Source organism: Cryomorpha ignava (genome assembly GCF_010686655.1).
In the GTDB taxonomy this organism is placed as follows: Bacteria; Bacteroidota; Bacteroidia; order Flavobacteriales_D; family Cryomorphaceae; genus Cryomorpha; species Cryomorpha ignava.
The window spans coordinates 57,672-115,342 of the sequence record NZ_JAAGVY010000010.1 but is presented as its reverse complement, the minus strand read 5'-3'; the positions used below and the strand labels follow the sequence as shown (position 1 = coordinate 115,342).

Annotated in this window: 55 protein-coding genes, 1 other RNA gene and 1 pseudogene (2 of these 57 cut by a window edge); 23 read left to right on the top strand and 34 right to left on the bottom strand. The window is 41.1% G+C overall.

The features are described 5' to 3' along the window. The 5 genes from G3O08_RS07745 to G3O08_RS07725 all read right to left on the bottom strand — a co-directional run. Positions 1–428 carry the start of a DUF58 domain-containing protein gene (locus G3O08_RS07745; protein ID WP_163284563.1) on the bottom strand. 907 nt of this gene lie to the left of the window's left edge, so 428 of the gene's 1,335 nt are visible here — the first part of the coding sequence; its start codon is at positions 426–428; the stop codon falls past the left edge of the window. Continuing rightward, positions 425–1,519 (bottom strand): AAA family ATPase, encoded by a 1,095-nt coding sequence (locus G3O08_RS07740; RefSeq protein ID WP_163284561.1) that lies wholly within the window; start codon positions 1,517–1,519, stop codon positions 425–427. Before G3O08_RS07740 ends, G3O08_RS07745 begins: the two co-directional genes overlap by 4 nt. Next, entirely contained in the window at positions 1,510–2,745 is a 1,236-nt protein-coding gene (locus G3O08_RS07735; RefSeq protein WP_163284559.1) for a DUF4350 domain-containing protein, read from the bottom strand. Before G3O08_RS07735 ends, G3O08_RS07740 begins: the two co-directional genes overlap by 10 nt. After that, positions 2,732–3,325 carry a DUF4129 domain-containing protein gene (locus G3O08_RS07730; RefSeq protein ID WP_163284557.1) on the bottom strand — a complete coding sequence of 198 codons (594 nt, stop codon included), beginning with the start codon at positions 3,323–3,325 and terminating at the stop codon, positions 2,732–2,734. The genes G3O08_RS07735 and G3O08_RS07730 overlap by 14 nt, the downstream gene beginning before the upstream one ends. Before the next feature lie 70 nt (positions 3,326–3,395). After that, complete coding sequence (locus G3O08_RS07725; RefSeq protein WP_163284555.1) at positions 3,396–5,243, bottom strand: stage II sporulation protein M; 1,848 nt, start codon at positions 5,241–5,243, stop codon at positions 3,396–3,398. Positions 5,244–5,282: 39 nt separating this feature from the next. Here G3O08_RS07725 and G3O08_RS07720 point away from each other — a divergent pair, with 39 nt between their 5' ends. The 5 genes from G3O08_RS07720 (at position 5,283) to fumC (ending at position 9,458) form a co-directional block, all read left to right on the top strand. Beyond that, positions 5,283–5,996 carry an RDD family protein gene (locus G3O08_RS07720; RefSeq protein WP_163284553.1) on the top strand — a complete coding sequence of 238 codons (714 nt, stop codon included), beginning with the start codon at positions 5,283–5,285 and terminating at the stop codon, positions 5,994–5,996. Then, a complete protein-coding gene (locus G3O08_RS07715; protein WP_163284551.1) occupies positions 5,997–6,464 on the top strand; it encodes a regulatory protein RecX in 468 nt (155 codons plus the stop codon). A 64-nt stretch (positions 6,465–6,528) separates the two neighbouring features. Continuing rightward, positions 6,529–7,618, top strand: a protein-coding gene (gene prfB, locus G3O08_RS07710) for a peptide chain release factor 2 (RefSeq protein ID WP_163284549.1) whose coding sequence is annotated in 2 segments (ribosomal slippage) — positions 6,529–6,591 and positions 6,593–7,618 — 1,089 coding nt in all. Because the reading frame shifts where the segments join, the coding sequence is not laid out codon by codon here. 91 nt (positions 7,619–7,709) lie between these two features. Further along, a complete protein-coding gene (gene arsC, locus G3O08_RS07705; protein ID WP_163284547.1) occupies positions 7,710–8,060 on the top strand; it encodes an arsenate reductase (glutaredoxin) in 351 nt (116 codons plus the stop codon). Positions 8,061–8,066: 6 nt separating this feature from the next. Then, positions 8,067–9,458 carry a class II fumarate hydratase gene (gene fumC, locus G3O08_RS07700; RefSeq protein ID WP_163284545.1) on the top strand — a complete coding sequence of 464 codons (1,392 nt, stop codon included), beginning with the start codon at positions 8,067–8,069 and terminating at the stop codon, positions 9,456–9,458. 113 nt (positions 9,459–9,571) lie between these two features. Here fumC and G3O08_RS07695 read toward each other — a convergent pair whose 3' ends face one another. From G3O08_RS07695 to G3O08_RS07685, 3 genes are read right to left on the bottom strand one after another with little or no spacing between them, the layout of a single operon-like run. Continuing rightward, a complete protein-coding gene (locus tag G3O08_RS07695; RefSeq protein ID WP_163284543.1) occupies positions 9,572–10,663 on the bottom strand; it encodes a mannose-1-phosphate guanylyltransferase in 1,092 nt (363 codons plus the stop codon). A 3-nt stretch (positions 10,664–10,666) separates the two neighbouring features. Further along, positions 10,667–11,953, bottom strand: coding sequence for a pyridoxal phosphate-dependent aminotransferase (locus G3O08_RS07690; protein ID WP_239541059.1), 1,287 nt, complete (start codon positions 11,951–11,953; stop codon positions 10,667–10,669). Positions 11,954–11,991: 38 nt separating this feature from the next. Beyond that, on the bottom strand, positions 11,992–12,672 hold the full coding sequence (locus G3O08_RS07685; RefSeq protein WP_163284541.1) for a SprT family zinc-dependent metalloprotease: 681 nt from the start codon (positions 12,670–12,672) through the stop codon (positions 11,992–11,994). Positions 12,673–12,877: 205 nt separating this feature from the next. Between G3O08_RS07685 and G3O08_RS07680 the strand changes: the two genes are divergently transcribed. Further along, positions 12,878–13,621 carry an MlaE family ABC transporter permease gene (locus G3O08_RS07680; protein ID WP_163284539.1) on the top strand — a complete coding sequence of 248 codons (744 nt, stop codon included), beginning with the start codon at positions 12,878–12,880 and terminating at the stop codon, positions 13,619–13,621. Beyond that, on the top strand, positions 13,618–14,373 hold the full coding sequence (locus tag G3O08_RS07675; RefSeq protein WP_163284537.1) for an ABC transporter ATP-binding protein: 756 nt from the start codon (positions 13,618–13,620) through the stop codon (positions 14,371–14,373). The genes G3O08_RS07680 and G3O08_RS07675 overlap by 4 nt, the downstream gene beginning before the upstream one ends. A gap of 59 nt (positions 14,374–14,432) precedes the next feature. Here G3O08_RS07675 and ppk1 read toward each other — a convergent pair whose 3' ends face one another. The 3 genes from ppk1 to G3O08_RS07660 form a co-directional block, all read right to left on the bottom strand. After that, on the bottom strand, positions 14,433–16,505 hold the full coding sequence (ppk1, locus tag G3O08_RS07670; RefSeq protein WP_163284535.1) for a polyphosphate kinase 1: 2,073 nt from the start codon (positions 16,503–16,505) through the stop codon (positions 14,433–14,435). A 22-nt stretch (positions 16,506–16,527) separates the two neighbouring features. Beyond that, positions 16,528–17,367, bottom strand: coding sequence for a glycerophosphodiester phosphodiesterase (locus G3O08_RS07665; RefSeq protein WP_239541057.1), 840 nt, complete (start codon positions 17,365–17,367; stop codon positions 16,528–16,530). Positions 17,368–17,451: 84 nt separating this feature from the next. Continuing rightward, positions 17,452–17,847: a response regulator gene (locus G3O08_RS07660; protein WP_163284533.1), complete on the bottom strand. Its 396-nt coding sequence runs from the start codon at positions 17,845–17,847 to the stop codon at positions 17,452–17,454. A gap of 217 nt (positions 17,848–18,064) precedes the next feature. On the opposite strand from G3O08_RS07660, the gene G3O08_RS07655 reads away from it, so the two are divergent. The 6 genes from G3O08_RS07655 (at position 18,065) to G3O08_RS07630 (ending at position 23,142) form a co-directional block, all read left to right on the top strand. Next, positions 18,065–18,451 carry a hypothetical protein gene (locus tag G3O08_RS07655; RefSeq protein ID WP_163284531.1) on the top strand — a complete coding sequence of 129 codons (387 nt, stop codon included), beginning with the start codon at positions 18,065–18,067 and terminating at the stop codon, positions 18,449–18,451. A gap of 94 nt (positions 18,452–18,545) precedes the next feature. Next, the gene (locus tag G3O08_RS07650) at positions 18,546–19,016 is read left to right on the top strand and encodes a GNAT family N-acetyltransferase (protein WP_163284529.1); all 471 of its coding nucleotides are present in this window, start codon (positions 18,546–18,548) and stop codon (positions 19,014–19,016) included. A 28-nt stretch (positions 19,017–19,044) separates the two neighbouring features. After that, entirely contained in the window at positions 19,045–20,175 is a 1,131-nt protein-coding gene (locus tag G3O08_RS07645) for an amidohydrolase (protein WP_163284527.1), read from the top strand. Next, positions 20,172–21,329 (top strand): alanine racemase, encoded by a 1,158-nt coding sequence (gene alr / locus G3O08_RS07640; RefSeq protein WP_204336809.1) that lies wholly within the window; start codon positions 20,172–20,174, stop codon positions 21,327–21,329. Before G3O08_RS07645 ends, alr begins: the two co-directional genes overlap by 4 nt. Then, positions 21,329–22,402 (top strand): alanine racemase, encoded by a 1,074-nt coding sequence (locus G3O08_RS07635; RefSeq protein ID WP_163284525.1) that lies wholly within the window; start codon positions 21,329–21,331, stop codon positions 22,400–22,402. Before alr ends, G3O08_RS07635 begins: the two co-directional genes overlap by 1 nt. A gap of 5 nt (positions 22,403–22,407) precedes the next feature. Further along, a complete protein-coding gene (locus G3O08_RS07630) occupies positions 22,408–23,142 on the top strand; it encodes a hypothetical protein (RefSeq protein ID WP_163284523.1) in 735 nt (244 codons plus the stop codon). Positions 23,143–23,214: 72 nt separating this feature from the next. Here the strand turns inward: G3O08_RS07630 and G3O08_RS07625 are convergent, their stop codons facing one another. The 4 genes from G3O08_RS07625 to G3O08_RS07610 all read right to left on the bottom strand — a co-directional run bounded on the left by G3O08_RS07625 (position 23,215) and on the right by G3O08_RS07610 (position 25,598). Beyond that, positions 23,215–23,625 carry a type II toxin-antitoxin system HicB family antitoxin gene (locus tag G3O08_RS07625; protein ID WP_163284521.1) on the bottom strand — a complete coding sequence of 137 codons (411 nt, stop codon included), beginning with the start codon at positions 23,623–23,625 and terminating at the stop codon, positions 23,215–23,217. A 32-nt stretch (positions 23,626–23,657) separates the two neighbouring features. Further along, the gene (locus G3O08_RS07620) at positions 23,658–23,816 is read right to left on the bottom strand and encodes a type II toxin-antitoxin system HicA family toxin (protein ID WP_204336808.1); all 159 of its coding nucleotides are present in this window, start codon (positions 23,814–23,816) and stop codon (positions 23,658–23,660) included. Between the two features lie 958 nt (positions 23,817–24,774). Beyond that, positions 24,775–25,182, bottom strand: a transfer-messenger RNA (tmRNA) gene (gene ssrA, locus G3O08_RS07615). 110 nt (positions 25,183–25,292) lie between these two features. Further along, positions 25,293–25,598 carry a hypothetical protein gene (locus G3O08_RS07610; protein ID WP_163284519.1) on the bottom strand — a complete coding sequence of 102 codons (306 nt, stop codon included), beginning with the start codon at positions 25,596–25,598 and terminating at the stop codon, positions 25,293–25,295. 69 nt (positions 25,599–25,667) lie between these two features. Here G3O08_RS07610 and G3O08_RS07605 point away from each other — a divergent pair, with 69 nt between their 5' ends. Next, positions 25,668–26,417 (top strand): DUF3667 domain-containing protein, encoded by a 750-nt coding sequence (locus G3O08_RS07605; protein ID WP_163284517.1) that lies wholly within the window; start codon positions 25,668–25,670, stop codon positions 26,415–26,417. Positions 26,418–26,477: 60 nt separating this feature from the next. Next, positions 26,478–27,689 carry an NAD(P)-dependent oxidoreductase gene (locus G3O08_RS07600; RefSeq protein WP_163284515.1) on the top strand — a complete coding sequence of 404 codons (1,212 nt, stop codon included), beginning with the start codon at positions 26,478–26,480 and terminating at the stop codon, positions 27,687–27,689. A gap of 1 nt (position 27,690) precedes the next feature. Here G3O08_RS07600 and rpe read toward each other — a convergent pair whose 3' ends face one another. The 6 genes from rpe to tamL all read right to left on the bottom strand — a co-directional run bounded on the left by rpe (position 27,691) and on the right by tamL (position 35,467). Next, a complete protein-coding gene (gene rpe / locus G3O08_RS07595) occupies positions 27,691–28,341 on the bottom strand; it encodes a ribulose-phosphate 3-epimerase (RefSeq protein ID WP_163284513.1) in 651 nt (216 codons plus the stop codon). Between the two features lie 103 nt (positions 28,342–28,444). Then, complete coding sequence (locus G3O08_RS07590; RefSeq protein ID WP_163284511.1) at positions 28,445–29,311, bottom strand: sigma-70 family RNA polymerase sigma factor; 867 nt, start codon at positions 29,309–29,311, stop codon at positions 28,445–28,447. A gap of 151 nt (positions 29,312–29,462) precedes the next feature. Continuing rightward, positions 29,463–31,601 (bottom strand): polyribonucleotide nucleotidyltransferase, encoded by a 2,139-nt coding sequence (locus G3O08_RS07585; protein WP_163284509.1) that lies wholly within the window; start codon positions 31,599–31,601, stop codon positions 29,463–29,465. 110 nt (positions 31,602–31,711) lie between these two features. Then, positions 31,712–31,981, bottom strand: a complete 270-nt coding sequence (rpsO, locus tag G3O08_RS07580) for a 30S ribosomal protein S15 (protein WP_163284507.1) — start codon at positions 31,979–31,981, stop codon at positions 31,712–31,714. A 58-nt stretch (positions 31,982–32,039) separates the two neighbouring features. Then, on the bottom strand, positions 32,040–32,903 hold the full coding sequence (gene accD, locus G3O08_RS07575; RefSeq protein ID WP_163284505.1) for an acetyl-CoA carboxylase, carboxyltransferase subunit beta: 864 nt from the start codon (positions 32,901–32,903) through the stop codon (positions 32,040–32,042). A 56-nt stretch (positions 32,904–32,959) separates the two neighbouring features. Next, entirely contained in the window at positions 32,960–35,467 is a 2,508-nt protein-coding gene (gene tamL / locus G3O08_RS07570; protein WP_163284503.1) for a translocation and assembly module lipoprotein TamL, read from the bottom strand. Positions 35,468–35,487: 20 nt separating this feature from the next. On the opposite strand from tamL, the gene G3O08_RS07565 reads away from it, so the two are divergent. Beyond that, positions 35,488–36,258, top strand: coding sequence for a TrmH family RNA methyltransferase (locus G3O08_RS07565; protein ID WP_163284501.1), 771 nt, complete (start codon positions 35,488–35,490; stop codon positions 36,256–36,258). Positions 36,259–36,338: 80 nt separating this feature from the next. Here G3O08_RS07565 and G3O08_RS21840 read toward each other — a convergent pair. The 10 genes and pseudogenes from G3O08_RS21840 to G3O08_RS07520 form a co-directional block, all read right to left on the bottom strand. Then, positions 36,339–36,482, bottom strand: a pseudogene (locus G3O08_RS21840) (DUF6364 family protein); the annotation flags it as partial. A gap of 219 nt (positions 36,483–36,701) precedes the next feature. Then, on the bottom strand, positions 36,702–36,866 hold the full coding sequence (locus G3O08_RS07560) for a hypothetical protein (RefSeq protein WP_163284499.1): 165 nt from the start codon (positions 36,864–36,866) through the stop codon (positions 36,702–36,704). Then, on the bottom strand, positions 36,856–37,320 hold the full coding sequence (locus G3O08_RS07555; protein WP_163284497.1) for a PIN domain-containing protein: 465 nt from the start codon (positions 37,318–37,320) through the stop codon (positions 36,856–36,858). The genes G3O08_RS07560 and G3O08_RS07555 overlap by 11 nt, the downstream gene beginning before the upstream one ends. Positions 37,321–37,608: 288 nt before the next feature. Beyond that, positions 37,609–39,156, bottom strand: coding sequence for an NAD(P)/FAD-dependent oxidoreductase (locus tag G3O08_RS07550; protein WP_163284495.1), 1,548 nt, complete (start codon positions 39,154–39,156; stop codon positions 37,609–37,611). A gap of 3 nt (positions 39,157–39,159) precedes the next feature. Then, positions 39,160–39,873, bottom strand: coding sequence for a type IX secretion/gliding motility protein PorT/SprT (porT, locus tag G3O08_RS07545; protein ID WP_163284493.1), 714 nt, complete (start codon positions 39,871–39,873; stop codon positions 39,160–39,162). A 44-nt stretch (positions 39,874–39,917) separates the two neighbouring features. Then, the gene (ubiE, locus tag G3O08_RS07540) at positions 39,918–40,673 is read right to left on the bottom strand and encodes a bifunctional demethylmenaquinone methyltransferase/2-methoxy-6-polyprenyl-1,4-benzoquinol methylase UbiE (RefSeq protein ID WP_239541054.1); all 756 of its coding nucleotides are present in this window, start codon (positions 40,671–40,673) and stop codon (positions 39,918–39,920) included. Between the two features lie 42 nt (positions 40,674–40,715). Continuing rightward, positions 40,716–41,717: a bifunctional heptose 7-phosphate kinase/heptose 1-phosphate adenyltransferase gene (locus G3O08_RS07535; RefSeq protein WP_163284491.1), complete on the bottom strand. Its 1,002-nt coding sequence runs from the start codon at positions 41,715–41,717 to the stop codon at positions 40,716–40,718. Continuing rightward, the gene (locus G3O08_RS07530) at positions 41,718–42,914 is read right to left on the bottom strand and encodes a pyridoxal phosphate-dependent aminotransferase (RefSeq protein ID WP_163284489.1); all 1,197 of its coding nucleotides are present in this window, start codon (positions 42,912–42,914) and stop codon (positions 41,718–41,720) included. A 965-nt stretch (positions 42,915–43,879) separates the two neighbouring features. Continuing rightward, positions 43,880–45,079 (bottom strand): pyridoxal phosphate-dependent aminotransferase, encoded by a 1,200-nt coding sequence (locus tag G3O08_RS07525; protein WP_163284487.1) that lies wholly within the window; start codon positions 45,077–45,079, stop codon positions 43,880–43,882. Between the two features lie 191 nt (positions 45,080–45,270). Next, positions 45,271–45,489 carry a hypothetical protein gene (locus G3O08_RS07520; RefSeq protein ID WP_163284485.1) on the bottom strand — a complete coding sequence of 73 codons (219 nt, stop codon included), beginning with the start codon at positions 45,487–45,489 and terminating at the stop codon, positions 45,271–45,273. Between the two features lie 169 nt (positions 45,490–45,658). Here G3O08_RS07520 and G3O08_RS07515 point away from each other — a divergent pair, with 169 nt between their 5' ends. Further along, positions 45,659–45,958 (top strand): transposase, encoded by a 300-nt coding sequence (locus tag G3O08_RS07515; protein WP_163284483.1) that lies wholly within the window; start codon positions 45,659–45,661, stop codon positions 45,956–45,958. A gap of 106 nt (positions 45,959–46,064) precedes the next feature. Beyond that, positions 46,065–46,823, top strand: a complete 759-nt coding sequence (locus G3O08_RS07510) for a DDE-type integrase/transposase/recombinase (RefSeq protein ID WP_163284481.1) — start codon at positions 46,065–46,067, stop codon at positions 46,821–46,823. A gap of 78 nt (positions 46,824–46,901) precedes the next feature. On the opposite strand, the gene G3O08_RS07505 is transcribed toward G3O08_RS07510, so the two are convergent. Together G3O08_RS07505 and G3O08_RS07500 are read right to left on the bottom strand one after the other, a co-directional pair. Continuing rightward, a complete protein-coding gene (locus tag G3O08_RS07505) occupies positions 46,902–47,474 on the bottom strand; it encodes a T9SS type A sorting domain-containing protein (protein ID WP_163284479.1) in 573 nt (190 codons plus the stop codon). Beyond that, entirely contained in the window at positions 47,417–47,905 is a 489-nt protein-coding gene (locus tag G3O08_RS07500) for a hypothetical protein (RefSeq protein ID WP_163284477.1), read from the bottom strand. The genes G3O08_RS07505 and G3O08_RS07500 overlap by 58 nt, the downstream gene beginning before the upstream one ends. A 777-nt stretch (positions 47,906–48,682) precedes the next feature. Between G3O08_RS07500 and G3O08_RS07495 the strand changes: the two genes are divergently transcribed. The 5 genes from G3O08_RS07495 (at position 48,683) to G3O08_RS07475 (ending at position 55,905) form a co-directional block, all read left to right on the top strand. Then, positions 48,683–50,845: a bi-domain-containing oxidoreductase gene (locus G3O08_RS07495; protein WP_163284475.1), complete on the top strand. Its 2,163-nt coding sequence runs from the start codon at positions 48,683–48,685 to the stop codon at positions 50,843–50,845. After that, positions 50,821–52,059 carry a prenyltransferase/squalene oxidase repeat-containing protein gene (locus tag G3O08_RS07490; RefSeq protein WP_163284473.1) on the top strand — a complete coding sequence of 413 codons (1,239 nt, stop codon included), beginning with the start codon at positions 50,821–50,823 and terminating at the stop codon, positions 52,057–52,059. The genes G3O08_RS07495 and G3O08_RS07490 overlap by 25 nt, the downstream gene beginning before the upstream one ends. Further along, positions 52,059–53,162, top strand: a complete 1,104-nt coding sequence (locus tag G3O08_RS07485; RefSeq protein WP_163284471.1) for a DUF354 domain-containing protein — start codon at positions 52,059–52,061, stop codon at positions 53,160–53,162. Before G3O08_RS07490 ends, G3O08_RS07485 begins: the two co-directional genes overlap by 1 nt. A gap of 86 nt (positions 53,163–53,248) precedes the next feature. Further along, positions 53,249–54,301 carry a sugar transferase gene (locus G3O08_RS07480; RefSeq protein ID WP_163284469.1) on the top strand — a complete coding sequence of 351 codons (1,053 nt, stop codon included), beginning with the start codon at positions 53,249–53,251 and terminating at the stop codon, positions 54,299–54,301. Continuing rightward, positions 54,298–55,905, top strand: coding sequence for a hypothetical protein (locus G3O08_RS07475; RefSeq protein WP_163284467.1), 1,608 nt, complete (start codon positions 54,298–54,300; stop codon positions 55,903–55,905). The genes G3O08_RS07480 and G3O08_RS07475 overlap by 4 nt, the downstream gene beginning before the upstream one ends. A gap of 675 nt (positions 55,906–56,580) precedes the next feature. Here the strand turns inward: G3O08_RS07475 and G3O08_RS07470 are convergent. Beyond that, positions 56,581–57,671, bottom strand: the 3' portion of a protein-coding gene (locus G3O08_RS07470) for a hypothetical protein (RefSeq protein ID WP_163284465.1). The gene runs 19 nt beyond the window's last position; 1,091 of the gene's 1,110 nt are visible here — the last part of the coding sequence; the start codon falls outside the window, past its right edge; it ends in the stop codon at positions 56,581–56,583.

Below are 57,671 nucleotides of genomic sequence, written 5' to 3'. Positions count from 1 at the left end.
AAATTTAAATTGCCAAAAGCGTAAACTCCCCTGTTTATGGGTTTTATGGAGTACGAAAGGTTATTGATTCCCGGATTGAGCCGGGTTTTGATTTTAAAGCTTCTCTCCTGAAGTTGCACAGGTAGTTCATCAATTACCTGCGCGTCAATGGGTATGGTGCCGCGATAGACAATGCGCAAATGAACGGTTGATTGATCGCCAAGTCCGAGAATTCTTCCTGTTTTCCTGTCGGCAAAAAGTTTTTTAATACTGCTGTAAAGTAAAATAGCGTCGGCAATGAGTGTGGCGATTATGAGAAAGAGAGCCAGTTTTGCAATAAGGAAAAGCACAGGAAAGCTAAAGCCAAATGCAAACAGCAATATCACTGCAACTACTGAAGAAAAAAGCTGCGGAGTAAAAAAGAAGGACGAGAGAAATCCTTTATTCATCGCGGCACTTCTACTTTACGCAGCAAACCTTCCACAATTTCCTTTACAGAAACGCCTTCAATTTCGCGCTCATAACTAAGTATAAGCCTGTGGTTGAGCACAGGATATGCAGCCCGCTTAATATCATCGGGTGTTACAAAGCCGCGACCTGCCAATAGTGCAAGTGCTTTTGAGGCTTTCATAATATTTATAGAGGCTCGCGGCGATGCACCCAGGTATAAGTCGCTGTTATTTCGCGTATGCGAAACAATTTCAGCAATGTAGCGGAGCAACTCATCTTTAATAAAAACGGCTTCTACCGTCTTTCGATAGCGCACCAGCGTGGCAGCATCGATTACAGGGACTACATGGCTTTCGTGTTCGCCATAAAAATCAGTGCTAAAGCGTTTTAACATGGCCTCCTCTTCGTTTACATCGGGATACACGGCGATAAGTTTAAACATAAACCTATCGAGCTGCGCTTCGGGAAGTTTGTAGGTGCCCTCTTGCTCTACAGGGTTTTGCGTTGCAACCACAAAGAATGGTGGAGGCATTTTATACGTTTCGCCATCAATGGTAACCTGCTCTTCTTCCATAACTTCCATTAGGGCAGCCTGGGTTTTTGCAGGGGCTCGGTTTATCTCGTCAATAAGCACCACATTGCTGAAAATAGGCCCTTTTTTGAAGTAAAATTCAGAGCGTTTCATATCAAAAATCGTCGTTCCTACAATATCGGTAGGCATCAAATCGGGCGTGAATTGAATCCGGGTAAAATCAGCGGCAATGCAGCGAGCCAATAGTTTGGACATGAGCGTTTTGGCAATTCCAGGAACGCCCTCAAGCAGCACGTGGCCGTTTGTAATCATGGCGGCTATCATCAGCTCAATGGTTTCGGTCTGACCAATAATCACTTTTCCAATCTCTGCTTTTATTTTCTGGATTGATTCGCGGATTTCTATGGCTTCCGCCGATAGGGAATCGGGAGGACTAAACTTTTCAGTATCAACCGTGCCGATAGATTCATCTGTTTCAATATTTGTATTTATCGGCTGATTTTCAATGGTTTCAGATTCCGGCTTCGGTGTTTTATTCTCTTCGTTTTCTAAGGACATTTCTGATAAAATTCTTTGATTTGATCTATAATATTCTTGAACTCTTCATCGCTCAAGGTACTGTTATTTTTTGCGCGCTCAAGCATGACCAGTGTTTGCTTGAGGTACTCTGGAGTCATTTGTAAACGCTGTGCCGCATCAATGTAAAAACCTTGATCAGGATTGTTGAAATGAAGCCTGTACTTGTTTCGCAAATGCCGCTTAAGCAATTTTTCCTGAATGCCGATGATGTGCTTGTGGTTTCCTTCTTTTTGATAAAGCCGGGACACCACGTCGAGGTAATTGGCTGTTTCATTTTCGGGAAGGGTAAAAACCGGAATGGACTTTTGAGAGCGGCGAACGGCGTTAAAAACGTAAATGATTGTAAGCGCAATAATGAGATACCATGCCCATTTAAGCGGTGGGTTTGAAAGGATAAAGCGCAATGGACTCTCTGAAACCGGAGGTTTTTTGCTGTAATCAGGCTCTGAGTATTCCGGGTCGAGATAAAACATTTTTTGATGTGGAATAAGATCAAAAATATTTTGGCTATGTGCGAAGACATCCTTATTTTTGAAGTGGAAATTGGTGAAAATTAGAGGCGTGGTATGCAGATAAATCGCTCCATCGCCATAATCAAATTTTACAAAATTGGTGTAATTTTCTCCAATTGCCTCAAAAGATCCAAGGATTTCAAATTCTTCGTCGGGACAGTTTTCAAAATCAAAATATGTCCATGCAAATCGCTCCTTATCTTCTCTGATCATATAAGAAATACCGGGACTTTTCTCTTCGCCATTTACGCTGGGAAGAATAGTTTTCGCACGCTTTTCATTCGCTGAATTAAAATTCTCGGTAACGCACGACGGACGCAAAGCTTCCAGCATTTTTGCCGGTTTTATGGTGCTGATAAAAACTTGGTTTCCATTGCGTGCGGTTTCCAGAAGTTTAGAGATTTCTATTGAATCGATTTCAAAATAAGGGTCAATAGACACCACCAAGCCGTTTTGTAGCTCCAGAAATGTAGAATCTGAATAGAGGTTTTTTATTTCGTGGAAGTTGGCGGGCAGGTACGACGCGGCAACAGTTTTCTTAAAAAGGCTTAAGTCATATGGGTTTACGCCGTCTTGCTGAAATGATGGATTCCAGTTATAGCGATCTTCCTGAGTGTAAATCAGTAAAGCGATCAATGCGACTACTACGGCTATAATACCGAATGCGAGAGGGGCGCTGCTATCTCTTCTCAAGGCCTTCGTTGTTTATGAAGTTTATAAACTGCGGCTCGTAGGCTTGAAACTCGGAAGCCTTTACCGTTGTATCGCCATACCAGCTATACTCGTGAATAAGGGTGAGGTGGGCAAAATCATTTGCAATTGACCCTGTTTCAATTTCATCTAAATATTCTCTATTGGTTTTATCGACCTTGGTTTTTACCCATCCGTTTTCTCCTAATTTTTTAAGCGAAATCTGGTATAAAATACGCAGACACTCTCTGTAATCGCCGACTTCTTTGGCCTTTTGAAAATGATCCCAAAGCAATTCAAGCGGCGAAAGGGCGGTGGGTATTTTTTCATTCGGACTTGAGATGCTTTGATCTTTTTTATCAGACTTTTTCGGGGCTTTGGTTTTCAAAATCAGTTTTACAATCAAAACGATTAAAATGATTACCAAAAGAATTAACCCGGTAATTTTGAGCATTTCTGCCCATACGCCAAGTCCCAACGGAGCAACCGGTGGTGCGTTGAGCTGATCGGATTGTTGCACGGGTGCCTCATTGTAATCCAGTCCTTTACGTAGGTCGTCCCATTTTTCGGGATCGAGTTTCATGTTCAGCAGAATTTTGCTTCCGCAGCATGTAGCGAAATTATGAATGGCAAAAGCGATATGGAAAAGAATACTACTCACGCTCCATACCATAAGCACTGCGTTTTACGCCTATTTGCATCACTCTTTCAGCCAGCTCTTCTGCCTCACGCGCCTCTACCGCCGAGAAGTATTCCATAATTTGACCCGATAAAATAAGGGGAATAACTAGCGCCAATCCAAGTTGATTGATAAAAAGCAAAGACAACATGGCGAGTTGCTGCTTGATATAAGCGTCGGCTTCAATATTCCATTGAATGATTTCTACATAAAACCAGGTAAATGGAGAGTCGAGTAAAAATATCAGTAATACCGATATCAGGGCAAGCGATGCGAAAGTGATAAAAATATGCCGCTTTGTGCCGTTCAAAAGGGCGAGCATTCTGCTAAACGCTTTTGGAAGTGAGCTTCCTTCAATGGCTGAAACGGTCATCCAAAAGCTCAAAAATGGAATAGCGATTATTCCGAGCGATGCTGCCAGTGCATTTCCCGAAAGGAGGGTTAACTCAAAGAGTGCGACAATAAAAGCGATTTTTAAAAATAGCGTAAAATTAACCGCGAGTCGATCGCCCAGCTTGTCTGCCATACTTTTTTTAAATGCCAAAAAACTAAGCCAAAGCACCGCAGAAACAAGAATGAGGTTGGGAAAGAATATTTGCGGAAAGCGGTTATAACTGTGAAACTGATAGAGATTATACAGCGAAAAGGAGTCAAAAGCTATCTTATCGGTTTCCTGGCTTCCACCCAGCGCCCAAAACACAGCAGTGTAGAGAAAAGACAATCCCACCGCGGCAATGAGCAGTTTAAAGAATAATTTTCTGAAGACCACGAAAGAAGCGGTAAAAATTTCGCGCGTTTTGCGCAAGATTCGAATGTCGAGAGGTTGCTCCAACTCAGGAATAAGTTGATCAGTATCGTAGGGCAATACATTGGCATTGTGAAATTTACGCCAGGGATACCACCAAAAATAGAGGGCGATAAAGGCAAAGCAGAGGATAATAAATGCGGCTCTAAAAAAATCTGGAAGCTCTGTGAGTCTGGTGAAAAAGCCTTCAATAAATGCGGCGACCATAAATACAGGAATAAGGCCGAGCATAATTTTAATAGATCGCCTGGCACCAATCTGAAAGGACTGTAACCGCGGCAAAGTACCCGGAAATAAAATTCCCCTCCCAATGGTCAATCCTGCGCCCCCAGCTATTACAATAGCAGATATTTCGAGAGCGCCGTGCATCCAGATGGTTAAAAAGCTTTCTTGAAAAAGCGATCTTTCAATAAAAAAATACTGAAAGGTACCTACCATTATGCCATTGTAAAGCAGAATAATAAGTGTGCCTACACCAAAAAATGCTCCTAGAATATAAGTTCGGAAGGCGACGAGCAAATTATTGTAGGTAATAGAAAAGAACATATCAATCTCGCCCGAAGATTCGTAAACAGCCATCGGTTCGCCGTTTTTAATATTGTCTTCGGTCATATTTACATACCGCTCGCCGAGAATTACCTGAGCAAAATCAGGCTCATGCACGCTCGATAATACCCCAATCATCATAGATGCGAGAAAAAACAAGAGCGAAACATTCAGTTCTTTTCGTGCACGATATAGCGCAAGCGGAAGACTGTCTGTCCAAAAAGAGGCGAAACTTTTCCAGCGGCCGCGGCGGTGTTTGTACAAGCCCAAATAAACCGTTTTAGCAAGCTGGTTGAGGTAAACCCTGATGCTTCGCTTGTTATAATACGTACGTGCATACGACAAGTCACTGGTGATTTGATTGTACAATTCACTCAGCTCGTCTGGGTTCGATTTCACTTCTCCCGAAATTAATCGTTCAAACCGACTCCAATTTTCTTTATTTTGTTCTACGAAATCTTTCTCGCGCATAGCGTTTACAAGAACTGCTAAAGTATTTAATTTATAGAGATGAAGAAAATAAGTATTCGAACAGCACAAAATATTTTAATTGACTTTCAAGTCGCACCTCTAAGTCACCGCATTTTGGCCTTCCTGATAGATATAATTATTATCGCTGCTGCCACAGGTCTTTTGGCGATTTTTTTGCTTTCAATCGATGCCTATTTCGTCTATTTTTTACCAATTGTCTTCATTTTCTATACACCTGTATCGGAGATGACTATGAATGGACAGACTTTCGGAAAAAGAGCCATGCGCACCCGGGTTGTAAATGTAAATGGAAAGGAGCCAACCGTTCTGGATTTTCTAATCAGATGGTCGTTCAGGCTTATCGATATTTATTTTACAGTGGGGTCACTCGCGGTTATTTTTATCAGCACAACCGGCAGAGGACAGCGATTGGGCGGTATCTTGAGCAATACGCTGGTAGTTAGCCTGACCAGCGAGATGGAGCTTTCGCTAAATGATATTTTACGTATAGAAGATCGTTCGAGATATGAGCCACAATACACTGATGCATATCGCTTTAGCGAAGATGAAATGCTAACACTAAAATCGGTTTTAGATCGGTATAGTACGTACCACAATACGGCTCATAAAAATTTAATAGAGGTGGCGGCGCAGCGTTGTGCAGATGTTTTGGGTATTAAAAAGGTACCCGACAATAAGTTTGATTTTCTCAAAACGGTTTTAAGAGATTATATCGTACTTACGCGGAGCTAAATGGGCGAGGAAAGAAAATATCCGCCTTTCGAAACCCGCGATCGCATTCGCAAATGGTGCGATTTGCAAGAGCGCGCACATTCTGACGTGGCAAAAAAGCTTTATAGCTGGGGTGTTTACAGCGATGAAATAGACCAGATTATTGTGGAGCTTATTTCTGATAATTACTTAAATGAAGAACGCTTTGCCAGAGCTTTCGCCAGAGGCAAATTCCGGATAAAGAAATGGGGCTGGAAGAAAATTGAAATGGAGCTAAAGCGAAAAAAAGTAAGCAAATACAGCATTGCACTGGCAAACCAAGAATTAGATGACGAAGACTATCTGGGAACGTTAAAAGAAATTATAGAAAAAAAACGGAATTTTGTAAAAGCCAATTCAGACTGGGAATTAAACCAGAAGTTAATTCGGTTTGCATTGGGCAAAGGCTATTCTTACGAAGATGTTCAAAAAGTGATGGGAGACTTCTAAATACTTCTATAACATTGGCAAATCACGACATCAAACAATCAGTAATTCTTCCTACTTTTGCGCCATGATAAAAGCAGAACAACTCAACGACTTTGTCGGGCGCCTGGAAGCGTTAAGGGGGTATCTTTGACATCTCCGGTAAACTTATTGAAATAGCTGAAGAAGAGAAGCATACGCTTAATCCAAGCTTTTGGGACAGACCAAAGGAAGCGGAAAAAGTGGTTAAACAAATCCGAAATAAAAAGATTTGGACGGATGCTTTTGCTGATGTAAAAACACAACTTGAAGATTTACGGGTTCTATTCGACTTCTATAAGGAGGGTGAAGCAGACGAATCTGATGTGATGGAACAATATAAAATTGCAGAGAAGGCACTTGATGATCTGGAATTTAAAAATATGTTGTCATCTGAGGAGGATGCGCTAAGTGCGGTGATGCAAATAACTGCAGGTGCAGGAGGTACAGAGAGTTGCGACTGGGCATCGATGCTTATGCGCATGTACATTATGTGGGGCGAGAAATCGGGCATGAAGGTAAAAGAGCTCGATATGCAAGAAGGTGATGTAGCAGGAGTAAAAACCGTAACGCTTGAATTTGACGGCGAGTTTGGCTTTGGCTATCTCAAAGGCGAAAATGGCGTGCACCGCCTTGTACGCATTAGCCCGTTTGACTCAAATGCCAAACGGCACACCTCATTTGTGTCAGTCTATGTATATCCGCTTGTTGACGACACGATAGAGATTGATATCAATCCGTCTGAGATATCATGGGATACTTTTAGATCTGGCGGAGCCGGTGGACAGAATGTAAACAAGGTGGAAACTGGAGTAAGATTGCACCACAAGCCTACAGGTATTGTCATAGAAAATACTGAATCGCGCTCGCAGCTTGGCAACAAGGAAAAAGCCATGCAGCTTTTAAAATCTCAGCTTTACGAAATAGAAATGAATAAAAAGCTTGAAGCGCGAAGTGAGATAGAAGCTGGAAAGAAGAAAATAGAGTGGGGCTCGCAGATTAGAAATTACGTATTGCAGCCGTACCAAATGGTGAAAGATGTAAGAACGGGAATGGAAACTTCGGCTGTGGACGATGTGCTGAATGGAGATATTGACGAGTTTCTGAAGGCCTACTTAATGGAACATGGAAAGTCCTGATTTTTAGAATATGAATACTGCCAATTTGCACAAAAGAGGTGTTAATTTGGACACATAAAATGACGTGCTAACGGCACGATCAAACGATAATATGCCAGAAGAATACCAGATTTATCACAATCCGCGATGCAGCAAGAGTCGGCAAACTTTGCAAATCTTGCGCGATAATGGCGTGGAACCGACTATTATTGAGTATCTTAAAGATACGCCAACTGCAAAGGAGCTAAAAAAGATTTTGACAAAGCTGCATTTAAAACCGAAAGACATATTAAGAACCGGTGAACAGATTTACAAAAACCAATTCAAAAATATGAGTTTCACCGATGCCGAATGGATCGACATTATGGTAGAAAATCCAATACTTATTGAGCGACCTATTGTGCTGAAAGGAAATACGGGTGTAATTGGTCGCCCACCCGATAACGTTATCAAATTATTTTAAATAATTATGAATTACCGAATAGAGAAAGATACAATGGGCGAGATTAAAGTTCCCGCTGATGTGTATTGGGGAGCCCAAACAGAGCGTTCAAAAGAAAATTTTAAAATCGGCCCCGCCGCGAGTATGCCCGTAGAAATTATTCACGGTTTTGCCTACTTGAAGAAAGCTGCTGCCATCACAAATTTCGAACTGGGCGTACTTGCCGAGGAAAAGAAAAATGCCATAGCAGCGGTATGCGACGAAATTTTAACCGGCGACCTTGACGACCAATTCCCACTGGTTATCTGGCAAACAGGATCGGGTACACAAAGCAATATGAATGTGAATGAAGTAATTGCAAACCGTGCCTTCGTGAAAAATGGCGGCAAGCTAGGCGACGAAAATAAATACATCCATCCAAATGACGATGTAAATAAGTCGCAATCGAGCAACGATACTTTTCCTACAGCTATGCATATTGCTATTTACAAAAAAGTAGTAGAGCAAACTATTCCGGGGGTTACTCAGCTTAAAACCACCCTACAGGCCAAGTCAAATGCCTACCTCGATGTAGTTAAAATTGGACGAACGCACTTGATGGATGCTACGCCGCTTACTCTTGGTCAGGAGTTTTCAGGGTATGTGTCTCAATTAGATCACGGCCTTCGCGCACTCAACAATACTTTAGCTCACCTGAGCGAGCTTGCTCTTGGTGGCACCGCTGTTGGAACGGGGCTTAATACTCCCGAAGGGTATGCCGTGAATGTGGCCGAAGAAATAGCAAATCTTACAGGTCTTCCTTTTATAACGGCAGAAAACAAATTTGAGGCACTTGCCGCGCACGATGCACTTGTAGAAACGCACGGCGCATTGAAACAAATTGCCATCTCACTAAATAAAATTGCTAACGATATTCGGATGCTGGCATCTGGCCCGCGCAGCGGAATAGGCGAAATTCTTATTCCCGCCAATGAACCTGGATCTTCAATTATGCCCGGAAAAGTGAATCCTACCCAATGCGAGGCGCTTACTATGGTAGCAGCACAGGTTTTTGGAAACGATTCTACAATAGGTTTTGGTGCGGCTCAAGGCCAATATGAGCTTAACGTGTTTAAACCCGTAATGGCTGCAAACGTGCTTCAATCGGCTACTTTAATCGCCGATGCTTGTGTGTCTTTTGATGTGCACTGCGCTCAGGGAATAGAGCCAAACAGGGAAGTGATAAAACGTCATTTAGATAATTCGCTCATGCTCGTTACCGCACTTAATACGCACATCGGTTATGATAAGTCTGCAAAAATTGCCAAAACAGCTCACCAAAATGGAACTACCCTAAAAGAAGAAGCCGTAAATCTGGGTTTCCTCACGGCAGAGCAGTTTGATGAATGGGTAAACCCTATGGAAATGACCGGTTTGTAAAAACGAAGAGGATTAAAATTAAAAAAGGGCAGAATTTTCTGCCCTTTTTTTATATCAATTTGATGGTTGGTCAATCTGCGACAGCCAAGTGTGATAAAACTATCAATCCTAATCTATACGAAATGTCCGTTTTTATTCATTTTCAAATCATTTACAATCTGCTTTATTTTTTGCTCATCAGCTTTTGGACAAACAAGTAGTACATCATTTGTATCAACCAATATGAAATCATTAAGGCCTTGAATAACAACGAGTTTTTCTTCAGGTACACTAATCATATTGTCAGAGCAATTGCTTAAAACCACATTTTTGCCTACTACGGCATTATGCTCTTTGTCCTTTTTAATTTGAGTAAAAAGTGAACCCCATGTGCCCAAATCGCTCCAGCCAAAATCGCTTAAAACGACATTAACATTTTTAGCTTTTTCAAGAATTCCGTAATCTACTGATATACTCTCGCTCATAGAGTAAACTTTCGAAATGGCTGCCGCTTCTTTATCTGTTCCCAGCGCAGATTCAATATCAACAAAAAGATCATTCACTTCCGGGAGGTATTTCGCGAAAGCATCTAAAATCGAATCAATTGTCCAAATAAAAATTCCCGAATTCCAATAAAAATCACCACTGTGAATAAATTCACGGGCAAGTTCAATATCGGGTTTCTCTGTAAAGGTTTTTACTTTTCTTACTTGCTCGAGATCAGAATCGGGATCTTCTTCAAACTGTATGTATCCGTAACCGGTATCGGGGCGAGATGGTTTTATTCCGAGAGTAACCAGATTTCCTGAATTTTTAGCCTGTGTTAGTGCGCAGTCAATCGTTTTGTTAAATGCAGATTCTTTAAGCACCAAATGATCTGAAGGTGCAACGATCATTACCGCGTCCTTATTTTCTTTACGTATGCGGTGAGCGGCATAGGCTATGCAAGGTGCTGTATTCCGCCTGCTGGGTTCAAGTAAAATATTGGCATCGTCTATGCCTTCTAATTGGCTTGAAACCAAGTCTTTATAAATACTGCTTGTTACAATATAAATATTTTCCTTCGGGCAAATATTCAAAAAACGCTCAAAGGTTTGTTGAATAAGCGTGGTTCCCGTACCGAGAATATCGTGAAATTGTTTTGGAAATGAGGTGCGACTCATGGGCCAGAACCGGCTGCCGATTCCTCCGGCCATGATTACACAATACACATTTTTATTGTCCATTATTTAAGTTAATCTGTTTATAGCGTTTCTTAGTTTATCAGTCACCAGCTTAATTTCTTCCTTTTTACTGGTTCCCACACTCAGTCTGTACCATGGGTTTCCGGCTTCGGCTCCAAATGCTGTAAATGGAACCAGAGCAATTCCGGCTTCGTCAAGCAAATAGGCCGTGGTATCTTGTACTGTTTTTATTTCGTGACCAGAGTCTGTTTTACGACCCACTAAATCTATTTTTACAGTGAGGTATATCGCTGCTTGTGGTGCTATTACGTCAACCGGAAGTCCATCGTTGTGCATGGTTTTAAAGCTTTCGTAAAATGCTTGTAAGCGATCGTTTAGTTCAGCTTTAAAATTATGAAGATATTTGTCAACCTCTACTTCATTATTTAGAAACTTGGCAGTAGCGACTTGTTCAGGCTTAGGTGCCCAAGCACCCAAATGACCCAAAATAGATTTCATTTTATCTATGATAGTTGGCGGCCCAAATGACCAACCAACGCGAACTCCGGTAGCGCCATACGCTTTACTTATTCCATCAATATAAATGGTGTAATCACGCATTTCGGGTACAAGGCTTACAGGATCGTGGTGTTTTGTATCACCAAAGCATAGCTGCCAGTATATTTGGTCGTAAATCACATAAAGCGGTTTCCGAATACCGGCTCTGCGTTGATTTTCAGCAATTACTAATTCGCAAATATCTTTTAATTGTTCTTTCGGAAAAACGGTACCTGTAGGATTTAGCGGAGAACAAAGCGCAATAATTCCCGCATCGGCTATATGCGGTTTTAAATCTGCAGCAGAGGGCATAAAGTTATTTTTGGCGGAAGCTACTACCGACACTTGCTTGCCACGACTTAAGGTAGTGTAGTGATTGTTGTTCCAGCTCGGCACAGGAAATAGAGCGTTCTCTTCCGGATCTAAAATGGCCTGAAATGCGGCATAAATTAAAGGTCGTCCGCCTCCTGCAATCAAAAACTCTAACGGTGAATATTTTAAACCTTGCTTCTTTTCAATAAATGCAGATAAACTTTGGCGCAATTCCAAAATTCCATTCGACGGGGGATAATTAGTCTGCTTTGCTTTGTAAGCATTGATAATTTCATCTTCCAAAACCTGTGGAATGGGAAATATTTTAGGATCAAAATCACCAATTGTAAAATTGTATATGGTTTGTCCGGCTTTAATCTTGTCTTTTATTTCGCCGGCAAGCTTAATTATTTCAGATCCTTTCAGCTCAGTAGCCAGCAGGCTCGCCTTTCTCATTTCAATCCCGGTAGTTGTGTTATCCATATTTTTGATGTAAGCCCTGCAAATGTAGTAAAAAGGGGCTATGTTAGTTTTAATTCAGGCGTTTCAACAAGGGCTCTTCCGGAGATGAGGAATTTTTTTCCATCGCTCATACGCTTGCAGATATAGCGAGTTCGGCGCTTTTCGAGTTTGAGATATTCTACTTCATGAAATGTAAAGATCACTTTTGCAGATATATCGCTCAAAAATGTACCGGGATTGTTGTCGTATAGAGCTAGAGCTCTGGAAAGTTTGGGACAAGTACAGCTCGATGCGAGCGGATTTGATACATGATAGACCAAAACCGGAATCAATTCTTCAGGAAATATGCTTTTAGAAACAAAAGGCTTCAGCATATCGGTGTAGATTTTTTTCCATTCATTGCCGTGCGGATTTACCTTGTTTGCATGTTTTAAATAACAGCCAAGATGAGCAAACTCATGTATGCTGGTAATAAGAAAGTTATACGGATTTAAATCAGAATTAACCGAAATGCGCGGAGGCTTGCCATTGTGCGCGGCCATAAAATCTCCCAGCTTGGTTTTCCGCGGTTTAGAAATAACAAAATGAACTTTTAAATCTACTATCCATCTCGCTATTAGTGGAGCCGCGCTCGGAGGCATCTTATGCACCAGTCGCTTGGTCCAGTGTGCAATAGCCGCTTCTCTATTCATGGTATTCTTTCCAGAAAAGGGATGTCTATCTGCTCCATGCGATTCCATTTTGGGCAGGTGTCACATTTTTTCTTTTTATTTACGGCGCAACTTCCAAAAAGAAGTGGAGTAAACAGAACAAAAGCGACAAGAGAGAGTTTCTTAAAGTACTTCATAGACATCAAAACTACAAAACGAAGACTAACTGTGAAAAAATTATTTTTAAGAGGCTCGTTAGTTTAAACAAGACAGCTACATTTACAAAAAAACGAGATTGGGAGAAATCTATTATCATATCGGTCGCTATTCTATGTTAATCTTTCGGGTTTTTTCAAAACCTGAAAAATTTTCAATTTACAGAAAGAATTTTGTTCAGGAGATTGACAAAATCGGATTGAGTTCCATCGGTATTGTATCGCTTATGTCTACTTTTATAGGTGTAGTCATTGCCCTGCAAACCGCCTCAAATATTGACAGCCCGCTATTGCCTGCTTATACTGTTGGTTTTACTGTACGGCAATCTATTATTCTTGAGTTTTCGCCTACTATTATTGCGCTCATCCTTGCGGGAAAAGTGGGGAGCAATATTGCATCTGAAATTGGAACTATGCGGGTAACAGAGCAGATTGATGCACTGGATATTATGGGTGTGAATTCTGCAGCTTATCTCATCTTGCCTAAAATATTGGCGGCCATATTCATATTTCCTTTTCTGATTATAATCAGTATGTTTCTGGGCATTTTTGGCGGAATGTTGATTTCGTGGATCACCGGAATCGTTACTGTGAATGATTATATTTATGGTATTCAATACGACTTTAAACCTTTCTCTATTGTATATGCCATGATCAAAACCGTTGTTTTCGCTTTTGTAATAACCACCATATCATCCTATTTTGGTTATTTTTCGAAAGGTAGCGCATTGGAAGTAGGACGTAGCAGCACCGCCGCGGTAGTTTACAGTAGCGTTTTTATTCTTCTTCTCAATTTGATACTAACTCAACTAATACTGATTTGATAGAAATTAAGAATCTTTCAAAGTCATTTGGAGATAATCATGTGCTTAAAAACATATCGGTTAAATTTCAGCGCGGTAAGGTCAATATGATTATTGGGCAAAGTGGAAGTGGTAAGTCTGTTTTGGCTAAATGCGTTGTGGGTCTGTTAAAGCCCGATTCTGGTGAAGTGGAATATGACAATCAGGATTTTATTGCGATGGATCTCGATGAAAAGATAGAAGTGAGAAAAAACATCGGAATGCTTTTTCAGGGTGGTGCTCTTTTTGATTCTATGACGGTAGAAGAGAATATAATGTTTCCGCTTACCATGTTTACTGACATGAAAAAGTCGGAAATGCGAGATCGCGCAAATGAATGCCTGGAGCGTGTTAATCTTGCCGGGAAGAATGATCTCTACCCAGCCGAAACGAGCGGCGGTATGCAGAAAAGAATCGCCATTGCCCGCGCAATCTCTATGAAGCCAAAGTATCTGTTTTGTGATGAGCCAAATTCGGGACTCGACCCCCAAACGTCCATTGTAATTGACAACTTAATTAGAGATATTACCGAAGAAATGGATATTACTACGGTGGTTATTTCGCACGATATGAATTCTGTAATCGAAATCGGTGATTATATTATGTTTATTTACAAAGGAGAAAACTGGTGGGAAGGTACGAGCAAAGAAATTTTAAGCACAAAAAATCAGGAAATTAACGATTTTGTTTACGCTTCAGAATTTATGAAAACACTAAAAGATAAGTTAGCTTAATTTATTTACATAGAACAAATTATAGTGCTAAATGCTAGTTTTTTAAAACACTCCCTCAATTATTTTAATGCTTTTTGATGTCTTTCAATAACATCATAAAAATCTACCTGTGCTCTAATTTTTGGAGCATTGGGCTTTTGCACCACATAATTGTTTTCAAGACTTCCGTCAATAAGGCGTGCTTTTGTATTATCAGCCCATTGTAGTTCCATAAAGTCGCGAATTTCTGAACGAATTTGTTCATCATATATCGCACAACTCACTTCTACGCGGTAGTCAAGGTTGCGCTCCATCCAGTCGGCAGAAGAGATATATATTTCTTCATCGCCACCATTTGCAAAAATAAAGACGCGGGCATGTTCTAAAAAGCGATCAATAATGCTGTGAATTTGAATGTTTTCACTCAGGTTCTTTATTCCGGGAATAAGCGCACAAATTCCACGAACAATCAACCTTATTTTTACTCCGCTCCGGCTCGCCTGATATAATTTTCGAATCAGTGTTTCATCTACCAGACTGTTCATTTTTAAAAATACATAGGCCTTTTTCCCCTCTTTAGAATTTTTAATCTCCCGGTTTAGTTTGCGAATGTACTGGTTGCGCATGGCAGCAGGCGCTACGAGCAAATGCTTAAACCGAAAGTTGAGGTATGGTTTTTCGATAAAACTAAATACTTTCAAGGCTTCTTCACAAATCTCCTGATTCGCTGTAAATAGCGCCATATCGCTATAAACTTTGGCTGTATATTCATGAAAATTTCCTGTAGCAATCACAGCGTGATACGTTATCTTTCCGTCTATAACTTTGGTTACAACCGCAAGTTTGCAATGTACTTTCATGTCGGGTATTCCAAAAATAACCTTTACACCGGCTTCCTGCAGCTTTTTACTGTAATCAAGATTATTGCTTTCGTCAAACCGTGCGCGCAATTCTACCATTACGGTAACCTGTTTTCCGTTTTTTGCGGCAGAAATCAATGCGTTTATTACTCGGCTCTGTCGCGCCACCCTGTAAAGTGAGATTTTTATTTCCTTTACGTCAGGGTGAATCGCCGCCTCGCGCAAAAACAATACAAAGGCTCTAAAGTGTTGATAGGGATAGTTTAAGAGAATGTCGTTTTTCTCAATAGCGGTTAAAATGCTCTTGCTTTTCGAAAAAAGAATATGATCTGTTTGCACAAGCTTTTCCCATTCCAGATTCGGATCGAGAATGGGGAATTTCATAAAATCTTTAGAATTGTGGTATCGTCCACCAGCTATTATATTATCGTCTTCATCTATGTCGAGTTTTTTAGTTAGATATCTTAAAATATCTTTTGGCATATTCTGATCGTAAATAAACCTTACCGGCTGCCCAGTGGTGCGCTGCTTAAGGCTTTTTTTCATTCTATCGTAAAATCCTTTCGAAACGTCATCATCTAAATCAAGCTCGGCATCACGCGTTATTTTTATGGTGTAAGCCTCAATGTTTTCGTACTCAAATAACCCAAAAATCTTATCCAGATTAAAGCGTATTACATCATCAATAAACATGACGTACCTTTTCCCTTCCTTTTCGGGAAACACAATAAACCGCGGGCGCTCTTCGGTAGGCACCTCAATAAGGGCGTACTGTTTTTTAAAACCAATACGTTTAGAGATTAGTTTAACACCTAAATAAATCGACTTATCGCGCAGATATGGAAATTCAGGTGCTTTTTTGAGCATAATAGGAATAAGCAGGGGAGCTACATTCTCTCTGTAATATTCAACAGCATAAACTTTTTGATCTTCGGTTAATTCTGTCTCATTTACAAAATAGATATCGTGAGCCTCTAACTCCTTTAGAATCTGGTTATAGCTTTCGCTGAAAACTTCTTTCTGCCTAATTACCTCTGCGTGTATATCGTCTAATACTTCCTGAGCAGTTTTGTCTCCAATAAGCTCTTTTTTCTTGCTCACCGTTTCAATGCGCTTCATCGTAGCTACGCGAACTCTGAAAAACTCATCGAGATTATTCGAAAAGATTCCCAAAAAGCGCAGCCTTTCAAGCAGAGGTACATTTGAATCTTGCGCTTCCTGAAGTACACGGCTATTAAATGACAGCCAGCTAATTTCGCGATTTATAGTGCGATTTTTTAAACTTATTGACATAAAATTGATTCTAATTTAGTGATTATAAGCTTTTAAACCTATCGGGATAATCGCTTATGAGTCCATCTACACCCAGCAGAATAAGCACTTTCATATCGCTTAATTCGTTTACTGTCCAGGGTATAACTTCTATTTTCTTGCGGTGGCAAAATGCGATTAAATTTGCATTTACCAAAGTAAAATCGGGACTGTAAATATCTGGTATAAAACCGAGGGCTTGAATATTATGTTCAATGCTTTTATCGTTTTCTATAAGTAAAGCAAGTTTTATATCCGGATGTTTTATATGAATGTACTGCAGAGTTCGGGTATCAAACGACTGAATGATAGTGCGCTCTGCAATTCCTTTTTCATAAATAATTTCTAATAAAAGGTCAACAAACACTTCGGGCGATGGATGAAAAATCCCATCTCCCTCAGGGGTCGTTTTTGTTTCGATGTTATAGTAAGGCAGTTCGCGTTTTTTTTCTCCGGCATGGTATTCTGCGCTATCAATTACATCTTCAAGAAGTGGTTTGTGAGCGGGTAATTTTTGCTGATCTGGAAATCGCGGGTGTAGCTTTAAACCAACGTCGTAATTCTGCGTGTTGGTGTAATCCATAGCGTATATTCTATGATTTTTTTCGTTTTCTTCTTTTATCTCAATACCGCTCGGGTCAAGGGCTATGTCGTGCGAAAACCAAGGCTCGTGCGAACAGATAACCCTATGATCTTTGGTAACCACCACATCCATTTCGAGGGTGGTAACACCTAAATCGAGCGCACGAAGAAATCCGGGAATCGTATTTTCGGGCATCAGGCCGCGACAGCCTCTATGACCTTGAAAATCTGCGTTTTTCTGAACGATTTGATTGCTGTCCAATGTTGAATTTTTGGTTTGGGCATTAATTATAATGTAAGCCAAAAATAGACAGAAAACACGTTGCAAATGAGGAATAATTAGCAATTAGGCAAATTTGTATTTCACGCGATCAATAGGTACAAGCAGTTTTATACGCCTTATCAGCTCTTCCATTCTCACGGGTTTTACCACATAGTCTTGAGCTCCTGCACGAATTGCTTCGCGGTAGTCGTGAATACCACCTTTACAAGTTAACATCATAAGTGGAATATTTTTTGTGCGCTCGTCATTTTTGAGCAGGCGACAAAGCTCAAGCCCATCGGGTTCAGGCATCATCCAGTCGCTAATCACCAAATCGGGAATGTTTTTGGCAATTTCATCTAGGGCTGTAATGCTGCTCTCATAGGTTACAACCTCCATACCCTCTTTTCTCAAATTATACTCTACCAGTTCCAAAACATCGCTGATATCGTCTATTACCGCAATTTTAAGTTTATTCATTTTCTATTTTATATATATACAAATGTCGATTCCTAATATTAAGTAATTGTGCATCACATTTTATGATTTTGTAATGCGAATGAAAACATCTTGATTTGGAACAATTCTTTGACAAGCTTTGTTATTTTTTCAAAATTGCTCCCCGCAATCAGGCTGTGTATGTTGTCTTAATTGGCAAGCCGAACAATTGGGCTTATATTTGTAAAAAAGGTAAACCATGAAAAAGCAAAAAGTTTCTAAGGAAAGAGTGCAAATGATAAATAGCGCTGTTGCTTATTTGCGCGTTAAGGGTTACCATCAAATTAGAGCTACGCACGAAAGTTTTAAAGCACCCAGAGCGGTTTTTAGATTAGCGAGTGAGCCCGGTTTCGCTCCCGATATGATTGCTGAAAAAGACTTTGGCTCTTATCTTTTTGAAATTCTTGATGAGCAGGCTATGACAGATTGGGATACTAAAGTTGAGAAGTGGAAGGTATTTGACGAATATGCTAAACGCAAGAAGGGTAGGTTTTACTTAATCGTTTATAGCGACACAGTAGATGAGGTAAATGAACGTGTAGCGCATATGGATATCGAACCCGGTCTCATAAGGATTACGAGGTAGTTACTCTTTGTGGAGTATGGTTCTGGAGTATTCCAAATTTAGAATGATCAGATCAAAACTTTTATAATAAGCCGGAAGTCAAAAACAATAAAGGATGTCAGAAATTAAATCGGATACAAAGCCGAAAATTGAAATTACTTATTTAAACTCAATAAATACTCCAACTTTTCTTCAAGAAAAAGAGGTTGTAGATTTTCTTTTTAAACATTTGGAAAAATACGGCGATCCCAAGCCTCACATTCAAATGGCGATAGATTATGCCTGCAGTAGCCATAAAGGAAAAGGTGGATTTGTAGTAATAGGAAGGCTCAAAGGTGAAATTGTCGGAGCCGTAGTCATAAATCAAACTGGTATGACCGGATATATTCCCGAAAATATACTGGTGTACATTGCGGTAGATGGCGCAGTGCGCGGAATGGGAATCGGCAAACAACTTATGGATCAAACCATTGATCTGGCGAAAGGTGATATTGCGCTCCACGTAGAAGCAGATAATCCGGCAAAAAAACTTTACGAGCGACTTGGCTTCACAAATAAATATCTCGAAATGCGGTTTAAAAAGTAAACTGAAAGATTCAGAAATCTCTATACCTATGCTCGTCGGCAAGCCGATACCAACCATTCGAAAAATATTACACCAACATCCCGAAGTCAGCAGGGAAGAGTCGCAAACAGCCGATATTATTTCAGAGTACTTTTCTCATCTTAAAGATTTTTCAATTCTCCGCAACGTGGGCTATCACGGTTTAGTGGCTTCCAGAAAATTCGGGGAAGGAAAAACAATTGCTTTTCGGGCTGAGCTCGATGCATTACCCATTCTCGAAAATTCAAGGGAAGATTATGGTTCTGAAAAGGAAGGAGTTAGCCATGTTTGTGGTCACGATGGCCACATGAGTATTTTGCTCGCGCTTGCAAAAGATTTAAATGACAATCCCCCTGCCCACGGCACAGTTTGTTTTATTTTTCAATCGGCAGAGGAAACCGGCGAAGGGGCAGCCGCTATGATTGAGAGTGCTGAATTTTCGAATTTGGGCATTGACGAATGCTACGCGCTTCACAATATTCCGGGTCTTAAAATGGGATCGGTTCATTCTAAAGTTGGAAGTTTTGCCTGCGCTAGTGTTGGTGTTGTCATTAATATTACAGGAAAAACTGCTCATGCCGCCCATCCCGAAGACGCAGTGAATCCCCTTGAAATTGCCATAGAAATGTGGAAGCAAATTAGTGAATTGCCCGATAATGAAAACATAGCAGATTTTGCCTTGGTTACGTCAATTGGTCTTCACTCGGGCGACAGAAATTTTGGCACGAGCCCAGCGGAAGCAGAATTGATGGTTACAATGCGCGCGGCTCGTACTGCCGATCTCGAACTTATGAAAGAAGCCTGTGCTGCTGCTGCTGCCTCTTTGACCGTGAAATACGATGCTGATTTAAAAGTCAATTTTCACGAATATTTCTCGGCAACGGAAAACGCTGACCTCATTGAAGGCCTGAAAAAAGCATGCAGCCATGCAGAATTGCCTTTCCAGGAAATGAAAAAACCATTTCGCTGGTCAGAAGATTTTGCACACTTCTCAAAACGCTTCCCTATTTTGATGTTTGGGCTCGGAAGTGGCGTTCATCAACCCGCTCTTCACGCACCGGATTTTGACTTTCCGGAAGAAATCATTGAAAATGGAAAATCGGTATTCTTCGAACTCTATAAACTCAGGTCTCCGTTTTGAATCCACTGTCTAAATCATCGCATATTGAGATTGACTCTGTCCTGTTTAAAAAGAATCTCGGGTTTATCAGGAGGCAGCTAAATGAGGGCGTTGAGCTTTCTGCAGTTATTAAGGGAAATGCCTATGGGCACGGTATTGAGCAATTTGTCCCGCTTGCAGAAAGTGAAGGGATAAAACACTTTTCCGTTTATGGAATTGAAGAAGCGCTTGCTTTTCACGATGTAGCATCTGTTGAAAGCGAATTGATGATAATGGGTTATATCGCACGCGAAAATCTGGAATGGATAATCGTAAACGGATATTCTTTTTTTATTTATGATCTATTTCAGCTCAAAGAAGCTATAGAGGTTGCAAAAGAATGTGGTATGTCCGCAAAGGTGCATATCGAAGTGGAAACTGGAATGAATCGCACCGGAATTGAAGAAAATTGCTTTGTCGACCTTATAGATCTGTTGCGACGCGAATCTGATCATCTTCACTTAAGCGGCTGCTGCACGCATTTAGCAGGCTCTGAAAGTATTAGTAATTATTCCAGGATTGAACAACAAATAATTCGCTTTAAGAAATATTTGAGGCAATTTGATTCGGCCGGAATTTCATTTGATAAGAAGCATATTGCTTGTTCGGCTGCACTTATGCGTTATCCCCATACCCAGTTTGATATGGTGCGCGTAGGCATTCTACTCTATGGATTTTGGCCCAATAGAGAAACGCTGATAAGCTATATGACCAAAAACTTGGTAATCGACGATCCGCTCACATCTATTCTTTCATGGAAATCGAAAGTGATGACTATAAAGCATGTTGAACCAGGCGAATACGTTGGGTATGGAACTTGCTTTTTGGCAAACAGAAAAACAGTGGTGGCCATTGTGCCGGTGGGTTATGCATACGGTTACGCGCGTTCATTGAGCAATCATGGGCATTTACTTATTCACGGCAAGCGTGTTACCGTAATAGGTACGGTAAATATGAATATGCTTGCCGTAGATGTAACCGAAATACAAGATATTAAACACGATGACGAGGCGGTTGTTATAGGTTTTCAAGGAGATAACCGAATTACGGTTGCCTCGTTTGGAGAGGCCAGTTCACAATTGAACTATGAATTGCTGGCGAGATTGCCACATAATATTCCCCGAATTGTAAAGTAATGGCATTTATAGAACTAGATAGAAAAAAGCTTAAAACCAATTTTGACTTACTCGATGAGCGATTTCAAAAACGCGATATCGATTGGGGAATAGTGGTGAAAATGCTCTGTGGCAATGAACTTTTTATACAAGAAGTTCTCAATCTCGGAATTCGCGAGATACACGATTCGCGTATTAGCAATCTCCGGGTGGTAAAAAGTCTTGATCCAAAGGTGCAAACCGTTTACATTAAGCCTCCCGCAAAGCGAAGCATCAAAGATGTTGTAACTTATGCCGATGTGAGTTTTAATACAGAATACATCACAATAAAAATGCTAAGCGAAGAAGCTATGCGTCAAAATAAAACGCATAAAATCATAATTATGATAGAGCTCGGCGACTTGCGTGAAGGCGTAATGGGTGAGGCGTTTGTCGATTTTTACCGTGAGGTTTTCAAGCTACCAAATATTAGCGTGGTGGGTATTGGGGCAAACCTCAATTGCCTGTACGGTGTAATGCCCAGCGAAGATAAATACATTCAGCTAAGCCTTTATAGAGAGCTGATTAAGGCTTATTTTGATGTTGAGATTGAATGGATTTCAGGAGGGACTTCAGTGGTGCTCCCTATGTTTTTCAAAAATCAGCTTCCACCGGCAGTAAATCACTTCAGAATTGGTGAGGCTTTATATTTTGGCCTGAATATTGAAGAACAAAACACCTTTGAAGGGATGCACAATGACGTTTTTAAATTGCGCACCGAAATTATAGAGCTTACCGAGAAACCCATGTTGCCTGTGGGTCAGCTCGCTGAAAACCCAAGTGGCGAAATGCTCGAAATCGACGAAAGCCTTTACGGAAAAACATCTCTAAGAGCGATAATAGATGTGGGTTTACTTGATATTTCACCCGATTATCTGATTCCCGATGATGAAGATATTGAAGTGGTGGGTGCAAGTTCAGATATGCTTATTCTCAATTTGGGAAGTTCTGAAAAAGATTACAAAGTAGGCGACCTGATTAGCTTTAAGCTAAAATATATGGGTGCACTTGCTATTATGAATTCGAATTATATAGAAAAAAGACTAATAAACTAAATGTTATGAAAACCAGCTACTTGATTACACTTCTAACTGCTTTTTTAATAATTGGTAATGTGTCTCATATCGATGCACAGGAAGAGGATCCGTATAAAGATATTCTCTTTATGATTATAGATGGAGATTATGAAAAAGCTGTATCAAAGGCCGAAAAAATTACAGATAAAGATAAAACGCACCGCGAGCCGGTGCCATACATCTATGCATCAATGGCCTATTTTGAAATGTCTAAAAAAGAAGAGTTTCAAGAAGATTATCCTCGAGCCTTCCGCGATGCCATTAAAAATGCGTACAAGGCAAAGCGCTATGATAAAGAGAATGCGTATATGCCGCAGTTCACCAATTACATAGGCGAGCTAAAGGCAGAAATTATGCGCGAGGCTACGTTTCAGTATCAATCTGAAAACTGGCGGAAGAGCATAACTTATTCAAAATACGTCACCAGAATCGATCCGGAAGATATTAGCGCTTTACTGCTGAAAGGTGTTGCCGAAGTAAAGGGGCGAAATACCTACCAGGCAAAAACAACATTTGAAGAAGCGAAAGAAGCATTGAAAAATTTTACGGCATCAGATGTAAGTCTTGATAGCAAAGATGCTTATCTCTACGCCGTAATGGAATACGCTAAACTCATGGCGGAAGCAGGTACAAAAGCCAATGCACAGCCTTATATCGATGCCGTAGCCTCTATCTATGAAGATGATGCCGAGTTTCAGAATTTTACGGATGGGTATTAGTGTTGTTGAGAATAGCGGATTGGGTAGTGAGTATTGCCTATTGCCAGTTGCCTATTGATATCGCCATCTTTCTTAAAAAGAAACCGATTGCAACTCTTTTCCCAATTCATGAATAGCCTTTTCAATCAGCTTTACTCTTTCTTCCGATGCAGTAGCTTTTCCGGTAACATATTGGCGCATTAAGGATTCATTGATTTTAGCTTTTTTACCAATTGCAGAGATTTTAACTTCGGGAATTAAAGAAAAGAAGGCTTGTAAATTCATCTTATAATCCCATTTGTTCATTTTTCCCACTTCATCTACCCAGTCTTCTTGCTCATCTTTAGCTACTTCAAGGTAATCCTGAAAAGCAACCTTTAAGTTGTTTTTCAATTCTTCTAAGGTGCTACCAAAAGCGGATACCACACCAGGAATATTTTGAGAAGTGCCCCAATACATTCCATCTTCTGCTTTCTCTATGAATATTTGAACCGAATTTGTCATGATTTAAACTTATCTATTATTTACTGTTCATTTTATATTAAGCCGGCTTGGGTTAATATAGATTTAGCTGTTCCAATAGGAATATCCTTTTTTGGATGTGGTATAGTTACGATACCCCTCTTTATGGGGTGTTTAAAATGATGATGACTCCCTTTTGTTCTCACAATGCGCCAGCCATCTTTTTTGATCAATTTAATCAGCGCGCTGGATTTTATTAAACGAATATATAACAAAAATGTTATATAACAAAATTGTTATGCGCTGGATCAGTGCCTGGTAATTTCTTAGATGGATATACCATTTAAGAGATTATTAATCCAATTACTGATTTTGTTAATCACGAAATCGCATCGCTGCGTTGTCCGCTGATAAATTTCTATCCGCTAATTTCTCCTTGCTTATTGTCTATTGCTTATTGTCTATTGCCAATTGCCTGTTGAAAGCAGGGATTGCCTTCGGCGTTCCATCCTTTCCAGTGCAGGGAATCAAAACCTACACCCCGCTAGCGCGTGGTGTGTCTCTAATTGTCCAAAAACCAAAAACCAAAAACAAAGAACCACGTCGGGATTGCCTTCGGCGTTCCATCCTTTCCCGTGCAGGGAATCAAAACCTACACCCCGCTAGCGCGTGGTGTGTTTTTTATTGAAAATGGTCTGTTCTCATAATTGTCCAAAAACCAAAAACCAAAAACAAAGAACCACGTCGGGATTGCCTTCGGCGTTCCATCCTTTCCAGTGCAGGGAATCAAAACCTACACCCCGCTAGCGCGTGGTGTGTCTCTAATTGTCCAAAAACCAAAAACCAAAAACAAAGAACCACGTCGGGATTGCCTTCGGCGTTCCATCCTTTCCCGTGCAGGGAATCAAAACCTACACCCCGTTTGCGCGTGGTGTGTTTTCTATTGAAAATGGTCTGTTCTCATAATTGTCCAAAAACCAAAAACCAAAAACCAAAAACCAAAAACAAAGAACCACGTCGGGATTGCCTTCGGCGTTCCATCCTTTCCCGTGCAGGGAATCAAAACCTACACCCCGCCAGCGCGTGGTGTGTTTTTTATTGAAAATAGCTTACAAGAAAGCTCGCTTTCTTGACGCTATTTTCAATAAAAAACCCATAACCAGCTTTCGCCGGTTATGGGTTTTGATCATCAAGTGGAGCCGGAGGGATTCGAACCCTCGTGCAAGCATGGGACTATCCAGCCTTCTACGTGTGTAGTTCAATATTGTTTTTCGACTTTAAGCTGACATCGAACAGCCTACCTAAAGCTTAGTCTTAATTCAATTTCGGATGTTAATCAAGACACTTAACCTCCTGAGTTCTAAAGTTTGATACCCGTATGGCAACCTATAAAGAACAGATAAGCTGCCGGGCACTCGCTCCGGGTTACTGTGCTTCACCCAGAATTAAGCCTTGTTTTAGTCTGTGACTAATTAGGCTGCGAGAGCGTAATTGTTTTCGCCATTTATAGGCTTGGAAATTGATATTTACGAGCAATACTTCCAACGCTCGACACGCTTACTAAACAACCACTTCATGTTGTCGAAACCAGTCGGCCCCAATATTTCAAAGAATAAACACTTAACAGCAAAAACCATCCCAAAAATCGTGGGAGTCGATTTGATTAAGAATATACAAAGATACGCGACAATTTGACATGCACCAAAATATTATGTACCAGATTCAATACGTTCAATTTTGAAAGGGCCTACCTTTATTGTTACACGTTTGGTTTTTTTGTTTTCCGAGGGGTTAGACTCACCTAAATTCATTCGGTTGCCCATTTCATTCATTAATTTTTTTCCGAGATAACCCGTCAGTTCCCAAACACCATCAATGGTTTCTTCCACAACAGTTTCCGCTTTGGGAGTGATAGTTTTGGTAGAAGGTACCACACCTTTATCTGTAGTTTGTCCAAATACACAGACATTCGCGGAAAGCAATAAAATAAACAGAAATATCTTTTTAATTTGCATAGGCTAAAAAGGTGGTCGCGTGTAAGACGCTTAACTCTATCTAAAGTTACTCAAATCTTTAAAAATAGTATGGCTAATATTCAAATTAACAGATGTCCGCAATGTCAAAACCCTATGAGGGAAGAGTTTGAGTATTGCCCCACATGCGGGCAACAAAAGATAAAACAAAAAGAAACTGTAGTAGACGTATGGCGCAATTTTCTCGGAGATTATTTTGCTTTTGACTCAAAGCTCTCGTTAAGCTTGGGTCCACTCCTTTTTAATCCCGGTTTCCTATCAATTGAGTATAAAAAGGGAAGAAGGGTACGTTATATTCCACCAGTTAGACTGTATATATTTATCAGCATACTCTTTTTTATTATTCTCAACTGGAGTGGAAATCAAAATATTACTAGGAGCACTACCGACGATGAGCGGCTTTGGAATAACTTCTTTCACAATTATCTTCCTAAAGTATTTTTTCTTTTCCTCCCTTTATTTGCAGCAATTTTAATGTTGCTTTTTAAAAAGTTAAAAACCGGCTATGTATTCAATCTAATTATAGCCACTCACTATCACGCGTTTCTCTTTTTTCTCTTTTCAATATACCTCTTGTTGAGCATGGCGCTTGCATCAACTGGTTATTTTGTTCTAAACAACATTTTATTCTCCTTAACCATTATTTGGGCTCTGCTTTATTTGCTGTTGAGCTTAAAGCGAATATACATTATGCCATGGTTTAGTACTATTTGGCGATTTTTGGTAGTAGTGAGCATTTATAGTGTTTTCATATCTCTTTCCATGGTTATTATTCTCGGCTACATTACCCTAAAATCTTAGGCGTTTCACATATTATCATGGCAAATTCACTACTTTCGCGCGAACATCAAGTCGCATAAAATGACAAAACTTGGAATTATTAGAGAGGGCAAAACTCCACCGGATAAACGTGTGCCGCTAACCCCGAAGCAATGCAGGGAACTTTTGGACACCTATTCCAACCTCGAAATTTATGTGCAGCCGAGTCCAATCAGGGCTTTTCCCGATTCGGAATATGAAAAGGAAGGGATTCAGCTCCGAGAAGACCTTTCTAACTGCGATATTCTAATGGGTGTGAAGGAAGTGCCGCTTCACATGCTTATTCCCAGTAAAAAATACATGTTTTTTTCGCATACCTTTAAGGAGCAACCGTATAACAGAAATCTTTTAAAAGCAATACTTGAAAAGAACATTAGCCTCATAGATTATGAAGTGCTTACAAGCTCTTCTGGAAAAAGACTTGTAGGTTTTGGTCGCTATGCGGGTGTTGTAGGTTGCTACAACGCCATGCTCGCAGTGGGTAAAAAGTATGGTTTGTTTGATCTGAAACCCGCTCATAAATGCCACAACAGAAAAGAAGTTGAGGAGGAACTAAAAAAAGTGAAATTGCCATCTGATTTTAAAATTGTGATTACCGGCAATGGCCGAGTAGCTCATGGAGCACTTGAAATTCTCAATCTTCTACCAATTAAAAAAGTTAGCCCTGAAAAATACCTGAAAGAGAAATTTGTCGATCCGGTTTTTACACAATTGTCTGTTTCTGACTATGTGAAAACAAAAGATGGAAGCAAGTTAGTGACAAACGACTTTTATAATGACCCTACTCCTTATGAATCTAATTTTATGCGCTTTGCAAAAGAAAGTGACTTATTTATTCCTTGCCATTACTGGGATCAGGACGCACCTTTTCTCTTCTCTCGCGAAGATGCAAAAGATATCTGGTTCAGAATTAAAGTTGTAGCCGATATTTCATGCGATATAGATGGACCCGTGGCGAGCACTCTGCGCCCTTCTACCATTTCAAATCCACTTTACGGATATGATCCGGTTGCCGAGTCTGAAACAGGCTTTATGAATCCGCGAGCCATAGGCGTAATGGCAGTAGATAACCTGCCCTGCGAATTGCCAAAAGATGCATCGGAAGATTTCGGAAGGGAACTTATAAAGAATATTTTCCCCGAATTAATCGGTAAAAAGAAATCGGCGGTAATACAACGTGCCACACAAACTACACTTGAAGGTGAACTCGCTGAAGACTATAAATACTTAAACGACTACGTAACGGGGAGCTAGGTTAAACGTTTTTTAAGGCTCTTATTGTTGCTTCCGGATCGTCTGATCCAAAAACAAAGCTGCCTGCTACCAATACATCTGCTCCAGCTTCAATAAGCTTTGGAGCATTGGTGAGGTTTACTCCACCATCGACTTCAATTTTTGCTTTTGAGCCGTTTTTCTCAATTAAATTACGGGTGCGTTCGATTTTGCGATACGTGTTTTCAATAAACTTCTGTCCGCCATAACCGGGATTAACTGACATAATAAGCACCAGGTCGATGTCTTGTATAATGTCTTCCAGATCGTTTACAGCAGTATGCGGATTGAGCGAAACTCCTGCACTCATGTCTTCTTGTTTTATTGCCTGAATAGTGCGGTGTAAATGCGTGCAAGCTTCGGCATGAACTGTTAAAATATTTGCACCGGCCTTTTTGAATTGCTTGATATATTTATCGGGTTCTACGATCATTAAATGCACATCAAGTGGCTTTAATGTATGTCGGTTTATCGCCTCAAGAACCGGAAACCCAAAAGAAATATTGGGAACAAACACGCCGTCCATCACATCAATGTGAAACCAGTCAGCATCGCTGTTGTTGAGCATTTCGATATCTTTTATCAGATTGGCGAAATCGCCCGATAGAATGGATGGAGCAATAAGATGTGACATAGTATATTTTCTTTCTGCAAAGAAAACAAAAAAGGACCCGTAATCGAGCCCCTTTCTGTTTTTCTGTTTCAAAGATTATAAATGTCTTTACTTTTATTTGGTACTAGCCGAGATACGATCTTAGAATTTTACTTCTCGACGCGTGCTTCATACGGCGCAAAGCTTTTTCTTTAATCTGTCTTACCCTCTCGCGCGTTAAGTCAAATGTTCCACCTATTTCTTCCAGCGTAAGCGGATGCTCGCCACTTAATCCAAAATAGAGTCTTATTACATCGGCCTCTCGAGTGGTAAGTGTATGCAGAGAACGCTCTATTTCCATAAGAAGCGATTTACTTAGCAGATTATCATCTGGCGAAGGATTTCCTTCGGCAGAATAAACTTCATACATATTGTTGCTGTCATCGTCATTGCCCAGCGGTGCATCCATAGATACGTGTCGGGCAGAATTAGACAGTGATTGTTGTACTTCTTCCAATGTCATTTCCAGACATTCGGCAAGCTCGCCAGGGGTAGGAGGGCGCTCGTATTGCTGTTCAAGTTTGGCGAAAGCCCTGTTAATTTTATTAATGGAACCAATCTTATTAAGCGGTAGCCTTACAATACGCGATTGCTCGGCAAGTGCCTGTAATATAGATTGTCTGATCCACCATACGGCATACGAAATAAACTTAAAACCGCGCGTTTCATCAAATCGCTGTGCGGCTTTAATTAATCCAAGGTTTCCCTCATTTATCAAATCAGGAAGCGTAAGCCCTTGATTTTGATATTGCTTGGAAACTGATACCACAAACCTTAAGTTGGCCTTCGTTAGTTTCTCAAGTGCATCATGATCGCCGAGCTTGATTCGTCTCGCAAGCTCAACCTCCTCCTCTGCGGTAATGAGTTCAACACGGCCAATTTCTTGCAGGTATTTGTCCAGCGAAGCCGTTTCGCGATTGGTAACCTGTTTTATTATTTTTAACTGTCTCATAGATATTTTGCTACATGTTTTGTGTAGGTAAAAACTGCCTGTATATAACGATACCCGTCTGCATATAGTTACACTATGCAAGACGGGTATCTTCTATTTTGGCTGCTTTACCTGCTAACTATGAGCAGTTAAAACTAAGCAGAATTTATTTTTATGAAGGCTCTCGCTCTGGTTTTGGCATTAAAACCTTGCGTGATAGTTTTAGCTTCCCGGTTTTTGGATCTTTACCAATTACCTTAAACTTAACCGAGTCACCCTCTTTAAGCACATCTTCTACCTTATCAACCTTTCTCCATTCCAATTCTGAAATGTGAAGAAGTCCGTCCACACCTGGAACTACTTCTACAAACGCTCCATAAGGCATAATAGATTTTACTTTACCCTCATATTCTTCACCAATTTCAGCTGATGGAGGGAAAGCAATGCCTTTAATTCGTTTTGTGGCTGCATCAATATCTTCCTTATTAGCAGATACAATATCAACTTTACCACCTTCTGGTACTTCTTCAATAACGATGTCTGTATTGGTCGAAGCCTGAATTTCCTGAATGATTTTTCCACCAGGCCCTATAATTGCGCCAATCATTTCTTTCGGAATAATGAAAGAGACAATGCGCGGAGCATGTGGTTTGTAATCTTCACGAGGCTTGTCAAGAGTTTTGAGCATCTCGTTAAGAATATGCGCTCTACCATCTCTTGCCTGATAAAGGGCTTTTTTCAAAATCTCGAAACTAAGTCCCTCTACTTTAATATCCATTTGGCAGGCAGTAATACCTTTTGCAGTACCGGTAATTTTAAAGTCCATATCGCCCAGGTGATCCTCGTCTCCGAGTATATCTGAAAGAACGGCAAACTTATCTCCATCAGAAATAAGACCCATTGCAATACCAGAAACAGGTGCTGTAATTTGTACACCACCATCCATCAGCGCAAGCGTACCTGCACATACTGTAGCCATACTCGAAGAACCGTTTGATTCAAGAATATCGCTGACAATACGAATGGTATAGGGATTATCAGTTCCGGTTGGAATAACGGGCTTTAATGCGCGCAATGCCAAGTTTCCATGTCCTATTTCACGACGTGAAGTACCGCGTATTGGGTAGGCTTCTCCTGTAGAAAATGGAGGGAAATTATAGTGAAGCAAGAAATTTTCAGTTCCCTGATAAAGGGCTCCGTCTATCGTTTGCTCATCTCTTTTAGATCCCAAAGTAAGCGTAGTGAGCGATTGTGTTTCACCACGTGTAAAGATGGAAGAACCATGCGTACCCGGCAAATAATCAACCTCGCTCCAGATTGGGCGAATATCGGTGGTTTTTCTACCATCCAGTCTCACGCCATTCTCCAATACCATATCGCGTATGGCTTTTTTCTGTGCCGATTTATAATATTTCTTAATCAATTCACCTTTTTCAGCAAGTTCTTCTTCTGAAAATTGTGATTCAAATTGTTCCTTAACTTCTTTAAATCCTGCACTGCGCTCATCTTTGCCCAGTTGCTTCAAGGCTACATCTTTGCAACCCTGATAGCAACCATCCATCACTTTTTTCTCAAGTTCTTTGTCGCTTGCCTCGTGCTCGTACGTACGCTTGGGTTGCGAAGTGGCAACCATCGCAGCAAATTCATTTATAGCTTTACACTGCACTTTTATTGCTTTGTGTGCTATTTCAATGGTTTCCACCATTTCATCTTCGCTTATTTCAGACAGTTCGCCTTCTACCATTACAATGCTGCTTTCGGTACCGGCTACTATCATGTCAATATCAGATCCTTCTTTTTCAGAAAATGTAGGATTGACAATAAACTTGCCGTCTTTGCGCACCACGCGTACTTCAGATACCGGGCCGTTAAAAGGGATATCAGAAACAGCGATGGCTGCAGATGCTGCCAAACAAACCAGAGCGTCGGGCATGTTTTCATGATCAGACGACATAAGCGCGATCATAACCTGTGTTTCTGAATGGTAATCATCCGGAAAAAGTGGACGCAATGCACGGTCAACCAATCGCATAGTCAAAATTTCATCTGTGCTTGGTCGTGCTTCACGCTTGAAAAATCCGCCAGGAAAACGTCCTGTTGAAGCGTATTTTTCGCGGTAATCTACCGTAAGTGGTAAAAAGTCTATTCCTTCTTTTGCTTCCTTATTTGAAACCACGGTACAGAGTATCATGGTGTCGCCAATGCGCAACATTACAGATCCATTGGCTTGCTTGGCTAATTTGCCCGTTTCGAGCGTTATTACCTTACCATCGCCCAGGTCTATTGTTTTGCTTTTTAATTCGTAGTTCATTGTTGTTATTTATTGTACTTGTAAATAGTGTATTCTTTTTTTTAAACAAAAAGAGGCAACGGTATTCCAACCAGTTGCCTCTCTTTAATACGGGTTTAAGCGACTTTCGCTTATTTTCTAATACCGAGTTCTTTAATAATATTTCGGTATCTATCAATTTCTGTATTCTTAAGGTAATCAAGAAGCCTTCTTCTTTTACCTACCAATCTTACCAGCGAGCGCTCCGTATTATAATCTTTATGATTGTTTTTAAGGTGCCCTGTAAGGTGGTTAATTCTATACGTAAAAAGAGCGATTTGCCCTTCTGACGAACCGGTATCAGTAGCTGATTTACCGTGTTCTTTAAAAATTTCTGCTTTCTTTTCTGGTGTTAGATACATTGTCAAAATTGTTAGGAATGTTTGTGATGCGATCTAAAAATCGAGTGCAAATATACGTTTATTTTTTGGTTTTCGAAGTAATTGCAAAGAAGTCGAAACTTTCTGCAAGTTTTTCTTTGAGTTGATGGCGGTGCACAATGAAATCAAGAAATCCGTGCTCAAGCACAAACTCACTGGTTTGGAAGCCTTCCGGCAAATCCTTACCAATGGTTTCCTTTACAACTCGTGGCCCAGCAAAACCAATAAGTGCTCCCGGTTCTGCAATGTTTATATCGCCAAGCATGGCAAAACTTGCTGTAACTCCGCCCGTGGTAGGGTCAGTTAGTATAGATACATAGGGCAGTTTAGCTTCCGCTAAAAGGGTAAGCTTGGCTGAAGTTTTAGCCATTTGCATAAGCGAAAAGCCGGCCTCCATCATTCGCGCTCCACCCGATTTTGAAATGATTATCAACGGGCATTTTTCTTTAACAGCCACATCTATGGCACGCGAAATTTTCTCGCCCACTACAGATCCCATAGAGCCGCCAATAAATTTAAAATCCATAGCACAGATTACCAGGTTTCTGCCGTTAAGCTTTCCCTGGCCTGTTTTAATGGCATCTTTTAACCCTGTCTTTTTCTGACTGGATTTTATTCGGTCCGGATATTTTTTGGTGTCTTCAAATTTTAAGGGGTCGCCTGATGACATAGCCTTGTTAAACTCGGTAAACTTGCCACCGTCAAAAAGAATCTCAAAATATTCGGCACTACCTACTCTGCTATGGTAGTTACACTCGCCACATACCCAAAGGTTTTTCTTGTGCTCATCTGTACTTACCACCGTATTGCATTCGGGGCACTTATACCACAGACCTTCCGGAGTTTCCTTTTTGTCTTTTGTGGAAGTAGTAATCCCTTCCTTTATACGTTTAAACCAACCCATATAAAATTAATATGCGCCAAAAGTACAAAATCTTTTAGTCGATAGCTGCGGATTGATTAGAAAGGATACCCAATACCAATATTAAAATTCCATCGCCAGTTATAATATGCCAATTGCTGATTAGCCGGCCGGTCTCCATTTAAATTGTCAATATATGAGTTGTATTCTTTCTTTGGCTGAAAAAGCCATCGCTCTCCACGATCTAGAGAGGGATCTTTCATTTGTAGCGCCAAGTCAAAACGAATCAGGAAGAAATCAAAATTAAGACGCAATCCGGTTCCGGCTCCAAAAGCTATTTCACTCAAAAACCGGTCGGTATCAAAATTAGCTCCCGGCCTGGCTGCATCTGCATTTATAGTCCATATATTTCCGGCATCAATAAAAAAGGCGCCTTCAACAACTTTTATCAAATCAAAACGGTATTCCACATTGGCTTCGAGCAAAATGTCGCCTATTTTATCAAAATTTCTCTCAGGATCGCGGTATGACCCCGGACCTAGTGTACGCGCCTGCCATGCCCTAATGTCATTGGCTCCACCACCGAAAAAGCTTTTTTCAAAAGGCAGAACATTCAAGTTTTTCAGCGGAATTCCAATTCCACCGGAAACGCGATATGCAGTGCTCATTTTTTCATTGTGAATACGGTAATAGCGCCCGTCGTGCAGCGTTTTTAAGTATTGCGCAAACGGAATATTTAGAATTTCATAACTCCCATTTTCATTTTTTTTAGCACTGCTCAGATCGTACAATCCCCGCAGGGCATTCCCTGCACTCTCTATCTCGCCGTGGTAGAAATAATAATTTTTTAACCGGATATTTGATTGATATGTGCTAAAAGTAAAACCTACTTTACTATCAACTATAAAGTGATCCTGAAAGCTGTTTATCAAAAACGGATCACCAATTTCGGCAAGCTGGGCGTCAAACTCAGGCGATCGTGCTATTTTTATCAAACTGATTTCCAGTGGATTGATATTCCACTTTTTTTGTTCGGTTTCGCTCCATTGGTATGAAATAGATCCAAACGACCGGGTGCGCTCATAGTCGGGTCTGCGTTGATACGATAAGTTTGCTGTGAGCCTTGTTTTGGGATCGGCAGATTTTGAGAAGCGATCTACCTTTACCGGCAATAAAAACTTAGGAAAGGTGAGCGATATTTCCGGCCCAAATTCAATGGTGTTCAGGTTAAGATTACTCTTGATATCCCCATCAGAGCTACCTGTATTTTGCGATTCTGTGAGCAGCTGCTGAGCTTCTGCACCGCCAAATATGTTTACTTCAAAGGTCTCTGCGCCGCCAAAAATATTCTTGTTTTGGTACCGTACTTTGCCAGATATACCCAAAAATCCACCTCGGTTAGTGCCCTGCCATTCCAAAGCTACATTTTGCTTTTCAGATGGGGTAAGGGCAATCACGCAATTGAGAAGCCTGTTATTTACATCGTCGCTTACAGGGGTAAATTGAATACTCGTAGCGCGTACAATAGGCAAAGAGCTCAACCTGCGATAGGTGCGGGTTACCTGATCTAATTTATAAAACTCTCCCTGCTTAAAAAGAACATTTTGGGAAAGCGTTTTGGGATGTACTTTTAGTTGATTCTGATCTATAATCACATAGTCATTTAACAAAATGGTATCTACTTGAGCAATTGGATTACTTCTCGAAGCAGGCCGGTCAATAATCGTAATTTCATTGAGTTTATATGTTCTGTAAGGAACTATGAGAAGTGAATCCGGATCGCCTGAGTACGGGATTTTCCTGGGTATAATCCCAAGGGTTAAATCAACTGTATGCTTATTCAGGCTGCTGTCAACATCAAAATAAATAAGCTCTTTATTAAAATTGTAATAGCCCAAATTGCGAAAATATTCATTTAGCGTTTGCCGCTCCTCATCCAGCACTTCAATATTAAACTGGTCGCCGGGCTTGAGATTATTGCGGGTAGCCCGCGATGTTTTGGTGTACACCAATAGATTTGTATCGGGTATTTCATAAGCCAAACTATTGATTACATAAGGTTCATTCCCTGTTATTTTGTAAGTTACTTCTACCCGCTGTCGCGAAGGTCGTATATCAACTTCTGATTCAACCTTGGCATTAAACCAGCCGTGTTTTATGAGATACGTCTCAAGTTGCTTTTCACTTCTGCGTGTGGCCGATGAATCGTAAACTACAGGAGCCTCACCAACCGTTTCGCGCCACCATGAACCAAAGGGTTGAAGATTTAGCGGATCCTTCCCCTTTTCTGCACGTTTGGCATTCTTTTTCTCCAGTTTCTTGCGCCGCTTTTCATTTCGCTTTTCAAACTTATCCGGATTTGGAACATTGTAAGCCCAAACATAAAACGGAAAAATGCCTAATATTTTTCGGTTTGGCCGCTGCCTTAGAGTCTCAGTAAGATCATCTTTGTCGGCTTTTATATCATCTTTAAATTTGATTTCATTCTTTTGCAGTAAATATTCGTCACTTTGCAACCGCTTTGTCGGATTGCATGAAGGCAACAGAATTGCCGCAAGGCATACTGTTACCAAGAAGTGATGTCGAATATTGATTTTTTTACGCAATTTTAAATTTAAAGCCGCAAATGACGGGGAAATTAACCAAAAGCCAGTCGAAATATATCAAATCGCTTCAACAAAAAAAGGTCCGCGATTTAAATAAGCAATTTGTGGTAGAAGGTGTAAAGCTGGTTCGCGACCTACTAAATCATAGTGGTATTGTAGATTATCTGGTTTATACAGGTGATAATGAGGACTATGCTTTTGCATTTCCCGAAAGGGCATTCCACACATCGCCAAAGGAATTGGCTATGATTTCGTCTCTAAAAACGCCTAATAAAATTCTGGCTGTTTGCAATCAGGGCTTACCTTTCGATAGCAAAAGAGCGCGAGTGTTCGGCCAATTAGACTTCAGTAAATCAATAATTGCTCTCGATGAAATTTCGGATCCTGGAAATTTAGGAACTATTTTACGGCTTGCCGATTGGTTTGGAATAAAGCAGATTGTTTGTGCTCCCGGTAGTGTTGATGTTTTTAATCCGAAAGTGGTGCAAGCTACTATGGGCGCCATTTTTCGAGTAAACGTGCAAACAATGCCACTTGTAGATTTAATAGACTCGGCACCGTCAGAAATGAAAGCTTATTTAGCCGATATGGAAGGCGAGAATCTATATACTGCTGAAGTGAGCAGTCCTTTTATTCTGGTTATGGGTTCTGAAGGGCATGGAGTGAGCGCAGAAATTCGCAAGCTAGTCCCATCAGTTATTTCCATTCCGCAATTTGGTGGTGGCGAATCGCTTAATGTGGCGGTTTCTACCGGGATTATTTTATCGGAGTTTTGTAGGAAGTTGGGGTAGTTTCAATGGTTTTATTAGTGCGTTTGAAAAGGCTGATCCAAACTTCAAAGGTTATAAGCGTTTCTGTTATAGGACTAATCTTAGTGCTTTTTTTCGTCAAAATCTTTTGGAAAATTTGCAACTCCAACGATTTTTTTCAACTTTGGTGATAGTTCAGCAACGTTGGTTTCTTGCGTGAGACTATCAAGATAGTTTTCAATTATGGCAGACAAACTTCTACCTGTGTTTTTAGCGTATTATTTGGCTCGCTCGACAACGGGCTTTTCAAGTGTCAGCGTAAGTTTAGTAGTCATTATACTTGTTTTTCAAAATTATGTCTCTGTGCTTCTAAGCGGTATGCTCAAAATAATCAACAATGGGCAAAGTAGGGGCGGCTGCGCAGGTATTTCTGTGAGAGTAAATGTGATACCTTTGTTACTGATGAGTTCGCTATCGCAACTGGATCAGCTTTTGGTAGAGGATTCTATACGACCTCTTTCTAAGCTTTTTCGCTTTAAATACTCCAAAATTTCTTCTTTCGTCATTTTGGCAAACATCGCGCTCAATCTGTCTTTTTGCATTCTTGCAAATTTAACTGCATCAAAGTCTTTTTCTGTTTTAGTTTCCATAATTCATTATATCTCTTGGTGAGCGGATTTCCAATTGTTTATACCCATTTTTAATATTTATAGAATTGTAGCCACGTATCCGCTCGATGTTTACGACATGCTTAAAATTCCAGCTTAAAAGCAAATCCGCTTGGTATATTGTCGCGAGCACTATATGCAAACAATCTGCATAACTGGTTTCTCCAACTACTTTTTCTACGATATATTCAGTTGCCAAGTTAATTGCCTCGTCCTTATCTTCCAGAAATTCGGTGTAAACATTTTCTACTTTTAAAATAAGTTGCTTCATCCGTGCAGGTGCAAATTCCAATTCCTCGTCCAACATTGTAGACAATAGTATCGTAAATTCACCATTTATTATTCGCTTGAATAGTGGCTTTGTAAATTCGCTAAATTCTTTATCGAAATACCCTCCGAAAACTGAAGTGTCCAGATATATTCGCAGCTTTTTCATTTTATGAATTTACGAAATATAGTGAGATATTCATTTTTAGTAAAGCTTTTCGCCTCTTGCATCTCGGTAAGAATCCATGTTCGAGAATTTGTCAGACAGTGTTTCACATTTTAAAATAAATAAATGTAGTGAATTATGGTAATCTCAAAACGAGCTATTTTTTATAAAGTCTGAAGACGATATTTTTCGATTTGGGTTTTGTTTTTGAAGGTTCCACTTGTATTTGATTTTTCAAGTAATACGTTTTCCACATTGATAAAAATGTTGAAGCACAGTGTAAATCGTAAATCATCTCTTCAACCTAACAGCCACAGCTTCCGCAGATTTCTGGCCATCAATGGCAGCAGAAACAATTCCGCCAGCGTATCCGGCACCTTCCCCGGAAGGGAATAAACCACGTACCTGCGGATGCTCCAAATTTTCATTTCGCGGAATGCGGATGGGCGATGAAGTGCGCGATTCGGTGGCAACCAAAATCGCTTCATTGGTATAGTAGCCGTGCATTTTCTTGCCAAAAACTTGAAGTGCTTCCTTGAGTCTGAAATGGACTTCATAAGGAAGACATTCTGCCAAATCTACAGAGTTTACGCCCGGCTGATAGCTGCATTTGGGAAGATCAGTACTCACCTTATCGCGAGTGAAATCTACAAGCCGCTGCGCCGGAGCTGTCTGTAAGCCGCCGCCCATTATGAAAGCAGCTTTTTCAACCTGCTTTTGATATTCCAAAGCTTTAAGCGGATTTCCCGTGTTTTTGGGGTCGTAAGATTCGGGATCGATAGCTACAACCATCCCGGAATTGGCGTAGGGATTATTACGCTTTGAAGGCGACCAACCATTGGTTACCACCTCGCCGGGAGCGGTGGCGCATGGAGCAATAATGCCACCCGGGCACATGCAAAACGAATAAACACCTTTGTTTTCAATCTGATGCACAAGGCTGTATGAAGCAGGCGGCAAATATTCTCCACGGGTTTCGCATTTGTACTGAATGCTGTCAATAACTTCCTGCGGATGCTCTACACGAACGCCGAGCGCAAAAGGTTTTGCTTCAATAAGCACATTTCTGCCATAAAGCATATAAAAAATATCACGCGCCGAGTGGCCCGTAGCGAGTATCAATGCCTTGCAATCGTGCCACTCATTGCCGTTTATCTCAATTTTCGAAATCGCATTATCGGCAATTTTAATATCTGTAAGTTTGGTATCAAAACGCACCTCGCCGCCGCAATCGATGATGTACTGGCGCACTGCTTCAATAAGCTTGGGCAGTTTGTTGGTGCCAATATGAGGGTGGGCGTCGATCAAGATGTCAGGAGGAGCGCCAAAAGCAACCAGGTAATTGAGAATACGGTCTACACTTCCACGCTTTTTTGAGCGGGTATAAAGTTTTCCGTCGCTGTAGGTTCCGGCGCCGCCTTCGCCAAAGCAGTAATTCGATTCGGGGTTAACGATGCCTTCGCGATTTAGAGAAGCTAAGTCGCGGCGACGTGAACGCACATCTTTGCCGCGCTCCATAATAATCGGTTTATAGCCCAGCTCAATAAGTTCTACAGCTGCAAAAAGTCCGCAAGGACCGCTGCCAACTATAAAAACCTCTGTTGCGTTTGAAACATTATGAATATGTAATTCCGGTATTTGGCTTTTTGTTGGTTTTCCTTTCGGGAAAATGGCGCACCGCAGCTGAAAAACCACCGGTTTGCGCCTTGCGTCAATTGATCGTTTGATTACTTCAAATCCGAAATCGGGCTTCTTTCCTTTTTGGCGCAGTGCTTTTTCAATCTCAATGGGGTCTTGAGCCCACTCGGGACTTATAGTTATATCAATAAAATCTGACATAAATTATCCTTCAAAAGTGAAGCTGATCAAAAGTGTACGACTGCGCAAAGATTCCAAAGGATTTGAGAATTGCGTAGCTTCCGGAATCAGTAGATTTTTGACTCCAACGACCATTTTTAATTCGATACCAAATTTGAAATACTGCAAGTAGAGATCAACACCACCGCCAAACTCCACAGCAAAATCATTATTATCAGTCTTTACCAAAATCTTGTCAGCAACTTCGTTTTTTACATCTTTCTCACTCTGCATATTAATGCGGTACCGCCCGCCGGCAAGTGCGTAAAAAGCCGAATTCCGAAGGCGGTCTGTCCTGAATTTAAAGTTTATTGGAAAGTCAATATACGTAGATTCTATCCGCTTCTCATATCGCGTAGTGCTATCTGGCCCGGCGTAAAAAACATAGTTGAGCACTCTGTCTTCAAAGCTCAATGTGGGTAAAAACCGAACTGAAATATTTTTGTTAAAGTGATATGCTGCGACAATTCCGAGATTAAAACCAGATTGGTTTTTGGAATTTAAACTCAGCAGCGAATCTTGCGAGGCAAAATCGCTCTTGCGGTCTATATAAACATCGGCAGAATTGAAGCCGAGTAAAAAGCCAAAATGGTAAACCTTTCTGTCGAAAGTACCCAGATTTATAGGTTTATAGGCTCCCTGTGAAAATGCCGCAGTTGATGTAAGAATTAAAACGCCTATGATGAGTATTTTTCGCAAGGATGGTTTATTTTGATCGCTTGTAGAACGAATTTACGAAAGATTTATTTTTGAGCTGTATAAATGGAAGCTATTCCACCGGTTACAGGCATCGTTTTTTGCGATTTAAATCCCACTTTTTGAAGAATGTCTTCAAATTCTTTCCCTTCGGGGAATGCGAGAACAGATTGCGGTAAGTAACTATATGCCGATTTATCTTTCGAGATTATTTTGCCAATCGTTGGCATAATAAGCTTAAAATAAGCGAAGTAGACTTGCTTAAGTGGAAATCCTTTCGGCTTACTGAACTCTAATATCACAGCTTTCCCTCCGGGTTTTAATACCCGGTAAATTTCGCTCAATCCCGGAATTAGGTTTTGAAAATTTCTTACGCCAAAACTCACTGTTACTGCATCAAATTGATTGTCAGAAAATGGCAATGCTTCACTATCAGCATTTTTAAATTCCATTTTTCCTTCTAGTCCGCGCTCTTTTATTTTCTTCCGGCCTACTTCAAGCATTCCGTCAGAGATATCAATACCCACAAGTTTTTCAGGATTTAGCTTCATGGCCTCAAAGGCAAAATCGCCGGTGCCGGTAGCCACATCCAAAATCTTTTTCGGCTGTAGTTCCGCGAGCTCCTTAATTGCCTTTTTGCGCCATCTTTTGTCAATACCCACCGAGAAAAAATGATTCAGAAAGTCGTACTTACCCGAAATGTTGTCAAACATTTTCGCGACCTGCTCTTTTTTAGATTGGTCTGTATTGTAAGGGGTTATTTTATCGTGCTTCATTTTTCGATCTTCGGTAGTAGAAGTCATTTTGGCCTAAATTGTTGCGGTGTCCATCCTTTTTATTGTAAATCAATCTTTCACTATCAGCTTACGCGATTCTTCAAATAGCCGTTGCTTGTCAATAGGCACTACGCCAACCTCTTCGCAAACGAGGCCACCCGCCAGATTGGCCAAAGTAGCCATGGTTTCGCTTTTTAAATTTTGAGCTAAGCAAAGTGCCGCCACACTAATCACCGTATCTCCTGCGCCAGATACATCCGAAATATTTCGAATATGCGCCGGAAGGTGATGATTGCCACCATTGTCTTTTACATAAACACCCTGCTCGCTAAGGGTAATTAGCGAGATTCGGTTGTTGAGAATCTCTTCCAGCTTTTCAACCGCAGATTCCAGTGAGGCGCGGTCTTTCTTGTCGATATCAACTTTCAGCCCTTCCACCAATTCCTTTAGGTTTGGCTTAAACAGAGTCACTCCTTTGTAAGCAAAGAAATTGTCTTTTTTTGGGTCTACCGCTGTTGGAATATTATTGGCTTTAGCCACAGCAATTACTTCTTCGATAACCCGCGGTGTAAGCACCCCTTTATTGTAATCTTCAAAAATTACAACGCTCGGCTTTTCGTTTTCTATCAGCGAAGTAATCCGTGTGATAAACTCGGTTTCTTCCGCACTGTTGAGCGGATTTAGCGATTCTTCATCAACACGCACTATATGCTGTTGGCTGCTGATAACCCTTGTTTTGACGGTGGTTGGTCGCGCCGTAGAATGTACAATTCCGGCGGTGCTCATGTTGCCTTCACTGAGTAAATCTTCAAAAATGCCACCGTTTAAATCATCGCCAACTACGGCGCAGATAATGGGTTTGGCACCAAGCGAAGCCACGTTTAGAGCCACGTTGGCAGCGCCTCCCAGGCGGTTTTCTTTTTTGGTAACCTGCACCACCGGCACAGGAGCTTCGGGCGATATGCGATCTACGCGCCCCCAGAGGTACGAGTCGATCATTACATCGCCTATAATCAAAGCGGTTACTTGATTAAAACCATCAAAAAGCTGTTTCAGCGACGATTCATTCATTTATTTCAATTTATTCAAAGCAGATTTTAGACGTTTTCCGGCTTCAATCAGGTTTTCTTCAGATGCGGCATACGAAATGCGGAGACATTCGGGCGAACCAAAAGCTGCACCGCTCACCGTTGCCACGTGACCTTCTGCCAGAATATACTCGGCCAGATCGTCGCTGTTGTTGATTGTGGTATCGCCAAAAGACTTTCCGAAAAACGAAGAAACTTTTGGAAACATATAGAATGCTCCTTGCGGCTTGTTTATTTCCACACCGTCTATTTCGTTTAGCATTTTCCCAACAAGGGCACGACGCTCCTCAAACTTCTCGCGCATGTACGATACATCATCAGGATTTGCCTCAATAGCCGCTTTTGCGGCGCGCTGCGAAATGCTCGAAGCACCGGAAGTAAACTGTCCCTGAAGTTTTGTACAAGCCTTGGCAATCCAAAGCGGAGCACCCATAAAACCAATGCGGTAACCGGTCATGGCATACGCTTTTGAAACTCCATTTACCGTTACTACCTGTTCTTTAATCGCATCGATTGAACCAATGCTAAAGTGATTTTTGGTGTAATTGATATGCTCATAAATCTCATCACTGATTACAATCAGCTTTGGATTTGCTTCAACAACTTTCGCAATAGCGCGCAATTCTGTCTCGCTAAATACCGAACCGCTTGGGTTGCAGGGCGAGCTGTACATCAAAATCCGCGTTTTGTCGGTAATGTGCTTTTCTAAATCCACGGCAGAAACTTTGTAATCGTTGTCAATGCTACTCGGAATTACAATCGGCGTTGCGCCGGTCATTTTCACCATTTCCACATACGACACCCAGTAAGGAGCCGGAAGCAAAACCTCATCGCCCGGATTGAGAACGCTTAGCAACACATTTATAATTGATTGCTTGGCGCCGGTAGAAACCACAATCTGATCGGCAGTGAAACTCAAATTATTATCGCGCTTAAATTTTTTAGCAATCGACTCTCTAAAATCGGCGTAGCCATTTACAGGCATATAGTAGCTATAGTTGTCGTCAACCGCTTGTTTTGCAGCTTGTTTAACAAAGATAGGAGTGTTAAAATCTGGTTCACCCAAACTTAGGTTTACCACATTTACACCTTTTTCCTGCAGCTCGCGGCTTTTCCGCGACATCGCCAGGGTAGCAGATTCGCTAAGTCTGTTTAAGAGTTCTGAAACGTTATTTTCCATTGTCAATATTTTTTTATTAAAAACTGTCTTTTTTAAGCTTTAAGCCTTAAGCTTCAAGCTGTAAGATGAAGGATAATACCTCTTCACTCATCTAAAAACCAAACACCAAGAACAAATCACCAAAAACCAAAAACCTTCCCGCACCCCGGTGCATTCCTCTCGCCAAAGTGCCTAGGCGGATGCAGGCAGGGAGTCCACCGCACAACTTGGTGTTTCCAGAGTTAATTATATTCATTATTAATCTTTCCGTACTCTTTGTTTTGAGCCAACTTTTTGGCCACAATGATTATTGACTCCGTAATTAAAATCTAAATGCTTCCCCCGCCCCCGCCCTAAAGGGAGTCCACCGCACAATTTGGTGTTTCAAGGGTTAATTATATTCATTATTAATCTTTCCATACTCTTTATTTTGAGCCAACTTTTTGGCCACAATGATTATTGACTCCGTAATTAAAATCTAAATGCTTCCCCCGCCCCCGCCCTAAAGGGAGTCCACCGCACAACTTGGTGTTTCCAGAGTTAATTATATTCATTATTAATCTTTCCGTACTCTTTGTTTTGAGCCAACTTTTTGGCCACAATGATTATTGACTCCGTAATTAAAATCTAAATGCTTCCCCCGCCCCCGCCCTAAAGGGAGTCCACCGCACAATTTGGTGTTTCAAGGGTTAATTATATTCATTATTAATCTTTCCATACTCTTTATTTTGAGCCAACTTTTTGGCCACAATGATTATTGACTCCGTAATTAAAATCTAAATGCTTCCCCCGCCCCCGCCCTAAAGGGAGTCCGCCGCACAATTTGGTGTTTCAAGGGTTAATTATATTCATTATTAATCTTTCCATACTCTTTATTTTGAGCCAACTTTTTGGCCACATTGTGATTAACTCAAAGAATTAAAAATTATTCCCTCATCTAAAAACCAATCACCAATCACCAATCACCAAAAACCAAAAACCAAAAACTAAATAGTCCTTCCCGAATAAGCCTCCAAAGCTTTTTCAAGTATAATAAGTGCCCGGCGCAAATCTTCTTTGTTTAGCACGTAAGCCAACCTCACTTCCTGTTCTCCCTGTCCTTTGGTAATGTAAAAGCCACTTCCCGGAGCGAGCATAACCGTTTCATTTTCAAAACTGAAATCTTCAAGTAGCCATTGGCAAAATTTATCAGAGCTGTCTATTGGCAACTGCGCCATGCAATAAAATGCTCCGCTTGGTTTTGGGCAAAAAACGCCTGGTATTTTATTGAGTCCGTCAACCAAAAAGTCGCGGCGACCCGAATATTCTGTAATCACGTCGTCAAAATACGATTGTGGTGTTTCAAGTGCTGCTTCAGCTGCAATTTGTCCGAAAGTAGGTGGGCTAAGGCGGGCTTGTGCAAACTTCATTGCCGCATTGTATACGGCTTTGTTGCGTGTAATCAAAGCACCTATTCTCGCGCCGCACATAGAGTATCTTTTTGAAACAGAATCGATCAAAATCGTGTTCTCGTCCATGTCTTTCAGGTTGAATGCGCTGAAAGGTTGCGCTCCGTCGTAGCAAAACTCGCGATAAACCTCATCGGCAATCAGGTAGAGGTCGTGGGTTCTGCACAAATCGGCAATCGCCTGAATTTCTTCTTTGGAGTATAAGTATCCCGTAGGATTTCCCGGATTACAAATAAGAATCCCTTTTGTTTTTTCGTTGATAAGCCTTTCAAAAGCTTCTGCTTTTGGCAGCGCAAAACCATTTTTGATTGTAGCTGTAATCGGCTGAACCGTTACACCTGCCATAGTAGAAAAACCACTGTAGTTGGCATAATACGGCTCGGGGATAATAACCTCGTCGCCCGGATCAAAGCAAGTCATCATGGTAAAAGTAAGCGCTTCAGAACCACCTGTGGTGATCATAATATGCTCAGTTTCTACCGGAATGCCATGTTTTTTGTAGTATGCCGACAGCTTAGTGCGGTATTCTGGAAAGCCTTCAGAACTGCTGTACTCAATAACCTCACGCTTGATATTTTTCATGCGCTCCAGCACCACTTCGGGTGTCTTGATGTCGGGTTGGCCGATATTGAGGTGAAGAATGTTTTTACCTGCAGCTCGCGCAATGTTTGCGTAAGGCATTAATTTTCGAATGGGCGAAGCAGGCATTTCTGCGGCTTTTCGCGATAGATGCGGCATAATATAACTAGCTTGATTTTAAGACCGCAAAAATCTGCATTTTTAAGCGATAAAAAAAGGCGAATGCAAAAGGGTTTGCATTCGCTTTGGATTTTCAGTTTTGAAGCAGTGAATCTCCGGATTTTCCTGGACTTACTCGCTGTGCTTTTTCGTCGAGGTTTACTCTGCAAGATCGGAAAAGAAAACTTCCATCAAGAAATCTTTTTTAGAACTTCTTTATATGAAGTCCGCTGACCTTTATTCAACTGATCTATCCCTTTTTTTATCTCCGCTTTTTCTACTGAGCTAAGATCGTTCCAGAAATCAGAGGCTTCATTCTTTATAAAATCAGTCACTTTTTTGATGAAAGAATCGTTCTCACTATTCAATATTATTTTGACTAATTCTATTTTTGACTTTTGAATGTCCATTTCGATTTCTTTCTTTCAAATTTAGTAAAAATTTCGTTTGAATTTAGATTAACGATGTGAAGCGTGCGCTACAAGAAAACAGCGTGCAAACAAAAGCTATTCTTGCTCACCAGCCCCCTAAATGATTGGACTCCGATTAAAGTTTGAAAAAAGCTTTAATTTAGAACCAATGAAAAACAAAAAACGAAAAACCACACAGGAAAAAATCACCATCATTAAAGAGGCTCGAGACAATGGTTGGGTTGAGACGGCGCGCAAGCACGACATCTCATACCCTACGCTTCAATCTTGGAAGCTTCGCTTTGAGTCAGGCGGTGAAACAGCACTTTCTGGCAAGCTGGACATCAGCAGCGGTGAACTCAAAAAGCTCATGCGAGAAAACCAAAAGTTAAAAGAATTGGTGGCAGAGAAGGAACTTGAGATCAGGATCAAAGACGAGCTCTTAAAAAAAAGAAGTTACTGCCGCTGAAAGGATGATGGTAGCCCGGTTGTATATAGAATCAGGGTTTTGTACCCAATTAGTGCTTAGAATCTGCGGGGTACCCAGAAGTACGTACTTCCATAAGCCCAAGCCTTTGGCAGAGCAGAGTCGCAAAGGAATCATTCCAAGCGGACATACATGCAAGACGGATGGATCACGGGTGGAAAACACTGTGGTCGTGGCAGAAATAAAAGCACTTCTTGCCCAAGAATTTGTGGACTATGGCTACCTAAAGGTCACCTATTACTTGCAGGATGAACTCGGATACCAGATCAACCACAAGAAGGTGTACCGGCTGATGAAGGATGCCCGCCTGCTAAATGTCGTTAGGCCAAAACCAAAAAACAAAAAGCAATGGGTGAAAGAACTGGTACCAAAACCTACAGCAGCCTTTACCTATTGGGAGTTCGACATAAAATTCATATACATACATCACTTAGGTAGGTATGCGCCTATGTTGAGTGTGGTGCACGTATACAGTCGGTATCTGATAGGGTGGATGATGCAGTGGAGCATCAAGAAAGAAGACGTGGTAGGATTTTTTGATGCATTGCTCCAGGATTATAAGATGCCGAATGAAATTTATGTGCGTTGCGACAATGGTTCGCAGTTTGAAAGCGGAATCGTAAGAGCGTATTTTCAATCAAAAGGTATCAACCAAGAGTTTACCAAACCTGCCACACCAGAGCAGAACGCCCATATAGAGTCGTACCACAGCATCATTGCTAGGGCAGTATGTAGGCGGTTCGAGTTCGAATCTCTTGCCAATGCAACTGAAGTATTCAGCCGGTGGGAACTTTTTTATAACAAAGAAAGAATCCACTCTGGAATCGGGACACTTGTGTTATACTGATTGTTAGAACATAAGTTAATAAGAATGTAAAAAAAAGTGTAAAAATTTTCATAATTGAAAAGGTTTGTCCTTTTCAATTTACCGTTTTATAAATTTGCTGTTTTCAACCAATCCATTTTCAAATACAATCTTGATAATATACATTCCACTTGAAAGCGGAGAAATATCAACATCGTAAATTTCATTTGAAACAAAGTTTACATTTTGTATATTTCGACCTTCAAGATTGAAAATCTGAATATTATCTATATTAGAACTTGACTCAATCTTTAGCCCGTTTGTTCCGGGGTTTGGATATATTTTAAAGAGTTGTTCCAACGGAATATCTATAGTGCTTAAAGTGCCTTCTCTTAGTTCTATTTTATCAATATAATAATACGAAAACAGGGAATAGTTTGAGCTAGGGTCTTCTTGCAACACATACAAAGTATCCGTTTCTGAATCTGGTTGAAAGTTTCCAATATACATAAAGGTTTCATCACCATTGGCGGTATAGTCCCAAGCTATTTCGTGCCAACCATCGTAGTTGGTAATAAATTCACCAATTGTTCCAGAAAGTTGAGGATTGACCTCAACATAACTATCATACGGTGCTATAATACTATCCGGTTGGAAAATACTATCCGGACCAAAAAAACTTGGATATTCCAAATGGCATACCCGACCCTTTCAGGCAGTGATACAGCAAATTTGAGTGTATATTGATTTCCGGCAACTAATGGATTAACTAAACGAACACCTAAATTTTCTTTATAGCCATCATATCCATTGATATTATTACCAGCCACGAATAATCCTGCATAACCATCGCCATCATAAGGATGTTCGCAACCCATGAAGTTGGTTGGTATGCCATAAAGCCAAGGGTCGAGATAGTATTGATCTGGCCATGGACAAGGGTCTGTATTTACTACAGCACATTGATGAAATAAATCTGGTGTAGCTCGTGTTGGGTTAAACCAGGGTGGTGCATCTGCAATAAAGCCATCATTGTATATACATTCAATTCGTGTTTCAAAACTTCCGTTTGGAACAAGGTTAGGTGACTGAGCAAAACTTGTATGCCAAGTCAAAATACTCATCGCAAAAAATATAAAACGGTAAATCAAAATAGGAATTTTTAAAAAAATTAATTTGTTGTTTAAGTACGTTGTAATTCTGAAGTACGCAGCTTCGCTTATAGCGGCAATATTAAAGTAGAAATAATTCTTCACCTCTTAAGGTCCTCATAGTTCCTATTGAAGAAGTTACTGAATAAATGTACTACTTTTGTTTTTTCATAATCACCTCCTTTTATCGATCTGGTGGTTTTGATGACCCCAACCTTGTCCGTTGGGGTTTTTTTATTCTTTTCTCGTAGTTCCTGCCGGTCAAATAAACCACTGGTTGAAACTAATTTTTCAATCTTTGGGTGCCGTCTGCTGCGAATGCTTACTCTTTCTTAATGTGGCTCTGAAATTAATGGTTATGATTTTGTTATCCTAACTTTTTGTTAATTTGTTTTAACAAGGCGGTGGGGTAATTAGCTGATTATCAGATGTGGGAATTGATAAAATTTGTGTAAGGTTTGTAGAAAAGGTGCTGATGCAGATTTTGTAGATTACTTTAGTAAAAATTGAGTAGGCGATTTTTGAAAGCACGAATTACGGCAGTCCGATAGGGTTTAAATCAACGCAGCCGCTGCTCCGAAAGATGAAATCAATTGATTACTCAATCTCTTTTTACCCTTTTACGAGCTTTAAAAGAAGTATAATAGCATTGCATTTCAAGCGGTTTAAACTTTGTGAATAAACACTTACACTTTTGCTACAATACCTATTCAGTCTTTTTACTTTTGATGGATAAATCAAAAATCAGATTTGGAACAATTGCTTCAAAGCCTAAAGGCCGGTGATATGGAAATTGTATCGCTTCCAAACCCCATTCCGGGTAAGGGCGAGGTGCTGGTGCGTACCCATTTTTCTGCTATTAGCACAGGTACCGAAGGAAAAACGGTGAGCGATGCGCGCAAAGGTTATATTGCCAAAGCCAAATCGCGAAAGGAAGAAGTGGGCAAGGTGGTAAAAGCCGCCCGCTCTCACGGAATTGCCGATACCTATAAAATGGTGATGAACAAGCTCGAAGCTTTGCAGCCGCTTGGTTATAGCCTTTCTGGACTTGTAGAAGCAGTGGGGAGCAATATTACCCATTTCAAACCAGGCGACCGCGTGGCTTGCGGTGGCGCTTCAGCGTCGCACGCCGAGCTGGTTTGTGTTCCTGAAAATCTTTGCGTCCGCATTCCCGAAACGGCAAATATCGATGAAGCTGCTTTTACCACAATTGGCGCAATAGCCATGCAGGGTATCCGTCGGGCAGAGCTCAATCTGGGCGAAAATTGCGTTGTAATCGGCTTGGGAATAATCGGCCAGATTACTTTGCGCCTGCTAAAAGCTGCCGGTGTAAAAGCTTTTGGAATTGATTTGAAAAATGAACTTGTTGACCTCGCCATTCAGTCGGGTGCCGAAAATGCAAGTCTGCGAAGCGATGAATTGCTCGAAGCAGAAGTGGCAGAATTCTCTCACGGCCACGGAGTTGACGCGGTGATTATTACAGCCGCATCTGCTTCATTAGATCCCGTAGAGCTCGCCGGCATTCTCTGCCGCACACACGGAAAAGTGGTAATTGTGGGAAGTGTGCCAACTGGCTTTAGCCGAAAAAATTATTACCGCAAGGAGCTCGATTTAAGAATGAGTACATCATACGGCCCTGGCCGATACGACAGCAACTACGAAGAGAAAGGCCTCGACTATCCCATTGGGCAGGTGCGATGGACGGAAAACCGGAATATGCTGGCTTTCGCCGAATTACTCGGTAATAAATCTATTGATTTAAGCGATCTGATTTCGCATAGATTCCCCTTCGAAAATGCCCGCGAAGCCTTTGATTTGGTGGTAAACCGCGAAGCTGACAAAATGGGAATTTTGTTGGAGTATGATACCCAGAAATCTCTGGAACAAAAGCCTCAACCCAAAAAAGAAAACCAAACAGCGGGTGATCGTATTTCGCTAATCGGTGCCGGATCTTTTGCTACCAATTTTCTGCTTCCCAATTTAAAAGACAAGCTCACCCTTGCCGGTATTACCACGGCACGACCACACACCGCCGAAAATGCCGCGCGTAAATTTGAATTTGAAAAAGCTTATGCCGATGCAGACGAAATGCTCGCCAATGACAATGCAGCGGCTTGTGTAATTGCCACCCGGCACAACTCTCACGCGCCGCTTGCCATAAAAGCACTTAAAAACGGAAAACGGGTATTTCTCGAAAAACCGCTTTGCCTGAATATCGATGAATATTTTGAGTTGAAAAATCTCTTGCTCGCTCCGGGCACTCCCGATTTAATGGTGGGATTTAACCGGCGCTTTGCACCTCAGATTATAGAGACTAAGAAAAAGCTTGGTGGAATTCCGCTGGCAATCAACTACCGGATTAATGCAGGAGCAGTACCTGCAGATCATTGGGTGCACGACCCCGAAGTGGGCGGAGGACGAATCATTGGCGAAGTGTGCCACTTTATTGATCTCTGCTGTTTTTTGACAGATAGCAAACTTCAGTCTGTTTCAGCAACGGCGCTTGAGGTGCTCCCGCAAAATCACGATACTTTTACGGCTTCGCTCCATTTTGAAAATGGCTCAGTGACCAGTATCGCCTACTTTAGCAATGGCAATAAAGCATTGAGCAAAGAGTATCTTGAAGTGTTTGGCGGCGGCCTCACAGCAATTGTAGATGATTTTAAATCAATGAAAATTTACGGCGCCAAATTAGAATCGCATAAATTATCGAAACAAGATAAGGGTCATGCAGCCGAGGTGTCCGCTTTCGCGGAAGCGGTAAAATCAGGGGCTCCATTTCCGATATCGGTAAATGACGTGCTCCACGCCACAATCGCCACTTTTGCGCTTTTGGAATCTATTCAAAACAAGGGCGAGAAAATTAATATTTCAGAATTTGAATCGCAATGGATTTCTCGGAACGTGAATTAATTATGCTGCGCAAGGCGTTCGTTAATCTGGAGCACTACGTTTCGCGCCGCAGATACAAGGGCTACGATCCTTATGATGTACTCACGAGCAAATTCCCGTTTCGGAATTTTGGAAAATGGCCACCAATCCTTGCTATTCAGGTGTTTAAACGCAATCCTTTAAATCTAAGAAAGGTGTTTGGAATTCCAAAAATGTGGAATCCAAAAGCGCTGGGATTGTTTTTGCACGGTTACAGCCTTTTGCCACCATCTGAAGATAATAAGGAGAAATGCGAATGGCTTTTTGATAAGCTTATGGAGCTAAAAACGCCAGATGTGCCGGGTCTTGCCTGGGGCTATCCCTTTCCATGGGCAAGTCCTGAAAAATTTCTGGAAGCCTGGTCGCCAACATCTGTAGTAAGCGGTTTTATTGTGCAGGGACTCGATGCTTATTACAAAAAATACGGAGATAAGCGCGCCCTTGAAGCCATGAAAAAAGTCTGTGTATTCCTTTCCGAATCGCTTCACCACACCGAGCGTGATGCCGATTACATGATAAGTTACAGCACTGTAAAACCCGATTTTTGCTATAATGCGTCGCTTCTGGCCGCGCAGGTTTATGCGCTTACTTATGCACATACCCAAGATCGCTCGTACTACGAAATCGCCCGAAAATCAATGGAAACCGTGCTTTCGAGACAGAAAAGCGATGGAAGCTGGAATTACAGTGAGAACATGGAATCGGGAAAACAAAGGGTTCAGATTGATTTTCACCAGGGGTTTATTATAGATTCTTGTCTGGCTATTTGCGAAGCCCTCGATTATTGTCCCGAACCGGTTGAAAGATCTCTTCAGGAAGGGTTTGAGTTTTACCGCGACTACCAATTTAAGCGCGATGGACGCGCTGTGTGGCGCCTCCCGGGCGATTTCCCTGCCGATATTCACCATCAGGCGCAGGGCATTATCACAGCGGTTAGATATCACCATTACAGCCGAAGCAGGAGAGGGGTTGAGCTGGGCAAAAATGTGCTGAAATATACAATTGCTAATTTTCAGGATAAGCGTGGTTTTTTCTATTACCGAAAGCACAAGAATTTTACAGACCGAACGAGCTATATGCGCTGGGGAAATGCCTGGATGTTTCTCGCCCTGGCGTCAATGATTCACGCCGCAGAATTGCAGAAATTAGACAAGAATGTTCACAGTCCGCTGGGGCGCGAAAAGACCCCGAATTGATGGCTGAAAAGCAGGACGAAAATACGCGTAGATTTCTTTTCTACATGGGGCATCCGGCTCATTATCATAATTTTAAACACGCTATTTCCATATTGAAAGCCAAGGGTCATGACGTAAAAGTGGTTGCCCGCGGAAAGGATGTTTTATTCGACCTTCTGGAATCTGAAGACTGGGATATTGTGAAATTTCCGGCGCGTAAGCCGTCCATGCGTTCCGCTTGGTCATTGACAGTCAAATTGGGTATCGCAGCAGCTATTGCCAGGCGAGAGCTTTCAATGCTCAAAATTGCTCGTCGATTTGAGCCAGATGTAATGATCGGGACAGATTTGGTGATTACACACGTTGGAAAACTGCTCAATATTCCATCTATTGTGGTGAATGAAGACGATAGTGCTGCCATTCCGCTCATGGCGAAGTACGCGTTTCCGTATGCCACGGCGATTCTTGCACCAAATTGCTGTGATCAGTCGCCGGCAAATGCAAAGAAAATAGGGTACGAAGGCAATCACGAACTGGCCTATCTTCACCCCGATGTTTTTAAGGAAGATTTAAGCGAGCTTCCCGCCGTTTTCCGCGAAAGCGGCAACTATTACCTCTTGCGATTTGCCTCACTTCACGCCCACCACGACGAGGGGCGAAACGGTATTAGTGATGAACTGGCTTTAAAGATAATCGCGATTTTAGAACCGCATGGCCGCGTTTTTATCACTTCCGAAAGGCCATTTGCCGAAAGGCTGGAACCCTACAGGCTCCCAGTGCACCCCGCTAAAATGCACCAGGTTATGGCGCACGCATCTATCTATATTGGCGATTCGCAAACCATGGCGGCAGAGGCGGCCGTTCTCGGTGTTCCCGCCATTCGCTTCAACGATTTTGTGGGCGAACTGAGCTACCTTGAAGAGCTGGAACATAAATTTCAGCTAACCAAAGGAATACGGTCTAACGAGCCCCAGAAATTAATCGAAATGTTAAAAATGTGGGTTGGTGATAAAAACCTGAAACAAACGTGGTTAGACCGTCGTAAAGCGATGCTCAACCAATACATTTCGGTAACTCCGTTTTGGGTTGAAGTTTTTGAAAAAATGGCCCTTAAAAATCGTTAATTTCTTTTGTTAAAAACTATTCGCACAAGGATCAATATGCCTTGTCAACACCCTTAAATTTATGCGACGATCACAAAAACTTATAGATGATACACGTTGCTACTGAGATGACTCAGCTTACAGGTATTGCGGGAAGTAGATTATTAGGCTATCTCGCGCCATACATGGAGAACAAGCACGAACGCACAGAGATTTTTAAAATTACCGATTCGGCTAATTTGTTAAAACATAAAGACGATTCGCTCGATAATTTAATTAATCTTCAGCGGGTAAATGACATCAATGGCATTAACAACTATTTTAGGGTTGCCAATGCTAAACTTCACAATCACGGGAGTTTTACCGGTTGTGTAGAAACTCTTGAGCAGCGAAAAACGCGGCTATTTAAGAAGTTTCCTCTGGGAATAAACCTGATTTACTATATGCTTGATTTTATTTTCAAGCGGGTATTCCCAAAATTTAAATTCACTAAACGATTTTATTTATTCCTTACAAATGGCCGGAATAGGGCGCTTTCTAAATCGGAAATACTGGGTCGCCTTGTGTATTGCGGTTTTGAAATAGAAGGTGTTGAAGAAATAGAAAACATCCTTTATTTCACAGCCCGAAAAATTGCCGAGCCAAATGAATGTTGTGAACCGAGTACCGGTTTGATTCTTCGCATTAATCGCATAGGGCGAAATGGGAAGTCGATTACTGTATATAAATTCAGGACAATGCACCCTTATGCACAGTATATTCAGGAATATGTGTTTAAGCAAAACCATCTGAAAGAGGGTGGCAAGTTTGCCAACGATTTTAGAATTACGAAGTGGGGTCGCTGGATGCGTAAATTTTGGATAGATGAACTTCCTATGATTTACAATATTTTGAGAGGCGATTTAAAACTCGTTGGAGTACGCCCACTCAGCGAGCACTATTTGAGTTTATACACTCCCGAACATAAAGATTTGAGAGTAAAAGGGAAGCCCGGACTTATCCCTCCATTTTATGCAGATATGCCGAAAAGTATTGAAGAAATAATGGCCTCTGAATCAAGGTACATTCATTCATATGGCCAAGATCCGTTTACTACTGACTTGACGTATTGCTTTAAGGCTTTTAACAATATCTTTTTGCACAAAGCACGAAGCCATTGAAGCACCTTAGACTCACCATTTTTTTTGTTTTCTTATTTCAATTACATTCCATAAAGGCTCAGGTAGTCTTTGAGCCTTCAAAATATCAGGTTTACGATTTTCTGGATGAAATGGCGGCCGAGAGACTTATTTCCATAAATACCTTTGCCAGACCTTATGCCCGGAATTTTATTGCCGCGCTACTCGATAGCATAGATGTGAATCGCGATGAGCTCAATAAACGCCAGCAATATGAGCTTGATTTTTTTCTTAAAGATTATGGAAAAGAGCTTCATGTAGGAAAAGATTGGGACAGACGTCGCGATGTTTTTTATTACAGCGATTCCACTTTTAGCGTTACGGTAAATCCTATTTTGGGAGGATCGGTTATGGTAAATGAAAACGGAAATCGCATTCACACAAGGGTAGGAGCTTCTTTTATAGCTACAGCAGGAAAGTTTGGATTTTACGGCTCGCTACGCGATAATTCGGTGACTGAAGTATTGGCAGCCCCACAGTACCTCACAACCCGTGAAGGTCAAAATTACAAGAGTATTTCGGCTGATAATACAAGCGATTACAATGAGTTTATCGGTGGAATTAGTTACCAGTGGAAATGGGGGGATATATCGCTGCTGAAAGACAGATATACCTGGGGAAATACTGAGCGCGATGCGAATATATTTTCAGGAAAAGCTCCTTCTTACGCCGCGATCTCTTACCGACTCTATCCCGTAAAATGGCTCGAATTTCAATATATGCACGGCTGGCTGATAAGCGAAGAACTTGATAGTGCGCGAACTTATCTTACGCCACATGGTACTCGGAAGATTTACATGAATAAGAATATTGCAGCTAATTATCTAACCATTAAATCAAATTTTAAAGTCGATTTCACTTTTGGTAATTCGATTGTTTACAGCGATAATGGTATTCAACCGGTTTTCTTAATTCCATTTATGTTTTTCAAATCGGCCGATCATACTTACAATGGAACGGGAAGCAATGAGTTGGGACAAAATGCGCAGCTCTTTTTTGATATTAGTGCAAGGCCTTTAAAGAAACTCCATGTTTTTGCATCGGTTTTTGTGGATGAGGTGAGTTTGAGCAATATGTTTGATCGAGATAATCAGACTAATATTGTAAGTTTGAAACTAGGCGGAACCTGGTACAATGCTTTACCTAATCTTCACCTCACAGCTGAATATACGCGCACAAATCCCTGGACATACAGGCATCAAATAGAATCGACCACTTTTGCTTCAAACGGGTATAATCTGGGTCATTATCTTGGCGAGAATGCGGATGAGATTTTTCTGAAGGCCGCATTCAAACCCTGGCGTACTTTCTCCGCCATCGGGTCAATTTGGTCGGCGAGAAAAGGGCCGCAGCATGAGTACGATATTATTGCTGGCAATGCCAATGTAACCGGATTGCAATTTCTTGAATCAGTTGACTGGAATCAGCTGGGAATGCAGCTCAATTTAAATTGGGAGATAATAAACGACGCGGTTCTCTTCGCGAAATTTACGTACCAAAACTCGGAAGGAAATCCGGTTTATACTCCTGAATATCTTTCCGGAGAGATTATTTCAACTGAATTGGGTTTTCGGATAGGGTGGTAGTTGTTGTACAATCTAAAATTTATTGATCAACGTAGAATTGATGAAAATGTGTATTAATTTAAGCGCAAATCATGGGTCAAGCCGAAGGCTTGAGACGCAAAGGTTCTACGCCGAGTTCGGATAAGTATAGATCGATATTCTTAATATTATATTAACTAATTGAACCGGAAAACGCAGTACGATGATAGTGCTATGTCTCTATGCTATGTGGTTAAAGATTTCTTTGTTTTCACCACACAGAGATATAGGAATATAGAAATTGTGAGTGAGAGATGGATAGTTACCTAAGGTAATAAACATTTGATCACTGCTTGGAAACCACCGGCTGCTATGAAATGCCGAAGGCATCTATCCCGGTCTTCAAACAAAAACCTATGTAACTATGTCTCTATGTCGTAAAAAAATCGCCCCATATGGATGATAGATATTTTGGCTGTGCTCCGTTCTGCTCCGCAGCGGTATCCACCCTGCGGAATGACTCTTACAAAGTAATTTGGATTTCGGATCGAGTGGTAGTTGCCGGCTGCCGGTAATGGTGAATAGCTGAATTTACTCAATAGACCCCAAAGGTTTTTGAACATAGCGCAGCGCAGCAAGTAAACCTTTCGGTTCTGTATTCAATTCATTGTTTTAATTGTAATGAAAACTATTAAGGAATTGCTCTTGTCGATAAGCTTACTCCGTTTTTGCAGGGTCGCCACCATTCAGCAAATATTGCATTTCAAAAAGTTTAAGCTGAAGCTCAAACATTTTTAGTTTTACATTTTCCAATTCTTCGCTTTGCTGGGCTTGATCTATTTTCCCTGATTTACGAGATGCAATAGGCTCTTCGAGATCTACCGCGTTGGGCTGCACATCTTCTTTTTTAGAACCAAAAAGTTTCCACTTTTCATCTTCTGCTTTCGGCGCCTTTTCTTCCTTTATCTTTTTTTCTGGATACTGGCTTTTTTCGCGGTTAAAGTTGTACCGCACACCAAGGCCGAAGTAAGAGTATTTGTCTTGTGCAGAGAAATCACGATCCCAGGTGTCAAGGCGATCAGTGCTCAAATTATTGAGGGTGTAGCTAAATGTAATATCGGTTTTGTAATTTGCTCTATAGCCAAAAGTAAATCCAACAGGTACATTAAATGCCATTGCTGGCGCTGTTTTTTTGTCGGCCGTGTAGCGCTGGGTTGGCGGATTGTCGTCGGTAACAGTGTAGCCCACAAAATCGCGCACACGACCATCTTCAGCGCGCCAGTATGACAGCGATCTGTAGAGGGTAAGTCCGATTCCAATTTCGGCATTCAAAAAAAGCTTGTGATTTTCAAGTCCGTTTTTTCGGGTGAGTGCATCTAAAATATCGTAAGTAATCACCAGGCCAACCGTGTTGTATATTGATTCGAAATCTACCGGAAGGCTTTGTTTTCCCGGAAGGCGACCACCGCCCAATTTTCCCTTTTCAAATTGCAGTTTAGCGCCGAGCCCCCATTTTATTTCACGCTCAATATTTACTCGCCAGGCAAATTTATAGTACTTGCTAAAATCGTCCATTGGTGCAAAAATGTCGTAATCTGCTAATGAACCATGAAAAAGGCCAACTCCGGCACTCGCTCCAACGGAAAATCCATTGAAAAAAGCACCTAATTTTTTGGTTGTGCCAGTATCTTCTGCAAGAAAAATGGCTTTTTTTAAACCTTGCGTTTCTAAAAACGAACCATCATTGGAATGGCTGGATGCCGAAAATCCTTTTAATGTAAAGGAAATCAGCATGATAGCGAGTAAAG

Excerpts from the sequence above, each read along its gene's own strand:
- G3O08_RS07740 (WP_163284561.1), bottom strand. The coding sequence starts at position 1,519 with ATGTCCTTAGAAAACGAAGAGAATAAAACACCGAAGCCGGAATCTGAA.
- G3O08_RS07730 (WP_163284557.1), bottom strand. The coding sequence starts at position 3,325 with ATGAAACTCGATCCCGAAAAATGGGACGACCTACGTAAAGGACTGGAT.
- G3O08_RS07725 (WP_163284555.1), bottom strand. The coding sequence starts at position 5,243 with ATGCGCGAGAAAGATTTCGTAGAACAAAATAAAGAAAATTGGAGTCGG.
- G3O08_RS07720 (WP_163284553.1), top strand. The coding sequence starts at position 5,283 with ATGAAGAAAATAAGTATTCGAACAGCACAAAATATTTTAATTGACTTT.
- G3O08_RS07715 (WP_163284551.1), top strand. The coding sequence starts at position 5,997 with ATGGGCGAGGAAAGAAAATATCCGCCTTTCGAAACCCGCGATCGCATT.
- arsC (WP_163284547.1), top strand. The coding sequence starts at position 7,710 with ATGCCAGAAGAATACCAGATTTATCACAATCCGCGATGCAGCAAGAGT.
- fumC (WP_163284545.1), top strand. The coding sequence starts at position 8,067 with ATGAATTACCGAATAGAGAAAGATACAATGGGCGAGATTAAAGTTCCC.
- G3O08_RS07695 (WP_163284543.1), bottom strand. The coding sequence starts at position 10,663 with ATGGACAATAAAAATGTGTATTGTGTAATCATGGCCGGAGGAATCGGC.
- G3O08_RS07690 (WP_239541059.1), bottom strand. The coding sequence starts at position 11,953 with ATGGATAACACAACTACCGGGATTGAAATGAGAAAGGCGAGCCTGCTG.
- G3O08_RS07685 (WP_163284541.1), bottom strand. The coding sequence starts at position 12,672 with ATGGAATCGCATGGAGCAGATAGACATCCCTTTTCTGGAAAGAATACC.
- ppk1 (WP_163284535.1), bottom strand. The coding sequence starts at position 16,505 with ATGTCAATAAGTTTAAAAAATCGCACTATAAATCGCGAAATTAGCTGG.
- G3O08_RS07660 (WP_163284533.1), bottom strand. The coding sequence starts at position 17,847 with ATGAATAAACTTAAAATTGCGGTAATAGACGATATCAGCGATGTTTTG.
- G3O08_RS07655 (WP_163284531.1), top strand. The coding sequence starts at position 18,065 with ATGAAAAAGCAAAAAGTTTCTAAGGAAAGAGTGCAAATGATAAATAGC.
- G3O08_RS07650 (WP_163284529.1), top strand. The coding sequence starts at position 18,546 with ATGTCAGAAATTAAATCGGATACAAAGCCGAAAATTGAAATTACTTAT.
- G3O08_RS07645 (WP_163284527.1), top strand. The coding sequence starts at position 19,045 with ATGCTCGTCGGCAAGCCGATACCAACCATTCGAAAAATATTACACCAA.
- G3O08_RS07635 (WP_163284525.1), top strand. The coding sequence starts at position 21,329 with ATGGCATTTATAGAACTAGATAGAAAAAAGCTTAAAACCAATTTTGAC.
- G3O08_RS07630 (WP_163284523.1), top strand. The coding sequence starts at position 22,408 with ATGAAAACCAGCTACTTGATTACACTTCTAACTGCTTTTTTAATAATT.
- G3O08_RS07625 (WP_163284521.1), bottom strand. The coding sequence starts at position 23,625 with ATGACAAATTCGGTTCAAATATTCATAGAGAAAGCAGAAGATGGAATG.
- G3O08_RS07610 (WP_163284519.1), bottom strand. The coding sequence starts at position 25,598 with ATGCAAATTAAAAAGATATTTCTGTTTATTTTATTGCTTTCCGCGAAT.
- G3O08_RS07605 (WP_163284517.1), top strand. The coding sequence starts at position 25,668 with ATGGCTAATATTCAAATTAACAGATGTCCGCAATGTCAAAACCCTATG.
- G3O08_RS07600 (WP_163284515.1), top strand. The coding sequence starts at position 26,478 with ATGACAAAACTTGGAATTATTAGAGAGGGCAAAACTCCACCGGATAAA.
- rpe (WP_163284513.1), bottom strand. The coding sequence starts at position 28,341 with ATGTCACATCTTATTGCTCCATCCATTCTATCGGGCGATTTCGCCAAT.
- G3O08_RS07590 (WP_163284511.1), bottom strand. The coding sequence starts at position 29,311 with ATGAGACAGTTAAAAATAATAAAACAGGTTACCAATCGCGAAACGGCT.
- G3O08_RS07585 (WP_163284509.1), bottom strand. The coding sequence starts at position 31,601 with ATGAACTACGAATTAAAAAGCAAAACAATAGACCTGGGCGATGGTAAG.
- rpsO (WP_163284507.1), bottom strand. The coding sequence starts at position 31,981 with ATGTATCTAACACCAGAAAAGAAAGCAGAAATTTTTAAAGAACACGGT.
- accD (WP_163284505.1), bottom strand. The coding sequence starts at position 32,903 with ATGGGTTGGTTTAAACGTATAAAGGAAGGGATTACTACTTCCACAAAA.
- G3O08_RS07565 (WP_163284501.1), top strand. The coding sequence starts at position 35,488 with ATGACGGGGAAATTAACCAAAAGCCAGTCGAAATATATCAAATCGCTT.
- G3O08_RS07560 (WP_163284499.1), bottom strand. The coding sequence starts at position 36,866 with ATGGAAACTAAAACAGAAAAAGACTTTGATGCAGTTAAATTTGCAAGA.
- G3O08_RS07555 (WP_163284497.1), bottom strand. The coding sequence starts at position 37,320 with ATGAAAAAGCTGCGAATATATCTGGACACTTCAGTTTTCGGAGGGTAT.
- G3O08_RS07550 (WP_163284495.1), bottom strand. The coding sequence starts at position 39,156 with ATGTCAGATTTTATTGATATAACTATAAGTCCCGAGTGGGCTCAAGAC.
- ubiE (WP_239541054.1), bottom strand. The coding sequence starts at position 40,673 with ATGACTTCTACTACCGAAGATCGAAAAATGAAGCACGATAAAATAACC.
- G3O08_RS07535 (WP_163284491.1), bottom strand. The coding sequence starts at position 41,717 with ATGAATGAATCGTCGCTGAAACAGCTTTTTGATGGTTTTAATCAAGTA.
- G3O08_RS07530 (WP_163284489.1), bottom strand. The coding sequence starts at position 42,914 with ATGGAAAATAACGTTTCAGAACTCTTAAACAGACTTAGCGAATCTGCT.
- G3O08_RS07525 (WP_163284487.1), bottom strand. The coding sequence starts at position 45,079 with ATGCCGCATCTATCGCGAAAAGCCGCAGAAATGCCTGCTTCGCCCATT.
- G3O08_RS07520 (WP_163284485.1), bottom strand. The coding sequence starts at position 45,489 with ATGGACATTCAAAAGTCAAAAATAGAATTAGTCAAAATAATATTGAAT.
- G3O08_RS07515 (WP_163284483.1), top strand. The coding sequence starts at position 45,659 with ATGAAAAACAAAAAACGAAAAACCACACAGGAAAAAATCACCATCATT.
- G3O08_RS07500 (WP_163284477.1), bottom strand. The coding sequence starts at position 47,905 with ATGAGTATTTTGACTTGGCATACAAGTTTTGCTCAGTCACCTAACCTT.
- G3O08_RS07490 (WP_163284473.1), top strand. The coding sequence starts at position 50,821 with ATGGATTTCTCGGAACGTGAATTAATTATGCTGCGCAAGGCGTTCGTT.
- G3O08_RS07485 (WP_163284471.1), top strand. The coding sequence starts at position 52,059 with ATGGCTGAAAAGCAGGACGAAAATACGCGTAGATTTCTTTTCTACATG.
- G3O08_RS07480 (WP_163284469.1), top strand. The coding sequence starts at position 53,249 with ATGATACACGTTGCTACTGAGATGACTCAGCTTACAGGTATTGCGGGA.